This window comes from Erwinia sp. GW821-FHT03D09 (assembly GCF_059420805.1).
Map to the genome: position 1 here is coordinate 57672 of NZ_JBWKUK010000010.1, position 57671 is coordinate 115342.

The following is a 57671-nucleotide window of genomic DNA, read 5'->3' on the forward strand; positions in this document are numbered from 1 at the left end:
TTCCTGCCACCGGGGCGGTCAAGCTTTATTATAGGCTCTGCCAGCCGAAACGCTTGTTTTTACTCCGTAAAAATTACGAGAAGCGCCTATTCCGGTGCGCGATCTGCGCAAACTTCACAGTGGGGATCGCGGGCCACTTTCATCGTACGAAACTGCAGGGTCATGGCATCATACAGCAGCAGCTGGCCGGCAACCGGGCTGCCGTAGTTGGTGAGTGCGCGAATCGCCTCCATCGCCTGTAGGGAACCGATCACCCCGACCAGCGGTGCCATCACGCCCGCCTCCACGCAGCTCAGCGTTGCAGCACCAAACAGCCGGCTGATGCAGCGATAGCACGGCTCGTTATCGCTCCAGCGAAACACGCTGATTTGTCCTTCCATGCGGATCGCCGCGCCGGAAACCAGCGGCGTTTTGCTGTCAAAGCACAGGCGGTTAAGCTGTTCACGCGTGGCCACGTTATCGCAGCAGTCAATCACCAGATGATGATCGGCAATCAGCTGCGCCAGTTCACAGTCGTCAAGCTGGGCATTCACTGTGCTGAAGCGAATCTGCGAGTTGATGGCTTCCAGCCTTGCACGCGCCGATTCGACTTTAGGCATACCCAGCTGCGCTTCACCGTGCAGCACCTGCCGCTGCAGGTTCGACAGTGAAACGCTGTCGAAGTCGAGCAGGGTCAGATGACCGACGCCCGCAGCGGCAAGATACTGGCTGGCGGCACAGCCCAGTCCGCCCAGCCCGACCACCAGCACGCTTGCCGCCTTCAGCTGCTCCTGGCCTTCAAAATCAAAGCCGCGCAGCACAATCTGGCGGTTGTAGCGCAGCATCTCTTCATCGCTGAGTTCGGGATGCATATCAGCCTTCCAGCAGTGCGTTAAACGGTTCAATCTCCACCCACTCTCCGGGCTGTACATTGCCGCGTTCGCGCTCGAGAACGATAAAGCAATTCGCCTGACTCCATGAGCTGAAGACGTGCGAACCCTGATGACCGGTGGATTTCACCTCCAGCTCTCCCTGTGCGTTACGCAACAGGTATCCACGCTGGAAGTCGAGGCGGCCCGGGGATTTTTTGAGGACATCGGCACTGCGCACCCGCTGGCGCGGCGGCAGGGCAGGGCCGCTTTGCCCGGTGAGTTTTGCCAGCAGCGGCTGCACCAGCTGGTAGAACGTCAGCATCGCGGAGACAGGATTGCCCGGCAGGCCACAGAACCAGCTGTTTTGCAGCCGACCAAAGGCAAACGGTTTGCCCGGTTTAATCGCCAGCTTCCAGAAGGTGATTTCGCCCAGCTCTTCCAGCATCTGTTTGGTGTAATCGGCCTCGCCAACGGAGACTCCTCCGCTGCTGATTACCACGTCTGCGCGGGCATTGGCTTCGTTAAAAGCGGCGCGCAGTGCATCGCGATCGTCACGAATAATGCCCAGATCGATAACCTCGCAGCCCAGCTTGTTCAGCATCAGATGCACGGCGAAGCGATTGGTATCGTAAATTTGCCCGGCGTCCAGCGGCTGGCCCGGCGACTGAAGTTCATCACCGGTGGAGAAAATCGCCACGCGCAGCGGGCGCAGTACCTGCACGCTGGCAATCCCCAGTGAGGCCAGCAGCGGCAGCTCGGCGGCACCGAGCCTGATGCCCGGGGTCAGCACTTCGCTTCCCCGGCAGATATCCTCTCCGGCGCGGCGGATGTTTTGCCCCGCGCTGACCCCGGCGGTAATCACCACCGCGTCACCCCGTTGCTCGGTCTGTTCCTGCATCACCACCGCTTCACATCCCGCAGGTATCGGCGCACCGGTCATAATGCGGATGCAGGTACCGGCCGGCCATTCACCGTTGAAAGGCGAGCCGGCAAAGGCTTTCCCGGCGACAGCCAGTGGCACGCCGGATTTAACATCAGCCATGCGGACGGCATAGCCATCCATTGCTGAATTATCAAAAGGGGGAACCGCCATCGGTGAAATTATCGGGGCAGCGCTGATGCGGCCTGCGGCCTGCGGCAGCGGTAAAAGCTCACTTTCATCAATAGGGGTAATGCGGCTCAGCATATTGCTCAGGGCATCGTCGAGGGAGATCAATCCCGATGTAAACGCTTCCATAACTTCTCCTCCGTTCGCGCCGCGGGGCGGGCGAAATGCTTTTGGCAGTATTATGGCGCGATTCGACAGCAGGGTCACGCACGCTGAAAATGCAGGTACGAAAGTAAGAAACGCAGCTAAGTTAGAACCATTGGTTATTATCAGGGTGCAAACTTTCCGCTTTACAACATCAGGGATGCTACCTATAGTCAAAACGGTATTTTTTTCAAAAAATACCAGCTAACCCGGTGTTTTTCATGCTGATTTAACAGACAGGATAAATAATCATGGTCAGAGCGACGATTGCCATCCACGGTGGTGCAGGCACGATAACTCGTACCAGTATGGATGCAAAAGCTGAGCAACGCTATCGTCAGGCGCTGACGCAGATTGTGGCCAGTGCGCAGGCGATCCTGGCCGGCGGTGGCTCTGCACTGGATGCCGTCACCGAAGCGGTCCGTCTGTTGGAAGAGTGCCCGATGTTTAACGCCGGAGTGGGATCGGTATTTACCCATCAGGCCACTCATGAACTTGACGCCTGCGTGATGGATGGTCGGACCCTTGAGGCTGGTGCCGTCGCGGGTGTTTCCCATATTCGCAATCCGGTACTGGCTGCGCGCGCGGTGCTGGAGCACAGCCCCCATGTACTGTTTACCGGCGTCGGTGCTGAATCGTTTGCTGCCGCTCAGGGACTGGAAATGGTTGCCGCTGACTTTTTCTCTACGCCGGGGCGCCGCAAACAGCTTGAACGTGCGCAGAACCAGCAGAAAGTGGTGCTGGATCACGATGGAGCCCGTTCGGGCGAGCCGCTCGACCCCGATCGTAAAATGGGCACTGTCGGTGCCGTCGCACTGGATTCCGCAGGAAATCTTGCGGCCGCCACCTCCACCGGCGGCATGACCAATAAACAGGTTGGCCGGGTGGGTGACTCTCCGCTGCCGGGTGCGGGCTGCTATGCCAGCGATACGGTGGCGGTTTCCTGTACCGGTACCGGCGAAGTTTTTATTCGTACTCTTGCGGCCTATGACGTTGCCGCGCTGATGAACTACGGCGGCCTGTCGCTACAGCAGGCGACCGAACGGGTCATTATGGAAAAAATCCCTCAGCTCGGCGGCAGCGGTGGGCTGATCGCTATCGATCGCCAGGGAAATGTGGTACTGCCGTTTAACAGTGAGGGAATGTATCGCGGTTTCGGCGTGGTCGGCGAAGCGCCGGTGGCGGCTATTTTTCGCGAGGAGTATTGATGAGCGCGCTTCACCAGCATAACGAGCTGGTGCTGACGGTCAGCGACCTCAGCGTCAGTTTTCAGCAGGAAGGTCGGCGCATTCAGGCGGTAAATAATCTCTCGTTAACGGTTCGCGAAGGCGAAACGCTGGCGATTGTCGGCGAATCCGGCTCCGGTAAATCGGTAACCTCACTGGCGCTGATGAGACTGGTAGAGCAGGGCGGCGGCAGTATTGATAGCGGCAGCATTGTTCTGCGCCGCCGCAACCAGCAGCCGGTCGATCTGGCGACGCTCTCCCCCCGGAAACTGCGTGAAATCCGCGGGGCGGATATCGCGATGATATTTCAGGAACCGATGACTTCACTTAACCCGGTGTTTCCGGTCGGGGAGCAAATCGCCGAGTCTATTCGCCTGCATCAGGGTAAAGATCACCAGCAGGCGCTGGTGGAAGCTCAGCGCATGCTGGACCTGGTCCGCATTCCGGAAGCTAAAAATATTATGTCCCGCTATCCGCACCAGCTTTCCGGCGGCATGCGTCAGCGGGTGATGATCGCCATGGCGCTCTCCTGTCGCCCTGCTTTGCTGATTGCGGATGAACCGACCACCGCGCTGGACGTGACCATTCAGGCCCAGATCCTGCAGCTGATCCGCGTACTGCAGAAAGAGATGCAGATGGGGGTGATTTTTATCACGCACGATATGGGCGTGGTGGCGGAAATGGCCGATCGGGTGCAGGTTATGCGTCGCGGCAACGTAGTGGAAACCGGCGAGGTGGAAACGCTGTTCTCCGCACCGAAAGAGCCCTATACCCGTGCGCTGCTGGCGGCGGTGCCAAAACTCGGCGCCATGACCGGCCGACCCTTTCCACAGAAGTTTCCCCTGGTGAGTGAAGAAAATCCCGCGGAGGAACTGCCGCAGGATACCGTGCGCAAAAACGGCCCGCCACTGCTACAGGTTCGCGATCTGGTGACCCGTTTTGATATTCGCAGCGGTATCTTTAACCGCGTCACCCGACGGGTTCATGCGGTGGAAAAAGTCAGCTTCGATCTTCATTACGGCGAAACGCTGGCGCTGGTCGGTGAATCCGGCTGTGGCAAATCCACCACCGGTCGGTCGCTGCTGCGGCTGGTTGAGAGCCAGGGCGGCTCGATTACCTTTGACGGTAAGCGCATCGATTTGCTCAAAGGCAGCGCGCTGTCGCATCTGCGCCGCGATATTCAGTTTATTTTTCAGGACCCCTACGCCTCTCTCGATCCGCGTCTGACGGTGGGCTACTCGATTATGGAGCCGCTGCTGGTCCACGGCCTCGCCCGCAGGCAGGAGGCTGAGCAGCGAGTGGCCAGCCTGCTGGAGCGGGTCGGGATGCTGCCGGAACATGCGCGGCGCTATCCACACGAATTTTCCGGTGGCCAGCGGCAGCGTATCTGCATTGCCCGGGCGCTGGCGCTGAATCCCAAGGTGGTGATTGCCGATGAATCGGTGTCCGCGCTGGACGTGTCGATTCAGGCACAGATTATTAACCTGATGCTTGATCTCCAGCGCGACTACGGCATTGCGTTTCTGTTTATTTCCCATGATATGGCGGTGGTTGAGCGCATCAGCCACCGGGTGGCGGTGATGTATCTGGGGCAGATCGTAGAGATCGGCCCGCGGCAGGCCGTCTTTGAACATCCGCAGCATCCGTATACCCGCAAGCTGATGGCGGCCGTACCGGTCGCACAGCCCGGCCATCACCGCCGCGAGCGAGCGCTGCTTGTTGATGAAATTCCCAGCCCCATCCGTACCCTTGGCGATGAACCGCGGGTGGCCCCGCTGGTTGAGGTCAGTGCCGGACATTATGTTGCCCGACATGCGATTAACCGCGCCTGATTATTTGATCATGAAAATAAGAGACAGGAGATTGAGATGATGGTTCTGAAAACGCGTAAGCTGTTGTTAACCGCCGGGCTGCTGGGCAGTTTTGCCGCGCTGCCCGCCTGGGCGGCGAAAGATGTCACTATTGCCGTAGCTTCTAACTTCACCACCCTCGACCCGTATGATGCAAACGATACGCTGTCGCAGGCGGTGGCGAAATCCTTCTATCAGGGCCTGTTTGGGTTTGATAAGGACATGAAGCTGCAGAACGTGCTGGCCGAGAGCTATCAGGTCAGTCCCGATGGTCTTAACTACACCATCAAGCTGCGCAGCGGCGTGAAGTTCCAGGACGGTACGGAGTTCAACGCGGCGGCGGTGAAGGCCAACCTCGATCGCGCCAGCAATCCTGACAATCACCTCAAGCGCTTTAACCTGTTTAAAGTGGTGTCCGGCACTGAAGTTATCGACCCGACTACGGTGAAGATTACTCTGTCTCAGCCGTTCTCGGCCTTTATCAATACCCTTGCCAGCCCGGTCGCGGCGATGATTTCCCCGGAGGCGCTGAAAAAATACGGCAAGGATATTGGCTTCCACCCGGTGGGAACGGGCCCGTATGAGTTTGTTACCTGGAATCAGACCGATTTCGTTAAGGTGAAGAAGTTTGATGGCTACTGGAAGCCGGGCTATCCGAAGCTGGATTCGATTACCTGGCGTCCGGTTGTCGATAACAACACCCGTTCAGCGATGTTGCGAACCGGTGAGGCGAACTTTGCTTTCCCGATCCCCTTTGAGCAGGCCAAACTGCTGGAAAAAAACAGTAAGCTCGATCTGGTCACCTCGCCGTCGATTATGCAGCGCTACATCAGCCTTAACGTGACCCAGAAGCCGTTTGATAATCCGAAAGTGCGCGAGGCGATTAACTACGCGATTAATCGTGATGCGCTGGTGAAAGTGGCCTTCGCCGGTTATGCCACTCCGGCAACCGGTATCGTTCCGCCGTCCATTCAGTACGCGCAAAGCTACCTGGCGCCGGAGTATAACCCGGCGAAAGCGCGCGAGCTGCTGAAAGAGGCGGGCTATCCTGACGGCTTCAGCACCACGCTGTGGTCCTCCCATAACCACAGCACCGCACAGAAGGTGCTGCAGTTTACCCAGCAGCAGCTGGCGCAGGTGGGCATCAAGGTGCAGCTGACGGCGATGGATGCCGGCCAGCGTGCCGCGCAGGTTGAAGATAAAGGGCAGAAAGAGAGCGGCGTTCGGATGTTTTATACCGGCTGGTCGGCATCGACCGGTGAAGCAAACTGGGCGCTGACACCGCTGTTTGCCACCCAGTCCTGGCCGCCAACCATCTTTAATACCGCGTTCTACAGCAACCCGCAGGTTGATAAAGATCTGACCGATGCGCTGAACACTACCGACAGTGAGAAGAAATCTGCCCTGTATAAAGATGCCCAGGATCGCATCTGGAAAGATCAGCCGTGGGTGCCGCTGGTGGTAGAGAAGCTGGTTTCCGCCAACACCAAAAACCTGACCGGTTTCTACGTGATGCCGGATACCTCGTTCAGCTTCGACGACGCTGACCTGAAGTAACACCCTACAGCAAAAACGCCCCCTGTTAAGGGGGCGTAGGAACATCGATGCTTAACTATTTTATTAAACGCCTGCTGGGCCTGATCCCGACGCTGCTGATTGTGGCGGTGCTGGTGTTTCTGTTTGTTCATCTTTTACCGGGAGACCCGGCGCGATTGATTGCCGGACGCGAAGCGGATGCCGAAGTGGTGGCGATGGTACGCGAACAGCTGGGGCTGGATTTGCCGCTGCCGCAGCAGTTCTGGCGCTATATCATCAATGCGTTGCAGGGCGATTTTGGCCTGTCGATGGTGTCAAAACGCCCGGTTTCAGAAGAGATTGCGCTGCGCTTTATGCCCACCTTCTGGCTGACGCTGAGCAGCATGGCGTGGTCGGTTGTTTTCGGCATGGCGATTGGGATTGTTTCCGCCGTGTGGCGCAACCGCTGGCCGGACCGTCTGGGAATGACGCTGGCGGTATCCGGCATTTCCTTCCCGGCTTTTGCCCTGGGTATCCTGCTGATGCAGGTTTTTTCCGTTGAGCTGGGCTGGTTGCCGACCGTTGGGGCCGACAGCTGGCAGCACTATATTTTACCCTCAATTACTCTTGGCGCCGCCGTGGCGGCAGTAATGGCCCGCTTTACCCGCGCATCGTTTGTTGAAGTGATGCAGGAAGACTATATGCGTACCGCGCGGGCCAAAGGCGTGCGTGAACCAATGGTAGTGGTCAAGCACGGCCTGCGCAATGCGATGATTCCGGTGGTCACCATGATGGGGCTGCAGTTTGGTTTCCTGCTCGGCGGGTCGATCGTGGTGGAAGTGGTGTTCAACTGGCCAGGACTGGGTCGGCTGCTCGTTGATTCCGTTGAGATGCGCGATTACCCGGTGATTCAGGCGGAAGTGCTGCTGTTTTCACTGGAATTTATTCTGATTAATTTGATGGTCGATATGCTTTACGCAGCGATCAATCCGGCAATTCGGTACAAATAAGGATGGTCGATGCTTAACTGGCGACGCAAAGCTGCGCTATCCGCGCTGCCGACAATCAGCCCCGATCGTGTGCGTACCCCGTGGCGTGAGTTCTGGCGACGTTTTCGTCGGCAGCATCTGGCGATGGCGGCGGCCATATTTATCGTGCTGCTGGTGGTAGTGGCTGCGTTTGCCCCCTTGCTGGCACCGTTCGATGCAGAAAATTATTTTGACTACGACCGGCTTAATGAAGGGCCATCAATGCTGCACTGGTTTGGTGTGGACGCGCTGGGCCGCGATATCTTCAGTCGCGTACTGCTCGGTGCGCGTTTGTCGCTGGTCGCCGGGGTCTTTTCGGTGGCGGTGGGGGCCGCTATCGGCACGCTGCTGGGTTTGCTGGCCGGCTATTACGAAGGCTGGTGGGACCGGATTATTATGCGCATCTGCGACGTGCTGTTCGCCTTTCCCGGTATCCTGCTGGCGATAGCGGTGGTGGCGGTACTCGGTAACGGCATGTCCAACGTGATCCTCGCGGTAGCGATTTTCAGCATCCCTGCCTTTGCCCGTCTGGTACGTGGTAATACTCTGGTATTGAAGCACCTGACCTATATTGAATCCGCTCGCAGCATCGGTGCGCCGGACTGGGTGATTATTCTGCGCCATATTCTGCCGGGAACGCTTTCTTCCATCGTTGTGTATTCCACGATGCGTATCGGCACCTCAATTATCTCTGCCGCCAGCCTGTCGTTTCTGGGGCTGGGTGCTCAGCCGCCAACGCCGGAGTGGGGGGCGATGCTCAATGCGGCACAGGCGGATATGGTCATGGCGCCGCACGTGGCGATCTTTCCCAGCCTGGCCATTTTCCTGACGGTGCTGGCCTTCAATCTGCTGGGAGATGGTCTGCGCGATGCGCTGGACCCGAAACTGAAGCACTGACAGCACTTTGAGCGCGCAGCGGCAGCTGCGCGCTTAAACCATCCGGTTGACATTACCCAACGCGCACCGTGCGGTTCACATTATCCAGCGGAACTTCTCCGTGATAACGATGCATTTGAAGTGGTCTGCCGGGCTGGTCATGCTGAGTTTAATGCTGGCGGGCTGTTCCTCTAAAGTGGCTGAGCCGACGCAATTTTCAGGATTTCTATCCGATGACTCGCAGCTAAAGCCGACCAGTTCTCCGAGCGGTCATCAGACTCTGCGCTAGATTTCACCCACTTTTAAGTCAGCGGATTACACAGGCATCTACTCTACGCCGGTGGTTTACTATCCCGCAGCCCGGCCTACGGAACGCATCAGCCAGCAGACGCTCGATCGGGTGCGCGGCTATGTTGATACCCAACAGCTGCAGGCGGCAGCACGGCATAAGCCGCTGGTCAGTAAGCCAGAGCCGGGAACGCTGATTTTGAAAACCGCCATTACCCCAGTGAGTGCTGAAAATCAGGATATGAAGTTCTATGAAGTGGTGCCGGTTGCGGCGGTCGTTGCCAGTACAATGGCAGCTTCCGGCCACCGTACGCAGAACAGCGCGCTGTTCCTCGAGCTGGAGCAGCAGCTGAGGCTGCACCCCATACGACAATTCCACAGCGCTTCCCATGCCTCATTAAGGTTTTGTAAAAAGCCCACCGCTTTAGCCCCGATTCGCTACGGTTATCTGATACATCCCGTTACGGAGAGAAAACAATGTTCAAACCTCTGGCCGCAGTTAGCCTGCTTGCACTGCTGTTCAGCCCGGCGGCGATGGCGGAAAACGTTACGGTTGAAGAGTTGCAGGATGGCCTTAACCATCCCTGGGCACTGGCTTTTTTGCCTGATGATCGGGGGATGTTAATCAGCGAGCGATCCGGCGAGCTCAGGCGCTGGCAGGCGGGCAAAGGGCTTTCTGCGCCGCTTAAAGGTGTACCAGAGGTCTGGACCCGCAGTCAGGGAGGCTTGCTTGACGTGGTACTGGCCCCTGACTTTGCCGAAAGCCGCCGCGTCTGGCTAAGCTATACGCGGGGAGAGCCTGATGGTCGCGGTGGGGCAGCGATCGGCTATGGTCGGCTTAGCGAGGATTATCAGCAGCTCAGCGACTTCCGCGAAGTCATCCGCCAGCAGCCGGGCCTTTCCGGCGGGGCTAATCTGGGTACCCGTATGGCCTTCGACAGCAGTGGCGATCTTTTTATCGCTTTCGGGGATAATTTCCAGGCTGAAAAAGCCCAGGATCTGAATGCGCTACAGGGAAAAATCGTACGGCTGAAGGCGGATGGTTCAATACCGCCGGATAATCCCCTGGTGGGTAAAGCGGGGGCCCGCCCGGAAATCTGGACTTGGGGAATGCGTAACCCGCAGGGGCTGGCATTAAATCCCTGGACCCGGCAGATGTGGGAGAGCGAACACGGTCCGCGCGGCGGTGATGAAGTGAATATTTTACGTAAAGGGGCCAACTACGGCTGGCCGCTGGCGACCTGGGGTATCGATTACAGCGGTGCGAAAGTTCCCGGCTCAAAAGGCGGCGAGGTTGAGGGAACGCTGCAGCCGATCTGGTACTGGAAGGTTTCCCCCGCCATCAGCGGTATGGCGTTTTATAACAGCGCCCGTTTCCCGCAGTGGAAAAACTCGCTGTTTATCGGCGCGCTGAAGGAAAAGAATTTGATCCGTCTGAGCCTGAACGGCGATCGGGTAGTCGATCAGCAGCGCCTGCTTGAGGATCGCGGCGAGCGAATTCGCGATGTCCGCGTGGGGCCGGACGGCTGGCTGTATCTGCTCACCGATGAATCTAACGGCAAGCTGCTGCGGGTGGGGCTGGCTCCCTGAAGTACAGCATCTAGCGTACCCAGTTACACACTTCCCAGCCGCGCTGCTGCGCCAGGGCGAGGAGTGCATCGGCAGGATTCACCACGTGTGGGCGATCGGCATTTTCCAGCATCGGCAGATCGTTTATTGAGTCGCTGTAGGCCCAGGATTTCTCAAACTGACGGGCACTGCTCTGCGACAGCCAGCGATTAACGCACTCCACCTTGCCTTCTTTATAGGTGAGCGGGCCGAAGATTTTGCCGCTGTAGCGGCTGTCGATCACCTCGACGCCGATGGCCAGCGCGCAATCGGCACCCAGGCGTTGCGCAATAGGTGCCACCAGATGCTCGCCGCTGGCGGAAATCACCATCACCGTATCGCCGCGCTGCTGGTGCCAGCGAATACGCTCACGCGCCGCCGGATAAACTCTCGGCATAATGTCACGCTGGATAAATCGACGTATCCAGCCGCTAACCGTCGAGGTTGCCAGGCCCGTAAGCGGTGCAAGCGTGGTATCCATATATTCTTCCATTGAAAGGGTACCCTGATAGTACCGATCCATCAGCGCCTGCTCCTGCTGCAGGATCGCGGAAGGGGCGAAGCCCTGGGAAACCAGCCAGTGTAGCCATAATCCTGTGCTGTCTTCACAAATAATGGTTTCGTCCAGGTCAAACAGTGCGAGATCCATGGTCACTACTCCTCAGCAGACTGAATCCAGAGTAGCGAATTATTGTGACAGGCTTAACTGTTTAACCATAATTCAGAATTAGTCCTGGTGTAAACGTGTCGGGGTTGGCGATTATTTCCCCATCATGACAGGCAAGGTCAAGATTTATCTAATAAACTCTAAGAAACTTTACGGTTCGAAGGTTCTTTTAAGTGATGTAACGTCTTAGTGTAGGGGGTTAGGTGCCCGATTGCGCTTCGATTACACGTCTTTCAAATGGATATCTGGTCACGCCATGAAGAAAAAACTCCTTTCTGCCAGCGTTATTACGCTGGTCACTGCCACAACGGTGTTATTCACACTGCCAGCTGCCTACGCTGAACAGGCTCCCGCAGCGCCTCAGATCGATGCCAAAGCGTGGATACTGATGGATTACAACAGCGGTAAAGTGTTGACAGAATACAACGCGGACGATCGCCTCGATCCGGCCAGCCTGACCAAAATGATGGCCAGCTATGTAATTGGTCAGGCGCTGAAATCCGGCAAGATTAACAAAGATGATATGGTCACCGTGGGTAAGGATGCCTGGGCGACCGGCAACCCAGTACTGCAGGGTTCATCGCTGATGTTCCTGAAACCGGGTGATCGCATCCCGGTTTCAGAGCTGAACAAGGGCATTATCATTCAGTCCGGCAATGACGCCAGTATCGCCCTGGCGGACTATGTTGCGGGCAGTCAGGATTCTTTCGTTAGCCTGATGAACAACTACGTGAAGGCGCTGGGTTTACAGAATACCCATTTTAAGACCGTCCACGGGCTGGATTCTGACGGGCAGTACAGCACCGCTCGCGATATGGCGCTGATTGGCCAGGCGCTAATCCGCGATGTACCCGATGAGTACGCGATACACAAAGAGAAAGAGTTTACTTTCAATAAAATCCGCCAGTACAACCGTAACCGCCTGCTGTGGAGCACCAATTTACAGGTGGATGGTATCAAGACCGGCCATACTTCCGGCGCGGGAAATAACCTGGTGGCGTCGGCGGTTGACGGCGATCAGCGGCTGATTTCCGTGGTGCTGGGGACGGCAACCGATGCGATTCGTATGCGGGAAAGTGAGAAGCTGCTGACTTGGGGTTTCCGCTTTTATGAAACGGTGACTCCGATTAAGGCCGGTAAACCATTTACCACGCAGCGCGTCTGGTACGGCGAGCGCAGCGAGGTCAATCTTGGCGTTGCTGAGGATGCGGCGATAACCGTGCCGAAGGGGCAGATGAAGAATCTGAAAGCCAGCTTTACGCTGACTCAGCCGCCGCTCACTGCGCCGCTGGCAAAAAACCAGGTGGTTGGCACCATTGATTTCCAGCTGGATGGCAAATCCATCGATCAGCGCCCGCTGGTGGTATTGGATGAAGTAAAAGAGGCAGGATTCTTTGGTCGTATCTGGGACTTTATCGTGATGAAAATCACCGGGCTATTCAGCTAACGCTAATTGTTTATTGCTTGTACTCAGGAAGCAGGGGCGGACCGGCCGGTCCGCCCGCTGAGAAAAATCAGATTAAATCGTAAACCACGGCGGAAATCGCCACCAGCCCTACCAGCACCACAAACACGTTGCTCAGCTTGCCGCTGTACTTGCGCATCGCCGGAACTTTGTTAATGGCGTACATCGGCATCAGGAACAGCAGCACGGCGATAATCGGGCCGCCCAGGCTTTCGATCAGACCGAGGATGCTCGGGTTCAGTGTGGCAACAATCCAGGTCGTGACCAGCATAAACAGCGCGGTAAAGCGGTTCAGTTTATTTTCGGCAATGGTTTTACCGCGGCTGCGCAGCATCTTATTAACCGCACCGTTGAAGCCTTCACGGGCGCCAAGATAGTGGCCGAGGAAAGACTTGGTGATCGCCACGATGGCAATCATCGGGGCCAGCCACGCCATCAGCGGGGTGCTGAAGTGGTTCGCCAGATAGGACAGAATGGAGATGTTCTGCGCCTTGGCTTCCGCCAGATTTTCCGGTGACAGACTCAGCACGCAGCTGAACACAAAGAACATCACCGTAATCACCATCATAATGTGGCTGCGGGCCAGAATGCGTGAGCATTTATTCTCGGCCATGTCTCCGTATTCACCGCGCTTGGCGACGGCAAAGGCAGAAATAATCGGCGAGTGGTTGAAGGAGAAGACCATCACCGGGATCGCCAGCCACAGCGTCATCATCAGACCGCTGCCGCTACCGCTCAGGCTGACGTTGTCGAAAATTGAGCTGTTCCAGTGTGGGATCAGATACAGCGCCAGCGCCATCAGCACCAGAACAAACGGATAAACCAGCATACTCATGGTTCTGACGATAATGTCTTTACCAAAACGCACGATGGTCATCAGACCGACGATCAGGATCAGCGACAGCAGTGCACGCGGCGGTGCCTGCATTTGCAGCTGGTGGGTCATGAAGCTTTCAACGGTATTGGTAATCGCTACGCTGTAAACCAGCAGGATAGGATAGATGGCGAAGAAATAGAGCAGAGTGATCAGCTTACCGGCACCTACACCGAAATGCTCTTCCACGACTTCGGTAATATCACCATCCGGTTTGCTTCCGGAGAGCACGAAGCGACACAGTCCGCGGTGGGCAAAGTACGTCATTGGAAAGGCCAGCAGCGCCATAATAATCAGTGGGATCAGCCCACCAATACCGGCGTTAATCGGCAGGAACAGCACGCCTGCACCAATGGCCGTACCGTACAGTCCCAGCATCCACATAGTGTCGGTTTTACGCCACGTACTGGCATCCTGAGGGGCTACGGGATTGAGCACCGCTGTTTGGGATGAGTCCATCACTTTCTCCAGTGTTTAAAAACAATTAATTAAATCGCTTAACATCCGCACAGCAGTTTTTAATTACCGATAACGGATTTAATTAATCACTCTGATTTTTATGGCGCACACTCTACCATCAGAAAAAATAGATGAAAGCACTGGATGATCTATTACCGGTGATCGTAGTCACAATTCCATTACCTTTTTTGGTGTGAACATCTGTTGATAGTGGTTTTGTAGGGGTTATCTACCAGGTAACTGCTTTATTAATAGGTGTTTAAACTGAATTTAAGGTTTTTTAAATGGTTAAATAGTAGTCTTGTTGGCTGTTTTTTGTTAGCGGTTGATTTTATATTTCATTAAAAACAATGAGTTATTTTAAATTTATGGATTGGAGTGTTGTTGGTTTAATCAACTGCGCAACGGCAGTGAGCAGGCAGCATTTAATTCGGGTTTATTGCGCAATAAGAAAAGCGGAAGGGGGAAGTGTTTTAGCCTGGCGTTGCGGGCCGGAGGATTCCGGCCCAATAAATAATTAGTGGCACACCCAGCCTTTGCTGATTGGAAAAGCAAATACCGTTCGATAAAGAGCAGAGAGCAGTGGTAACAAGCGGCTACCGAACATCAGCCAGAAAAGTTGTGCAAACAGGCATGACAACACACCGACCAGCAGTCCGCCCAGCATATCCATCGGCCAGTGCACGCCAAGATAGATGCGTGACCAGGCGATGGCGGCGCCGGTAGCCAGCAGCACGGCGCCTGACCAGATGCGATGCCAGGCAATAAACGCCAGCGCAAAGGTAAAGATCACTGTACCGTGGTCGCTGGGATAGGAATCATCAGGGGCGTGAGCAAGGTACTGGTGGCCAAGTCCGATTGCGAAGGGGCGAGGATGCGGAAAAAGATGACCGAGGCACCAGGATATCGCCAGCGCATAGAGTAGCGCCACGATGGTTTTCACCACCAGCACGCGCTGCGAGGTCAGCTGGCTGTGCGGCCCCCACAGCCACAGCACGACGATCATCAGCGGGACAATGGCAATCACGTCACGGGCGATGAACGTTGCCAGTGCGATCACCCATCCCGGCGAGTCGCCGTTGGCGTTAATCCAGAGAAACAGCGAGCGGTTAATCTCTTCCATCATTGTATTTATTTCCTCTTCATTTTAAGCAGATGCGTTACGCATCCGAAAATTACACACTGCGTCAGCCATACCCACCATGCGGCCCAGAGGTTGTGGGACATGAAGTGTGCGCCACGCATAATCTGACCAAAGCCCATAACCGTCCCCAGCGTCAGCGCCGCCCACCAGCAGCACCAGGCGAGGCGCGGGCGACAGGGCCAGAACAGGAAAAACAGCGCCATCGCACTGAATCCGCTGGAGGCATGCCCCCCCGGGAAGCAGCGCCCCGGTCCGCTATTTTCGGGAATAGCACCAAATAGCGGATAAGAGACGGCATGGCCACCAAACTGCACCAGGTCCCACGGACAGGAGTGCGCGCTGCTGCTTTTCAGCACGCCAACCACCAGCGGTCCGATACCCATCAGCAGTGCCACCAGTACCCATCGCCACTGGCGGCGTACGATCCCGGCAATCAGCAGCAGTACACCGCCGCCGATGACCAGGTCTTTTAACAGGCGGTGGTTAATCACATCCAGCCAGACGTTATCTTTCCATGGAAACCGCTGAGTCAACGGGTCGTACCACATCTGGCTAATGGCCATGTCCCAGCTTTCACTGCGCGACAGCCAAATCAGAAACATCGCGCTGAGCAGTAATAGCACGGATTGCTTAAAATAAAAGTCAGCCGGAAGAGGGTAAAGGGCTTCACTCCTAATTCCGCGCTTCGTTTCGGGTTTGTTGAGAATTGATGACATTTCTAAGACGCTTTGGCGATAAGTACAGGAAGTCTACGATGCCTGAAAGCGCTTAAGGCAACATTAAGAGCGGAAGGAAAGGGTGTTGCGGAAGTCACGGAGCAGAAAAGAAAAAAACCCGCTAAACATAACGTTTAACGGGCTCCTCAATTTGGGGATTTCAAAGAAAAGCAGTGGCATTAATTCAGACTGCACCCCGCCATAAAAGTTCTCTGAAGTCCCTAAATATTTTTTAGTCAGCCGAAAATTGGCCAGATTACCACGATCAGCGTACCGGCGAGCGTAAGCAAAACGTTAGCAATCGCATAAGTTCCTGCATAACCCAGTGCCGGGATGTTGCTGCGCGCCGTGTCGCTGATAATTTCCATCGCCGGAGCGCAGGTCCGTGCGCCCATAATGGCACCAAACAGCAGGGCGCGGTTCATCTTCAGCACCAGCGCACCAAACAGGAAGCAGATCACCACCGGCAGCAGGCTGACAATCAGTCCGGCGGCCAGCATCAGCAGACCGGTTTCACCCAGCCCCTGATTAATGCCGCTGCCCGCGCTCAGCCCGACGCCGGCCATAAACACCATCAGGCCAAACTCTTTCACCATCGTCAGTGCGCCCTGCGGGATATAACCAAAGGTTGGATGATTAGCGCGCAGGAAGCCGAGCATAATCCCGGCGAACAGCAGCCCGGCAGCGTTACCAATGCCAAAGTTGAAACTGCTGAACTGGAAGTTAATCATGCCGATCATCAGTCCGATGATAAAGAAGGAGCAGAAGGCCAGCAGGTCGGTCACCTGGCTATGAATCGAAATAAAGCCGATACGGTCAGCAATGGACTTCACGCGTTTTGCTTCACCGCTGATGTGCAGCACGTCACCTTTATTCAGGATGATACTGTCGTCGATCGGCATTTCAATCTGACTGCGAATAACCCGGTTCAGGAAGCAGCCGTGATCGGTCAGCTTGAGCTGGCTGAGGCGCTTGTTGACCGCATTGTTATTTTTCACCACGATTTCTTCATTAACGATGCGCATGTCCAGCAGATCGCGGTCGAACACCTCTTTTCCGTTGCGGAAGCTGGGGTCGAGGCGCGAATGGGCATCCGGGTAGCCCACCAGTGAAATCTCGTCGCCGGGCTGGAGTACTGCATCGCCGTCGGGATTTGCCAGAATGCCGTTGCGGCGAATACGTTCGATATAACAACCGGTTTGGCGATAAATGCCCAGCTCGCGCAGATTTTTGCCATCACTCCATGCCACCAACTCGGGGCCAACGCGATAGGCGCGGATCACCGGAAGATAGACTTTCCGCTTGCTGTCCGGATCGAGGCCGCGTTCACGGGCAATTTGCTGTGCGCTGGTCGGCAAATCCTGGTGCTGAAGTTTAGGAAGATAGCGGGCGGCGACAATCAGACTGACAAGGCCAATCAGATAGGTCAGAGCATAGCCCAGGCTAAGATGATCCTGCGCCTGACTAAGGCTGCCACTTTCGGTCATCATTTGCCGCAGCGTATCTCCGGCACCCACCAGCACTGGCGTCGAGGTCATCGACCCCGCCAGCATCCCGGCAGTCAGACCGATATCCCAGCCGAAAAGTTTGCCCAGTCCTAATGCGAGGATCATTGCGCTGGCGACCATCACGATAGCCAGCATCAGATAGTTTTTTCCATCCCGGAAAAATATAGAAAAAAAGTTCGGGCCGGCTTCAACACCGACGCAAAAAATAAATAACATAAAGCCAAGATTCAGGGCTTCGGTATTAATTGAAAAATGCTGTTGGCCGAGCAGCAAAGAAACCACTAAAACGCCAATGGAATTACCTAGTTGTACAGAACCCAGCCGTAATTTCCCTAAACACAGGCCCAATGATAAAACAACAAACAATAACAGTATGTAATTTCTACTTAACAAGTCTGCGACGTTTATATTCACGGTTTAACTTCTTGTTTACCATTAACCTATTGATGAAAGGGCATTTATACGCTAGATTTTATCCGCCAGGCTCCGTTGCAGTTCAGTTACAGCATGACAGCATTGGGCTAATTTTTAGCAATGATCTTTACGGATAAATCGACGGCTATTTTAATCGTTATACTGCCTTACAGCCAGCATCCGCCTGGTTTATTTTTAGCAATATCAAGATAATTAAATTTATTGTTGTATAACAATCACACGCTTATTCTTTTTTGAATTGATGTTGGGTTAAAAATAACCTGGAGAAGATTCTGATGTGGGTTAAAGCCTTCAGTTGGTCTGGTGTTATTGCCTGTAGCTCTCTTTATGGGTTGCTCTTTCTTGCCGTGCGTTATCTGATCGCTATCGGTGGTGCTAACCACGTCCAGTTCGGCCTGCTGCTGTTTATGATACCCGGTGCGCTGGCGGCGTTGATGTCGAAAGAGGCGCCGTTTACCGTTTTACTGCTGGCGGTGCTGTTGGCGTCACCACCCTGCCTGGCGTTAATGCAGCTAAGCACGTTCCATAGCGTGGGACTGGGTCAGGAGATCGCGATTATCATCAGCGCAGTTTTCTGGTGTGGCTCAGGGGCATTGGCGATGATGCTTTGCCGTACGCTGGTGGAGATTCATCAGCGGCAGAGCAGGGGGTAAGGGAAACTCACCGGAATCTAAAACATCAGGGGGACGCGGTATCGCCTCCCCCTGAGGGACAAAGCCATTAAGACTGGAACAGGCCCAGGTTGGCTTTAGCGTAGGCTTCAAAATCAGTGCAGCCGCCGATGTGGGTCTGATCGAGGAAGATCTGCGGCACGGTTTCAACAGGTTTACCCACTGTCTTCTCCAGATCTGCTTTGGTGATCCCTTCCGCGTGAATGTCTACATAGCGGAAGTTAAAGTCATCACGCTCTTCAGTCAGTTTCTCAGCCAGTTCTTTAGCACGCACGCAGTAAGGGCAGCCCGGGCGTCCGAAAATCACAGCAAACATAGATGTCTCCTCAAGGATTGGATTCTTTTATGTGACTTAAGTCACAACTTATTGCTCAATGCCGCCTATGATGCCCGCAACCCCTGTTGAATGAAAGAAGGATTTACCTGTTGGTATGATTCGTACAGGCTATATCCCTTGCGTTTTTCCGCTCTTTTAGGGCAGAGTGTGGCGGCGCGAGTCCGGGCCTTTTGGGTTGATTAACAGAGCGTAAGGAGAGTCAAAATGCGTGCTTTTACTCAGTTACCCCGACCGGTTCTTATTCTCGAAGCCCTGGGGGGAATCGTGTTGCTTATTGCCCTGCTTACGCTGCATGAAGTGCTTCCTTTACCTTCGCCTTTCACTGGCAAACTGGCCGTAACCGTAATGATTTTCGCCGGAATTGTCCTGATGCTGCCCGCCGCCATCGTTATGATGTGGCGCACCGCTAAAGCTATGGCCCCGGACTTATTTAACACGCGCCGTTCGCATACCAAGAAAGAAGGAGATTCTCATGACGCCGACCATTGATTTGCTCTGCGCCCATCGTTCCATTCGTGCCTTTACCGAGCGCAAGATAACCGAGCAGCAGCGCGCTGCCATTCTTGCTGCTGCGCAGTCGGCTTCCAGTTCCAGTTTTTTACAGTGCACTTCAATAGTTCGTATCAGCGATCCCACACTGCGTGAGGTGCTGGTAACCCTCAGCGGCGGGCAAAAATATGTTGCCCAGGCCGCTGAGTTTTGGGTGTTTTGCGCCGATTTTAATCGCCTGCAGCAGATTTGTCCGGATGCGCAGCTGGGGCTGGCAGAGCAGCTGCTGCTGGGCTGTGTTGATACCGCGCTGATGGCGCAGAACGCAATGACCGCTGCGGAATCGCTGGGTTTCGGCGGCGTGTTTATCGGCGGTATTCGCAATAATATCGCCGAGGTAACGCAACAGCTTAAGCTGCCTGAATATGTACTGCCGCTGTTTGGGCTGTGCCTGGGGGAACCGGCACAGGACCCGCTCTTCAAGCCGCGCATGCCTGCAACAATGCTGGTGCATGAAAACCAGTATCGGGCGCTGGAGCCGGCCGAGCTGGAAAAGTATGACCGCCAGCTGGAAAGTTACTACCTGAGCCGCGACAGCAATCGCCGGATTGAAAGCTGGAGCGACCATATTCGTAAAACGCTGGTGAAAGAAAGCCGACCGTTTATTCTTGATTATCTGCACCAGCAGGGCTGGGCTACGCGCTGATCTTCCCGCTTTCGGAGGTAACTGTTGAAAATTGCCGTGCTTTCCCGCGATGGTTCGCTTTATTCCTGTAAGCGTCTGGTTGAGGCTGCGCGCGCGCGTGGCCACAGTGTGGAGGTCATCGATCCGCTTTCCTGCTATATGAATATCAACCCTGGTTCCTCGGCGATTCATTATCGCGGCCGCCAGCTGGAACATTTTGATGCGGTAATTCCACGTATTGGTCCTTCTACCACTTTCTATGGTACGGCAGTGCTGCGCCAGTTTGAGATGTGCGGGAGCTATCCTCTTAATGAGTCGCTGGCGATTGCGCGCGCGCGTGACAAACTGCGTTCGCTACAGCTGCTGGCCCGCGCCGGGATCGCCATGCCGATTACTGGCTTTGCACACTCGCCTGACGATACCAGCGATCTGATTAAGATGGTCGGCGGTGCCCCGCTGGTGGTCAAGCTGCTGGAAGGAACCCAGGGGATTGGCGTGGTGCTGGCGGAAACACGGCAGGCGGCGGAAAGCGTGATTGACGCCTTTCGCGGGCTGAATGCGCACATTCTGGTGCAGGAATTTATTAAAGAGGCGCAGGGACGAGATATTCGCTGCCTGGTGATTGGTGGCGAAGTTGTTGCCGCCATTGAACGGGTGGCGAAAGAGGGGGAGTTCCGATCCAATCTGCATCGCGGCGGCAGCGCCCGACGTGTGGTGATTGACGATCGCGAGCGGGAAATTGCGGTCCGGGCGGCCGCAACGCTCGGTCTGGATGTCGCCGGGGTTGATATTCTCCGCGCTGAACGCGGCCCGCTGGTCATGGAGGTCAACGCTTCACCCGGGCTGGAAGGCATTGAAAAAACGACTGGTCTCAATATTGCTGCGATGATGATCGGCTGGATCGAAGAACAGGCTCGTCCAGGTTTCTGCCTCAAAACCGGTGGCTAATGTCTTAATTTCTGTCGTAAACGTAGTTTTTATTAACGATTTTCCGTAAGCTAGTGCGCAATTTTATGGCGGCAAGAGATAAAGTATATGGATTCACTCATCGTCCCGGATCTCGACGTATTACGGCGTTGGCTGGATCAGCAAAGCATCACCTGGTTTGAGTGCGATTCCTGCCAGGCCCTTCATCTGCCGCATATGCAGAATTTTGACGGTGTGTTTGATGCCAAACTGGATCTGGTTGATAACGTGATCCTGTTTTCGGCGCTGGCCGAAGTGAAGCCCACAGCACTGATTCCGCTGGTTGGCGATTTGTCGCAGATCAACGCCAGTTCACTGACCGTGAAGACATTTCTCGATATTCAGGATGATAACCTGCCGAAACTGATTGTCTGCCAGTCGCTCAGCGTGAGTGCCGGTGTGACTTACGCACAGTTCGTTCACTTTATGAAACAGAGTGAAGAGCAGATTTCGATGATCGTGATGGAAGCGTTTGCCAATCATCTACTGATGATCGGTGAAGATGAAGAGCGGGCACCGGTGATTACCGGGTACTCTATGCTGCACTGATTTTATTATTTCCTTCCCTGGGCAGTAGAGCATACTGCCCGGCAGCCTACATCCCGATTTCCGACTTTTCAGCATTCTGCTTAATTATCTGCTCAAGCTGTGTTTATCCCGCCTCATATCGTACGAACGCTACCACTTTTTATTCTGCATTTTGCCCTTAATTGCCAGATATCTATCGCTGTTTATGCCGCGAATGGCATATCACGTAGAGGAAACATGCATAGAAAATCGATAAAAGGCGTTTTTTACGCTAAGGTCTGGTCTGGACCAGTGAGTGGGGCTATTCTTGCGTTGCCGTATTAACGCGTGCAACGTCGCTACAAATATAGGTTTTTTCTATTAACGGCGCAGTGAATAATGATTCATTGTGGACCTGTATTTTGCGGCAAGTGCTCACCGGTTCGCTTGCTGAGAAATGTACCTCTGGGTACTGCTGTGATTATCCCTGTTCAGGAGAATGGAAGATGTTCAACCAACGCAAAAAATGGTTGTCAGGTGTGGTTGCGGGTGCGCTGATGGCGATCTCCGCTGGCTCTCTGGCGGAAGATAAAACGCTGCACGTTTATAACTGGTCTGATTATATTGCGCCGAATACCGTGGCCGATTTTGAAAAGCAAACCGGCATCAAAGTCGTTTATGACGTGTTTGACTCTAACGAAGTGCTGGAAGGCAAACTGATGGCGGGCAGTACGGGCTATGACGTGGTGGTGCCATCTTCCAGCTTCCTGGCGCGTCAGCTGCAGTCCGGTGTGTTTCAGCCGCTGGATCGCAGCAAGCTGCCAAACTATAAAAACCTCGATCCGGAGCTGATGAAAAAGCTGGAACAGCACGATCCGGGTAACAAATACGCTATTCCTTACCTGTGGGCTACCACCGGTATCGGTTATAACGTGGATAAGGTCAAGGCCGCGCTGGGTAAAGATGCCCCAGTTGACAGCTGGGATCTGGTGCTGAAGCCGGAAAACCTTGAGAAATTGAAAAGCTGTGGCGTGTCATTCCTTGATGCCCCGGAAGAGATCTTTGCTACCGTGCTGAACTACCTCGGTAAAGATCCGAATAGCAGCGATGCAAAAGACTACTCGGGTGCGGCGACCGATCTGCTGTTGAAACTGCGTCCAGGCATTCGTTACTTCCACTCATCTCAGTACATTAACGATTTGGCTAATGGTAATACCTGTGTCGCTATCGGCTGGGCCGGTGACGTTCTGCAGGCGAAGAAACGTGCAGAAGATGCGAAAAACGGCGTGAACATTGCCTACAGCATTCCTAAAGAGGGTGCGCTGGCGTTCTTCGATATGCTGGCGATTCCGAAAGACGCAAAAAATACCGATGCGGCCTATCAGTTCATTAATTATCTGATGGAGCCGAAAGTGATGGCGCAGATCTCTAACACCATCTTCTATGCCAGCGGCGTGAAAGCATCGATTCCGTTTGTTGATGAAGCTATCCGTAACAACCCGGGTATCTACCCAACCCCAGAAACCATGGCGAAGTTGTTTACCCTCAAGTTGCAGGACCCGAAACTTGATCGTGTGCGCACCCGTTCATGGACTAAAGTTAAAAGTGGTAAATAACTGAGTAGTGAGTCTGACTCACTCTTGCTAAGCAGCAGAGGCCCGGTTATCGGCCTCTGTTTGTTATTTTTGGGCCTGTCCCACCGCGGGAAGGTTCTTTAGCGCCGGAGAGTAATGGTAGTGAACGACGCGATCCCCCGTCCTCAAAGCAAGGCTGGCAGGGCGTTAACGCCGCTGCTGGAAATCCGTAATCTGACGAAATCGTTTGATGGTCAGCACGCGGTAGATGATGTCAACCTGACCATCTACAAAGGCGAAATCTTCGCTCTGCTGGGTGCTTCTGGCTGCGGTAAGTCTACGCTGCTGCGTATGCTGGCCGGGTTTGAAAGCCCGACTCATGGGCAAATCCTGCTGGATGGCCAGGATCTCTCCCACGTGCCGCCCTATCAGCGCCCAATTAACATGATGTTTCAGTCCTATGCGCTGTTCCCCCATATGACAGTGGAGCAGAATATCGCTTTTGGTCTGAAGCAGGACCGCCTGCCTAAAGCTGAAATTGCCAGCCGCGTCGCCGAAATGCTGACCCTGGTGCACATGCAGGAATATGCTAAACGTAAACCGCACCAGCTTTCCGGCGGTCAGCGTCAGCGCGTGGCGCTGGCACGTAGTCTGGCGAAGCGGCCTAAACTGCTGCTGTTGGACGAACCGATGGGTGCGCTGGATAAAAAACTGCGTGACCGCATGCAGCTGGAAGTGGTTGATATTCTGGAGCGCGTGGGCGCCACCTGCGTGATGGTGACGCACGATCAGGAAGAAGCGATGACCATGGCGGGCCGTATTGCCATTATGAACCGCGGCAAGTTTGTGCAGATCGGCGAGCCGGAGGAGATTTACGAGCATCCCACCACCCGCTTCAGCGCTGAGTTTATCGGTTCAGTTAACGTCTTCGAAGGACTGCTGCGTGAGCGCCAGGAAGACGGGTTGATTATTGACAGTCCAGGACTGGTGCATCCGCTGAAAGTGGCGAGCGATGTGTCGGTGCTGGACGGCGTTCCTGTGTATGTGGCGCTGCGCCCTGAAAAAGTGCTGCTGTGCGACGATGTTCCGGCCGACGGCTTCAATTTTGCCGTGGGTGAGGTGGTGCATATTGCCTATCTGGGCGACCTGTCTATCTATCATGTGCGCCTGCGCAGTGGCCAGATGATCAGCGCTCAGCTGCAAAACGGCCATCGTTTCCGCAACGGTACGCCGACATGGGGCGATGAAGTTCGCCTGTGTTGGGATGTCGATAGCTGTGTGGTTCTGACGGTATAAGCAGGGGGGGATGATGAGCCAATTTTCTGAACGTACTACCAAACCACCGAGCGTGAGGCGCATCGGCGTTTCGCTGCTGACCCGGCTGCAGATGGCCCATGGCCGCAAGCTGGTGATAGCACTGCCCTATATCTGGCTGTCGCTGCTGTTTTTACTGCCGTTCCTTATCGTACTAAAAATCAGTTTTGCTGACATTGCGCGTGCCATTCCACCGTACACTGAGCTGCTGACCTGGGCCGACGGCCAGCTGAGCATGGTATTGAATCTCGGCAACTATTTCACGCTGACCGACGATCCGCTTTATATCGATGCCTATCTTCATTCATTACAGGTTGCGGCAATCTCAACGGGCATCTGCCTGCTGATTGGTTATCCGCTGGCCTGGGCGGTGGCGCATGCCTCACCCTCAACGCGCAATATCCTGCTGCTGCTGGTGATCCTGCCATCCTGGACCTCTTTCCTGGTCAGGGTGTACGCGTGGATGGGTATCCTCAACAATAACGGTATTTTAAACCGCTTCCTGATGTGGACCGGCGTGATCGATCACCCGATCGCCATTCTGTACACCAACATGGCGGTGTATATCGGTATTGTTTACTGCTATCTGCCGTTTATGGTGCTGCCAATCTATACCGCGCTGACCCGAATCGATTATTCGCTGGTGGAAGCGTCGCTCGATCTTGGCGCGCGCCCGCTGAAGACCTTCTTCAGCGTGATTGTGCCGCTGACGAAAGGCGGCATTATTGCCGGTTCAATGCTGGTATTCATTCCGGCGGTGGGCGAGTACGTGATCCCGGAACTGCTGGGCGGCCCGGACAGTATTATGATTGGCCGCGTGCTGTGGCAGGAGTTCTTCAATAACCGCGACTGGCCGGTAGCCTCTGCGCTGGCGGTGATAATTCTGCTGATCCTGATCATGCCGATCGTCTGGTTCCACAAGCATCAGAACAAAGAAATGGGGGATAAGGCATGAACAGTTTGCCGACCATTCGCTCGAAGTGGCGTACGGCGATCCTCGCTGTTTGTTTCTTCTTCCTCTATGCGCCGATGCTGTTGCTGGTCATTTATTCGTTTAACTCGTCGCAGCTGGCCGCGTGGGAAAGCTTCTCGTTCCACTGGTATAACGTGCTGTTCCACGATGATGCGATGATTAGCGCCGTCACGCTCAGTCTGTCGCTTGCTGCACTGTCGGCAACGGCGGCGGTGATCCTCGGCACGATTGCCGCCGTGATTATCGTTCGCTTTGGTCGCTTCAAAGGATCGACCGGTTTTGCCTTTATGCTGACGGCACCGCTGGTTATGCCCGACGTGATTACCGGCCTTTCGCTGCTGCTGCTGTTTGTGGCGATGGCGAATGCCTTTGGCTGGCCTGCCGATCGTGGGATGTTGACCATCTGGCTGGCACACGTGACCTTCTGTACCGCGTATGTCGCGGTGGTGGTCAACTCGCGTCTGCGGGAGCTGGACCGGTCAATCGAGGAGGCGGCAATGGATCTGGGTGCGACGCCGCTGAAAGTGTTCTTTGTGATCACCGTTCCAATGATCGCCCCGGCCATCGTCACCGGCTGGCTGCTGGCCTTTACGCTGTCGCTGGATGATCTGGTCATTTCCAGCTTCGTTACCGGTCCGGGAGCCACGACGCTGCCGATGCAGATCTTTGCCACCGTTCGACGCGGCGTGAATCCGGAAATTAACGCGCTGGCTTCACTCATTCTGTTTGTGGTTGGGCTGGTGGGCTTTATCGCCTGGCGTCTGATGGCACACGAAGAGAAGCAGCGGATTAAGGATATTCAGAAGGCGCGTTCCGGGCATTGAGTTGTCAGGCGGGTGCGTTCGTCTACAGCAGCGGATAGACGGACCACCCGGGCGCGGTCAGGAAGCCCGCGCCCGGCCTGATGGCAGCATCCCTGCGGTCCTCTCCTGGCCCATGACTTTCGCTTCAGCGCTGCGGAGCCCGGCACCTCTCGCAAAGGCCTGGCAGCAGTTACCCCAGAACCCTTCGAACGCAGGCTTTAAAAATTTTTACTCCGACCGGTAGCGAAGTCAGATCGAAATGCATATCGGGATGATGCAGCCCCGGCAGCAGACCCGTGCCCAGCCCCCAGAAACCTGCCTTCACTTCCGGGCGCTGTACCGGATACTGGAAGAAATCTTCACTGCCTGGCGTGGAGCGCACCGGTATCAATGCACTTTCACCCTGCACGTCAACAATCGCCTGCGCTATCAGTGCGGTCATCTCGTCATCAATCACTGCCGCAGGCATGCTCTTCATCACTGTAACATTGGCTTTGGCACCGTAGGCCGCCACGCTGTGCTCAACGGCCCGCTGAACGCGTGCCTGCAGCTCAACCATATCTTCATTTTTGGCAGCACGCAGATCGAACACCACCCGGGCTTCATCCGGGATGGAGTTGGTGACGCCGGCATCGCAGATAAAGCGAGTGGCTTTTACACTCCACCCGCTGTTCGGAGCCAGATGTACCGCATTCACCGCCTGCACCGCGCTGACGGCGGCATCCAGCGCGTTGACACCCAGATGCGGTCGCGCGCCGTGAGCCGCATGCCCATAAATAATGGCTTCCAGCGTGACGCATGCCGAATAGTGTACCGCCGGAATGGCTGTACCTACGGCGCATTCCTGGGCCGGGCGCACATGGAAGCCTAAAATCATATCCACGTCGTCAATCGCGCCTCCGGCGATCATCGCCAGCGCGCCGGCCCCTAGCTCCTCCGCCGGTTGGAAAATCAACTTCAGCCGACCGCGTTTTACTTCATGCCCGGCAATCAGCTCCTCGGCGGCGCTCAGCACCACGGAAGAGTGGGCATCGTGACCGCAGGTGTGCCGCGCGCAGTGTATACCGTCGATAATGTGTCCCAGCGCATCCATATCCGCCCGCAGTGCCAGAGTCGGGCCTGGAATACCACTGTCAAGAATCGCCACAATACCGGTTGTACCATTAAAATTATCCTGTACGACAAAGCCCGCATTTTTTAACTGCTGGCTGATATAGGCCGACGTTTTAAATTCCTGGAAACCCAGCTCCGGGATTTCATGCAGGTAGTTATAGTGCTCCAGAACCCTTGACACGTTTTCTACTCCATTCAGAAATAATTAAAGTAACACGCCGACCTGCGGGCGGTTACCGTACGGTAATCATACATCTGACCATCCTCAGCCAACCGGGATGCTGTTTTCCTGAGAGATTAAAATATATTCAGATGTAGAAATATACGTTTTGTCTGGTTTTATTTTGGGATAATTAATGACCGAAAATAATTTTATTTCGTGGAGTGGAATTATTGGCGCGTATAGGCTAAAAATAGTTGAATTAATCTGCCTGAATGCGTGTTGCAGATTGATAACCAGACAGTAGCAGTGTGGGTTGACGATATTTAGCACAGGGCAGGAGAGGGATATGTCAGAGGTGTTCAGAGGTGGTGGTGCATTGTCCGGCGACCGGATTGCTATCCCTGTACCGGTGCTGATTGCTGGAAGCGCGATTATTGCCACCCGGCTGCTCAGCGTGCTACTGCGGGCCAATGAACTGGGTTATGAAGAAGTGATGAACTTCATCCACCGCAGTGCCCAGTCCTGGGATTCCACTTTAATTTTTATTGCCAGCCAGCTGATCTTCTTCCTTGAGCTGCGCTGTGCAATTGCCTTGATGCGTGGACGTAACTGGGGGCGCTGGACGTTCCTTACTACTCAGGTGGCCGTGCTGCTGTATATGATGATCGCAACGCTGACCGGGATCTACCCGGAGATTTTCAGCATGAGCGGCGAAGATAACGTCCGTATTATCAGCTCGCTTATCGCGCAAAAACTCCCGGATATGCTGGTGTTGCTGTTAGTGTTTGTTCCGTTTAGCAGCCGAAACTATTATCGCTGAGCCGCGTTTCGTCTGAGACTGCACCCGGCGTTGATTTGGGTATATACTGTTAACCTGCATTTCGCATTCCCAATCAACAGGCTTTAACATGCATTGCGCGCTCTACGACGCCGGTCGTTGCCGATCCTGCCAGTGGCTGGAAACGCCGTACACCCAGCAACTTTCGCAAAAACAGGCTCATTTGCAGCAGTTGATGGCTTCGCTGCCGGTGGCAAACTGGCTGGCGCCGGTGATTTCTCCGCCGGAAAAATTCCGTAACAAGGCGAAAATGGTGGTCAGCGGCAGCGTTGAGCGCCCGCTGCTCGGTATGCTGCATCGCGACGGTACGCCGGTCGATCTCTGTGACTGCCCGCTTTATCCCGACAGTTTTACCGATGTGTTTGCTGCACTGCGCCCGTTTATTGCCCGCGCCGGGCTGACGCCCTATAACGTTGCGCGCCGCCGCGGCGAGCTGAAGTTTATTTTGCTGACGGAAAGCCGTTACAGCGGTGAATTGATGCTGCGCTTTGTGCTGCGCTCCACCACCAAGCTGGCGCAGCTTAAGGACGCATTGCCGGAGCTGCAGCGCACGTTACCGCAGCTGGCGGCGATTTCCGCCAATATTCAGCCGGTGCCGATGGCGATTCTGGAAGGGAATGAAGAGATCCCGCTGACCGAAAATCAGGCGCTGGCGGAGCAGCTTAATGACGTCCCGCTGTGGATTCGGCCGCAGAGTTTTTTCCAGACCAACCCGGAAGTGGCGGCATCGCTGTATGCCACCGCGCGCCGCTGGGTGGGCGATCTGGGCGTTAACAGCATGTGGGATCTGTTCTGCGGCGTTGGGGGATTTGGCCTGCACTGCGCCACGCCGGATATGCAGCTGACCGGCATTGAGATCAGTAAAGAAGCAATTGCCTGCGCGAAGCGGTCGGCTGAACTGATGGGATTAACGCGGGTGAATTTCGCTGCGCTGGACTCGACGGCGTTTGCCACCGGAGAAGGCAGCGTACCGGAACTGGTGCTGGTGAATCCGCCGCGACGCGGTATTGGTGCTGAACTGTGCGACTATCTCACCCGAATGGCACCGCCGTGGATACTCTACTCCAGCTGCAATGCGGTGACGATGGCGACGGATCTTGCGCGGCTAAGTGACTATCGTATTGTGCAGGTGCAGCTGTTTGATATGTTCCCGCATACGGCGCACTACGAAGTGCTGACGCTGTTGCAGCGGAAAGCATAAAGCGAGCAGGCGAGAAATTCGCCTGCCGTTTGTGCATTACTCCGGGAACCAGCGCTGATTAATTTTCTCAATCGTGCCGTTTGCGCGCAGCGTATCCAGCGCGGTATTCAGTTTTGCCAGCAGTTCCGCGTTATCTTTACGCACGGCAATCCCTAAGCCGGTGCCAAAATAGCTGCTGTCGGTAACGTGCTTACCCACGGTGCCAAGATTCGGACTGCTTTTCAGCCACTGATTTACCACTGCGCTGTCGCCGAAAATACCGTCCAGGCGATTATTTTTCAGGTCCAGAATAGCATTCTGATAGCTGTCATAGGCCACGGCGGTAATTTCAGAATGCTGCTCCTGTAAATACTTCTGATGCGTGGTGCCGTTTTCCATACCGACGCGTTTACCTTTCAGCTGTGAAAGATCGGTAAATTTACCCTTTGGCGCAATCAAAATCGCGGAGTTGGCGTAGTAAGGCTTGGTGAAGCTGACCTGCTGGCTGCGCTCCGGGGTGATATCCATCCCGGAAATCACGGCATCGTAACGGCGGAACTTCAGGGCCGGAACCAGGCTGTCAAACGGGTTATTGGTGAAGGTGCATTCTGCTTTCATCTCTTCACACAGCGCTTTGGCCAGATCGATATCAAATCCAACAATCTGATTCTCACTGTCCAGCGATTCAAACGGTGGATAGGTCGCAGAGGAAGCAAAACGAATTTTATCTGTGGCTACTGCCCCAAAGGTCATGCTGGCCAGAACCGTGGCCAGAATAATTTTTTTCATATTTATTAGTTCCTTTTTTAGAAATCGTTCGCTCAGCTGCGCTGCTCGAAGGCTAATGCCCGGCGCTCGATCAACCGCATCAGCAGAGTCAGTAAACCGTTGACGATAAGATAAATTATCCCGGCAGCGGCAAACACCGTTACGTCATAGGTTCGGCCATACAGCAGCTGTCCGTGGCCCATCACTTCCATCAGCGTGATGGTGTAAGCCAGCGAGGTACTTTTAAACACCAGCACTACCTCGTTCGAATAAGAGGAGAGGGCGCGCTTAAAAGCATACGGCAGTAAAATGCGCAGCGTGTCCTTGCGGTTCATGCCTAATGCCGCACAGGATTGCCACTGCCCGGCAGGGATTGCCCGCACGGCACCGTGGAACAGCAGCGTGGTATAGGCGGCACTGTTTAACGACAGCGCCAGCAGGGCACACAGCCACGGCTGTGACAGTAAATGCCAGAGCCAGGAAATGTTTTGTATGGAAGGAAACTGGCCTGGGCCGTAGTAAATCAGGAAGATCTGCACCAGCAGCGGCGTACCGGTAAACAGCGTGATATAGCCACGGGTAATCAGGCTGAGAACCGGCACCTTCAACGCCAGAATCACCGTGAAGATCAGCGCCAGCAGTAGTGCCAGCAGCAGCGATGCCACGGTCAGCGTCAGGCTGGTTTGCAGCCCTTTAAGCAGTTCGGGGAAGTAACTCAGCATCAGGAACCTCCGCGCTCAAAGCGCGTCGTGCGCAGCTCAATACGCTTCAGCACCTGCTGGCTGAACAGGGTGATCAGCAGATAAATCGCCGCCGCAATAACGTACCAGGTAAACGGCTCCTGGGTACGGGTTGCGATGCTTTTGGTCTGCAGCATAATATCGTTCACGCTAATCAGTGAAACCAGTGCGGTATCCTTGAGCAGCACCAGCCACTGATTGCCTAAGCCGGGCAGGGCGTGTCGCCACATCTGTGGCATGATCAACCGGAAGAATATCGCCGATTTTTTCATTCCCAGCGCCTGGCCTGATTCCCACTGGCCAGCAGGAACCGCCTTTAGCGCACCACGCAGGGTTTGTGAAGCATACGCAGAATAAAGGATCGCCAGCGCAATCACGCCGCACAGGAACGGGCTGACGTCAAAGTTTTCAATGGCGACCTGAATCGGGATCTGCACCACGCCGAGATTCAGAGTGAATCCATCGGAGAGCGTCAGCAGCAGCTGCGAGGCGCCAAAGTAGATAAACAGCACCACAAGAATTTCCGGCAGCCCGCGAAACAGGGTAACCAGCAGCGTACCCAGCCACGCCAGCGGCCGCCAGCGAGCGGATTCCCACACGGCAAAGACCATCGCGAGAGCCAGTCCGAGCACTAAAGCACAAACGGCAAGGCCGACGGTCATCCCGGCGGCGCTGGCAAGAGAATAAAATTCGCTCATTAATTACTGCTGAAACCACTTGCTGTAGATAGTTTTATAGGTGCCGTCGGCTTTCACCTTATCCAGCGCCGCATTGAATTTACCCTGCAGATCGGTGTTACCCTGGCGAACGGCAATACCCAGGCCGGTACCGAAGTAAGATTTATCGGTCACTTTCTCACCCAGCGCGGTCAGGTTCGTGTTCTGTTTTAACCACTCGTTGACCACCGCAGTGTCACCGAATACCGCGTCGATGCGGCCATTTTTCAGATCAAGGATGGCGTTTTGATAGCTGTCGTAAGGGACCAGTTGAATATCAGCCTGTTTTTCGCTGAGGTATTTCTGGTGGGTGGTGCCGTTCTGCACACCAACGCGTTTGCCTTTCAGGGCATCAATACTGGCGACTTTGCCTTTCTGCACCACGAACAGCGCGGAGTTGTCGTAGTAGGCATTCGTGAACAGAACCTGCTTTTCGCGTTCTGGCGTGATGTCCATACCGGCCATCACCGCATCAAAGCGACGGAATTTCAGGCTGGGGATCAGGCTGTCGAAGGCCTGGTTGCTGAAGGTGCATTCCGCGCCAATTTCGCGACACAGTGCGTTAGCCAGATCGACATCAAATCCCTGGATCTTATTGTCAGCGTCAACAAACTCAAACGGAGGGTAGGACGCTTCTGTCGCAAAACGAATGGTCTGGGCAGCGCTGGCTCCCAGGCTGATGCTGGCTAAAAGTGCGGCAAGTACAACTTTTTTCATCATTATGTCCTGCGTTTAGTGCGAAAGATAATGTGCAAACGCATCGGTTTGCGGCTGTGTAAAGCGGCTGGCATCGCCTTGTTCAACGATGTACCCATTTTCCATGTACACCACGCGGCTGGCGGTTTTACGCGCCACTTCCACTTCGTGGGTGACGATAACCTGAGTGATGTTGGTTTCCGCAAGTTCGCGAATAATGCTGACGATCTGCGCGGTAATTTCCGGGTCCAGTGCCGCGGTCGGTTCATCGAACAGCAATACCGCAGGTTCCATCATCAACGCGCGAGCAATGGCCACGCGCTGTTGCTGACCACCGGAAAGATGCAGTGGAAAACGATCGGCAAAGGGCGTCAGGCGCAGACGATCGAGCAGTTTATTGGCACGTTCATGGGCCTGCTCTTTACTCAGACCCAGTACGCGGCAAGGCGCTTCAATCAGATTCTGCGTGACGGTTAGATGTGGCCAAAGATTATACTGTTGGAAAACCATACCGACGTTCTGCCGTAGTTCACGAACGGCACTTTCGGTTGGCGGCTTGCTGAAATCGAAGTGATTGCCGGCGATATCAAGCGTTCCGGAACGCGGCATCTCGAGCAGATTCAGCACGCGCAGAAGTGAGCTTTTCCCGGCACCGCTTGGCCCCAGCAGAACCAACGTTTCGCCCTGAGGGCACGCCAGCTGTATGTCAAATAGCGCCTGGTGGGCACCGTAATAGCAGTTAATACCGTTTAGTTGAATACTCATGCGCAAAAAATGAATAGCAATTGATGCCACAAATCTTAACGTCCACAGAATAGTTATGCAATCATCGTGCGTTAAAATTTATAATTGTTGGCGAGGTGATTAAAGCGTAGCACAAGATAGGGCAATGTTGCCGTTTAACATGAAAAGCTTTGCTGTTGTTATGCAAATGTGTGAGTGAGATCGTGCCGCCGGGTCTGGCGGCACGGAAGGATTGGTCACTCTTCGAACTGCTGGCGCAGCGAACCGCCGGTAATATGGGGAACGGGGCCGAGATAGCGTATGTCGTCCACGGTCCAGCAGGTGCCTTCCCGTGCCATCAGGATTTCATCCTGCCATAGAACTTCCGGCTGTCCGGTATGGCTGAGATTCACTCGCAGGGCAATATTACGCGCATCGGTATTAGGGATAGTGGATGAGTCGCTCACGCTGGCGCTGGTAGCACTCGCAGAGCGGCTACTGAACAGGTCGCCCCGCAGCCGGGATTTGGGCGATCGCTCTTGGCTGGCTTTGATTAAATCCTGATATAGCGGCCCGCTAAGCCAGGGACGGTAATTTGCCAGCTGTTGATTATCCGGGACGCCGAGGAAAGGATGCTGTAAGCGCATATCGTAGAACTGTTGAGCCACCTGGTCCGGCCCACCGCTAATGCAGGGCGCTTCTCGTGAACCGATATCCTTATAAGCGGGTTCGACAGTGGTACAGGCGCTGAGTAGTATAGTCAGTGGAATAACAGCAGCAAAGACTTGGTATTTCATCTTGATTTCCTTATTGTTCTGCTTGAATGCTTTTACCACTGACAGCATGTGTTCTTCTTCACAGTAAGAGCGCTGTAATTTTACAAGGAGAGAGGCATGAAATTTTCCACTACCCCAACGCTGGAAGGGAGTCCGATCGCTGCCTATTGTGGTGTCGTTACCTCAGAGGTGATCCTGGGCGTGAATATTTTCCGTGATTTCTTTGCAGGCATACGCGATATCGTGGGTGGCCGGGTTGGCTCTTACGAGAAAGAGCTGGCTAAAGGGCGTAAAATTGCCTTTGAAGACCTGGAGAAACAGGCGGAAGCAATCGGAGCTGATGCCGTGGTTGGCATCCAAATTGGTTATGAGAGCGTCGGTAAGGACAATATGCTGATGATAGTGATTAGCGGCACCGCGGTGAAACTGAGCCGCCCATGACCCCGCTGTCTTTTATTCGCCCGTTGCTGGTGCTTTTGGCGATCTATTTGCTGACCTCAATCACGCCGCAGGGGCTGCATGAACAGAAGGGCTATACGGTGGATACGCGCCAGGAAGCCTGGGGCGCGCGTCCGCGTATTAAAGTGCTGGTTATCCACTATACGGCGGGTGATTTTTCCCCTTCGCTAAATACGCTGACCAACCACTCAGTGAGTGCGCATTATTTGTTGCCAGCATCACCGCCAAAGTACGATGGCCAACCTCTGGTCTGGCGTCTGGTGCCGGAATCAATGCTGGCGTGGCATGCGGGAATCAGCTACTGGCAGGGTGCAACGCGGCTTAACGATACTTCAATTGGTATTGAGCTGGAAAACCCCGGCTGGCGGCGGGTGGGTAAAGAGATAGTTTTCGCTCCGTTTCCCCCTTCGCAAATGGCTGCACTGCTGCCGCTGGCTCGCGATATCGTGAAGCGATACGGTATTCGTCCGCAGGATGTGGTGGCGCACAGCGATATTGCGCCGATGCGTAAACAGGACCCTGGCCCGATGTTTCCCTGGCAGTGGCTGGCGGAGCAGGGTGTTGGCGCCTGGCCCGATGCGGATCGGGTCGCGTTTTATCTCGGCAACCGCTCACCCGTACAGCGGGTTGATAAAAGTAAGCTGCTTGGTCTGCTGGCAAGTTACGGTTATGAGGTCACGCCGCAAATGACACCGTACCAGCAGCAGGTGCTGATAGCGGCGTTCCAGATGCACTTTCGACAGAGCGACTATCGCGGCTTTGCCGATGCGGAAACGGAAGCTATTGCTTCGGCGCTGATTGAAAAGTACGGGACGGGTTCGGGTTAATACCTCTGGATACTGAACGGGTTTGTACGGGCCCGCTCAGCGTCCCTCAGGCTGGCATCAATATCGCCCGATCGGGGTCAATCAATGCTGTGCTAAAAATGCCTGCCACTCATTAACGAGGGTTTGCAGTGCATCGCGATCGACGTCCAGATGGGTCACCAGCCGTGTTACCGCGCCCGGGCTGAGCAGGATGCCGCGCTCGCGCATCCATGGCCCCAGGGCGGCCATCTGATCTTCCGGCAGGCGCAGGAACAGCATATTGGTGTCGTGACGGGTGACGTCTACACCGATTTCTCGTAGTGCGCCAGCCAGCCAGGCGGCGTTATCATGATCTTCCCGCAGGCGTTCAACGTTGTTTTGCAGTGCATAGCGCCCTGCTGCTGCGAGGATACCCGCCTGGCGCAGGCCACCGCCGGTCATTTTCCGCCAGCGGCGTGCACGCTGAATAAATTCCGTACTGCCGCACAGCAGGGAACCGACCGGCGCACCCAGCCCTTTCGACAGGCAGATGGTTAAGGTGTCGCAGTAGCGGCTGATTTCCTCCATCGGCACGTTCAGCGCCACCGCCGCGTTGAAGATGCGTGCACCGTCAATATGCAGCGCCAGACTACGCTGGCGGGTGAATTCCCACGCCTGTTGCAGATAGCTCAGCGGCAGTACTTTGCCGTTATGGGTATTCTCCAGGCTGAGAAGGCGGGTGATGGCGAAATGCAGGTCGTCAGGTTTGATAAACTGTGCAACCACATCCAGCGGCAGCGTGCCGTCACCAGCGGCTAAAATCGGCTGTGGCTGGATGCTGCCAAGCACTGCAGCTCCGCCCGCTTCATATTTGTAGTTATGGGCCAACTGGCCGACGATATACTCTTCGCCGCGCTGGCAGTGGCAGAGCAGCGCCACCAGGTTTGCCTGAGTGCCGGTCGGCAGAAACAGCGCTGCTTCTTTGCCGCTCAGCGCTGCGGCTTCCGCCTCCAGTAGATTCACCGTCGGGTCATCACCATACACATCATCGCCGGTTTCAGCGGTCATCATCGCCTTGAGCATTGCCTGGCTTGGGCGTGTTACGGTATCACTACGCAGATCGATCACACCTGTTCTCCTTACACATGAAAACGGGCGCTGCAGCGCCCGAAATTAACGGCAGTTCTTTCTTTACCTTAGCCAGTTAGTTTTTGCCAGTTCGACGACTTCATCGCCACGGCCATTGATAATGGCCCGCAGCATGTACAGGCTGAAGCCTTTGGCCTGTTCCATCTTAATCTCCGGCGGCATAGCCAGTTCTTCTTTTGCGGTCACCACATCCACCAGTGCCGGACCATCGTGTGCAAATGCCTGCTGCAGTGCATCATTAAGGTCGGAGGCCCGTTCCACGCGGATTCCTTTAACGCCACACGCCTCGGCGATCGCCGCAAAGTTAGGATTATGCAGCTCGGTGCCGTCGGTCATATAGCCTCCGGCTTTCATCTCCATCGCCACAAAGCCCAACACGCTGTTATTAAACACCACGATTTTCACCGGTAGTTTAAGCTGGGCCAGCGAAAGAAAATCGCCCATCAGCATACTGAAGCCGCCATCGCCGCACAGGGCGATAACCTGCCGATGCGGATCGATGGCCTGTGCACCCAGCGCCTGCGGCATTGCATTAGCCATCGAGCCGTGGCTGAACGATCCCAGCAGGCGGCGCTTACCGTTCATTTTCAGATAGCGGGCTGCCCATACGGTTGGCGTGCCAACGTCGCAGCTGAATATGGCATCTTCAGTGGCAAACTGACTAACCTGTTGCGCAAGATACTGCGGGTGGATCGCCTGTTTGTCGTTGGCGGTGGCCAGATCGTCGAGATCTTTACGGGTTTTGGCATAGTGTTCCAGGGCTTTATCCAGGAAACGTCGCTCGCTTTTTACGCTGAGTTGCGGCAGAAGCGCGCTCAGCGTGGCTTTGATATCGCCCACCAATGCCATATTCACATGGCTGTGGCTGCCAAGGCTGCCGGGGTTGATATCAATCTGAATAATCTGCGCTTCAGGTGGATAAAACGCGCGATAGGGGAACTGGCTGCCGAGCACCACCAGCGTATCGGCGTTCATCATCGCATGATATCCTGATGAAAAACCGATCAGCCCTGTCATACCGACATCATACGGATTGTCATACTCAATGTGTTCTTTGCCGCGCAGGGCATGAACAATCGGCGCTTTCAGGGTTTCGGCCAGTTTCACCACTTCAGCATGGGCTCCGGCACAGCCGCTGCCGCATAGCAGGGTAATATTGCTGGCGGCGTTGAGTTTTTCAGCCAGCGCGGAGAGCTGCCCGGCAGCTGGGCGCACCAGCGGCTGTTGTGGAGGATACCAGGCATCGCTGGCGCCTTCCGGGGCAGGCTGAAGGGCGACGTCACCCGGCAGAACCACCACTGAAACGCCCCGGTTAAGAATGGCTTTACGCATCGCGATGCCGAGCACCTGCGGCAGCTGCTCGGGATTTGAAACCAGCTCGCAGTAGTGGCTGCATTCACGAAACAGCTCCTGTGGATGGGTTTCCTGAAAATAGTTGCTGCCAATCTCGCTGGAGGGGATATGTGCGGCAATCGCCAGCACCGGAACGTGATTGCGATGACAGTCAAACAGGCCATTGATCAGATGCAGATTTCCCGGGCCGCATGAACCGGCGCAGACCGCCAGTTCGCCGGTAAGATGCGCCTCTGCCCCGGCAGCAAAAGCCGCCACCTCTTCATGTCGAGTGGGCATCCAGCGAATGGTCCCCATCTTGTTAAGGCTGTCACTCAGTCCATTAAGCGAGTCCCCGGTCACGCCCCAGATGCGCTTTACTCCTGCACTTTCAAGGGTTTTTGCGACCAGTGCCGCAACAGTTTGCTTCATGCTTTCCTCCTCGTTCAGCGCGATCGAATTAAAATACTGTGATTAATTCCTGGCAAAAGCATAGTTGAAGGCGGACAGGATCGGGAAAGCGTATGCAACAAGCTATTTCACACGCGGTGATTTAGCCGATAACAATATCGCTTTGTGGCTGGCAACTACACGCCAGCACGTAACCCTGCGCGATCTCTGTCTCACTCAGTGTTAGCGTGCTGCCGGTGGTGTAGTCACCGCTGGCAATGCGTGTTTTACAACAGCCGCAAACGCCCGCGCGACATACGGCAGTGACCGGCAGGTGATGAGCCTCCATGGCGGCCAGCAGTGACCAGCCTGCGGGGAACGGTGCCGCGGCAGAGAGCGGCGGGCCGCTGATGGTCAGGGTAGCGCCTGCTTCGGAGGCGGGTTCAACATGCGCAGTAGCGGTTACGGGCGTAAATCGTTCTGTCAGTATTTGCCTGGCACTCAGCGCGGCGGCATCGCTCTCCATCAGATCCATATAAGGTTGAGGTCCGCAGATCATGACCGTTGCGTCAGCAATATCCGGCGCGAGCGCGGCAAGGCGTTCGCGATCCAAGCGACCAGCCAGCATTCCCGCAGCGGGTTGATTTTCCGCTACCACGGTCAGCTTCAGCCAGGGCTGCATTGCGGCCAGTTCACTGGCAAAGATCACATCACTGGCGGAGCGCGCACTGTAAATCAATCGTACGCTGCATTCCGGCCGATGCTGCCGCAGCCAGCGGCACATTGACATAACCGGCGTGATGCCGCAGCCCGCGGCCAGAAACAGATAGTTTGCGGCCGGATGCTTTTCACAGCTGAAGTCACCCTGCGGATCGGACAGCCAGAGGTGATCGCCAGGTTTCAGCTGCTGCGTCAGCCAGCCGGAGCCTTTACCCTCGATAATATGGCGTACGGTCAGCGTAATCAGCGCGCTTTGTCCGGGCGTGGAGGAGAGCGTGTAGGCGCGCAGATCGTCGCTGCCTGCGATGCTGACCAGCGCATACTGCCCTGCCTGCCAGCGATAAAAATCGTGGTTAATCAGCGCGATGGTCCAGACATCCGACGTTTCCTGGTGCAGGTGATGAACCTGCATCCGCCACTGACACAGGGGATGCATGTCCATGATTTATACCTCTTCACCCAGCGCGATGGCCATATCCTGCTCGGCACTGTTGACCGGCATCAGGCCAAACTGTTCGTTGAGAATGGTCAACAGGTTTTCTGTCAGGAATGCCGGAACGGTTGGGCCGGTACGCACATTCTTAACCCCAAGCGCCAGCAGCGTCAGCAGCACGACTATGGCCTTTTGTTCAAACCAGGAGAGCATCAGCGACAGCGGCAGGTCGTTAACGCCGCAGTTAAGTTTTTCGGCCAGCTTCACCGCCAGCATAATTGCCGAGTAGCTGTCATTGCACTGGCCGACGTCCAGCAGGCGGGGTAGCCCTTCAATGGTGCCGAAGTCGAGTTTGTTAAAGCGATACTTGCCGCAGCCGAGCGTCATGATCAGCGCGTCTTTCGGGGCCGCCAGCGCCAGTTCGGTGTAATAGCTGCGCTGGTCGCGGCTGCCGTCACAGCCGCCAATGACAAACACGTGGCGCAGTTTTTTACGGCTGACCAGGTCAATCACGCTGTCGCACGCATCCTGTAACACTTTTCGGCCAAATCCGACGGTGATCTCATGCGGGATTTCACTGTACGGGAATCCCGGCATCGCCAGCGCCTGGTTGATAACTGACGTAAAATCTTCGTCTTCGATATGGTTCACACCCGGCCAGCCAACGATGCTGCGGGTCCAGATGCGCTGCTGATAGTCGCCGACGGTGGGATCGATAATGCAGTTGGAGGTCATGATGACCGGACCGGGGAAACGGGCAAACTCGGTCTGTTGGTTTTGCCAGCCGCTGCCGTAGTTGCCGACCAGATGTGAATGCTTTTTCAGTTCCGGGTAGCCGTGAGCGGGCAACATCTCGCCGTGGGTATAAACATTAATACCTTTGCCAGCGGTCTGTTCCAGCAGCAGCTGGAGGTCTTTCAGATCGTGGCCGGAAATCAGAATCGCTTTACCGGCAACCGGACGCACATTCACCGTCGTTGGCTGCGGATCGCCGTAGACGCTGGTCTGCGCCTCATCCAGCATGCCCATAATGGTGAAGTTCATCTTGCCGATTTGCATCGCGCAGTCTACCAGCTTCGCACTGTCGTTCGGCTGGGTGCCGAGCCAGGCCATGATCTGGTGATATTGGGCGTAGACGTCATTGTCGAAACGACCGTGTACGTGAGCATGCTCCATATAGGCCGCCGCTCCTTTCAGACCGTACAGGTTCAGCAGGCGTAAACCGAGGATATCGGGGTGAGTGTTCGCATCCCGTAGCGCAAACTGCGCCGCCTGCTGTTGCAGAACGCTGACGTCGTGGCTTTCCAGCCGCAGATTTGCCAGCGGATGATGCGGTGCCGCACTTCCGGCCACCTGTTCGCAGCGCAGGCGCAAATCCTCACGCAGGCGAATCGCTTCAAAGGCGTAATCGATAATTCGATGGGAGTCAAAGTTGACGTTGGTCAGCGTGGAGAAGAAAGCGCGGGGTGAAAAGCTGTCAACCTGATGATCGGTGATCCCCAGACTACGGGCTTCCAGCGCCCACGCCGACAGGCCCTGCAGTACGGCGACCAGCAGATCCTGCAGATCGGACGTTTCAGCTGTTTTACCACACATGCCCTGTGCATAGGCACAACCGTCACCGGCTGGCGTACGCATTGTTTGTTCACATTGAATACAAAACATGATCTCATCCTTATAAGATGTATTTTAAATACACTTTATAAAAGATCGTGCAGCCGATGATTGCAAGCGTCGTGCCTGTGAATCAGGTATCGGTTTGATCTGGCTCAAATTCGTGCGCAAATAGAAATAATAGTAATCTGCATTACGTCTCTTGACCTGGCGCTGTGCGCCGACCATTCTCATTAAAACGGACGAGTTGGGGCAGATATGATTCTGGAACAAATTGATGTCATGGGCTTTCGCGGCCTGAGTCGCCTGGTGCTACCGTTGGAACAGCACAATGTACTGATCGGCGAAAATGCCTGGGGCAAGTCCAGCCTGCTGGACGTGCTGTCGCTGTTGTTAGCGCCACAGCAGGAACTGTATCAGTTTACCCCGCATGATTTCTATTTTCCGCCGGGTGAGCAACAAAGCCGTGAGCAACGTCTGTGTGCAATTTTTACCTGGCGTGAGGAGCAGGGCGATGTGCTGTCCGATCGCTATCAGCGTTTTTCATCTTTGTGGCGTAAAGGAGATGATCGTCTTCAGCGGATCAGATTACGCTTTGAAGGACGTTTACAGGCCGACGCTCGTGTGACGACTCGCCGTCAGTTTACCGACAGCGAAGGGCTGCCGCTGCTGGAAGGCAGTGCCTGCAATGAGCGGGTGAAATTGCTGATACAGCTGCATCCGGTGCTGCGGTTGCGGGATGCGCGTTTTAGCCGACGTCTGCCGCGTGAAGCGATTGCCGAGGCAGGAGAGCGGCAGTTTGGTGAGCTGGTCAGCCAGATAAGCGATCTGACGCGCGACGTGGTTTCCCGACCGCAAAATCTTACTGACAGCGCGCTACAGCAGGGGCTGGGCACGCTGCAACAGCTGCTGGAGCACTATTTCTCCTGGCAGCAGTCCGTGGATGATGTTCCGCAAAAGCGGGCGCCTCATCATCATCGTGCTTCCCGACTTGGCTGGCGGCATCTGGCCGAAATCAATCAGCTGATTGTGGCCGCCGACAGCCGCAGCCGGCGGCTGATCCTGCTACAGATGTTTGCACAGCTGGTGCAGGTTCGCGGTGTTCAGCAGCTTGCACCGCAGGCACGACCGCTGCTGCTGCTGGAAGATCCCGAAACGCGGCTGCATCCAATTATGCTGGCGGTGGCGCAGGAGCTGCTGGCGGTGCTGCCGCTACAGCAGATTGCCACTACCAACTCCGGTGAGCTGCTGGCGCAGGTGTCGGTTGAACATATCTGCCGCCTGGTGCGCGACAGCGGACGGGTTGCCGCCTGGCGGCTGGGTGAGAGTGGGCTGAGCAGTGAAGACGCGCGGCGTATCGCTTTTCATATCCGTCTTAACCGCCCCTCAGCGCTGTTTGCCCGCTGCTGGCTGCTGGTGGAGGGGGAAACGGAAGTCTGGGTAATGAATGAGCTGGCGCGTCAGTGCCATTATCATTTTGCCGCAGAAGGAATCAAGGTGATCGAGTTCGCGCAGTCGGGGCTGAAGCCGCTGCTAAAGTTTGCTCGCCGCATGGGCATTGAGTGGCATGTGTTGACCGATGGCGATGAGGCCGGAAAAAAATATGCCGCCACGGCGCGCAGTCAGATCCCTCCAGGAGAACTTGAAGAGAACTATCTGACACAATTACCCGCACTGGATATGGAGCATTTCCTGTACAGGCAGGGATTCTCGGCGGTATATCATCGTGTAGCGCGTTTGCCTGAGGGCGTGCCGATGAACCTGCGACGGGTGATCGCTAAAGCCATTTCCCACTCGTCAAAACCTGACCTGGCGATTGCGGTGGCGGAAGAGGCTGCTGTTCGCGGCACGGAGGCGATTCCATCATTGTTGCGTAAAATGTTTGCCCGCGTGCAGTGGCTGGCAAGAGGGAAGGCGGACTGAAGGAAAACGGACGCAGTGGCGGGTTGAAAAACGGCGACTCAACCCAATATAGATAGCGTTGTGCAGTTATTGCATAAAAATGCCAGCATCGCTGGCTGGCATTTTGTCGCAGGGTTGTACAGAATGAGTCAGAAAGGTCAGGCGCTTACCGCGATTGCCGTTTCTACAGGGACGATCAGGCTGGCATGATTGCCTTTTGGCCCCTGATGCACATCAAACTGGACTTGTTGCCCGGCTTTCAGCGTTCTGTATCCATCCATCTGAATCGTGGAGTAGTGCGCGAAGATATCGTCGCCACCCCCTACCGGGCAGATGAAACCGAATCCTTTGGCATTATTAAACCATTTAACAGTACCCGTCTCCATGCTTCTACATCCCTCGCAAGACATTCAAAATTGGTGGGGAAACATCCGGCAATTCGCCCGATGGCTGTTTAAAACACATTCAGCCTGTTTGAGTACTGTAGAGAATTAGCAGGGCCGGTCAAGCAAACGAGCGGTGCACTCAGGGACAAAATCATCAAAATTTGAGGTAGTTAACGCTATTGCAAATTTTGTGATGAAGGTCGCGAATGTTACCTTTTATTCACAATATCAACGATGTTGCACAACATTTTGGTCATGTAAAACATAACCTGAATGATGTTAATCTGGCAGAAGTAAGTAATGTTGATCACACTGGATATGTATGGGAAAGACTAACGACTGGCTTAATTTTGAACAGCTTGCGGATGACAAAGTTCGCGAGGAGCTTAAGCCACCCTCCATGTATAAGGTCATTCTGCACAATGATGACTATACGCCTATGGAATTTGTTATTGACGTGCTGCAAAAGTTCTTTTCTTATGATGTTGAACGTGCAACGCAACTGATGCTTACGGTGCATTACCATGGGAAGGCGATCTGCGGCGTATTTACCGCCGAAGTTGCAGAAACCAAAGTGGCACACGTGAACAAGTATGCCAGGGAAAACGAGCATCCGTTGCTATGTACGCTGGAAAAAGCCTGAATAAGGCGATCTATTGTGGGAGGTGCCTATGCTCAATCAAGAACTGGAACTCAGTTTAAACATGGCTTTCGCCAGAGCGCGCGAGCACCGACATGAGTTTATGACCGTCGAGCATTTGTTACTGGCATTGCTCAGTAACCCGTCGGCCAGAGAGGCACTGGAAGCCTGCAGTGTCGATATCTTGGCGCTCCGTCAGGAGCTTGAGGCGTTTATCGAACAAACCACCCCGGTTCTGCCGGTCAGCGAAGAAGAGCGTGATACACAACCTACGCTCAGCTTCCAGCGCGTACTGCAGCGCGCAGTATTTCATGTCCAGTCATCAGGCCGTAGCGAAGTGGCTGGCGCAAACGTATTGGTCGCTATTTTTAGCGAGCAGGAGTCGCAGGCAGCTTATCTGCTGCGCAAACATGAAGTCAGCCGCCTTGATGTGGTGAACTTTATTTCTCACGGCACGCGTAAAGATGAGCCAGGTCCGTCATCAAGCGCAGAAAATCCGGTTAACGAAGAGCAAGCAGGCGGGGAGGAACGTATGGAAAACTTCACCACCAACCTTAACCAGCTTGCCCGTGTCGGGGGTATCGATCCCCTGATCGGCCGCGATAAAGAGCTGGAGCGTGCCATCCAGGTACTGTGCCGTCGCCGGAAAAATAACCCGCTGCTGGTGGGTGAGTCCGGCGTAGGTAAAACCGCGATTGCCGAAGGTCTGGCATGGCGTATCGTGCAGGGTGATGTGCCGGAAGTAATGAAAGAGTGCACCATCTATTCGCTGGATATCGGTTCGCTGCTGGCGGGTACCAAATACCGTGGCGACTTCGAGAAACGTTTTAAAGCCTTGCTGAAGCAGCTTGAGCAGGACACCAGCAGCATTCTGTTTATCGATGAGATCCACACCATCATCGGTGCAGGTGCGGCCTCCGGTGGCCAGGTTGATGCGGCTAATCTGATCAAACCGCTGCTTTCCAGCGGCAAGATCCGGGTGATGGGCTCAACCACCTATCAGGAATTCAGCAATATCTTTGAGAAGGATCGTGCGCTGGCGCGTCGCTTCCAGAAAATTGATATCACTGAACCGACGGTTGAAGAGACGGTGCAGATCCTGAACGGGCTGAAGCCGAAGTATGAAGCGCACCACGATGTTCGCTATACGGCGAAAGCCGTGCGTGCAGCTGTGGAGCTGGCGGTGAAATACATCAACGATCGTCATCTGCCTGATAAGGCGATAGACGTCATTGATGAAGCCGGTGCACGTGCACGTCTGATGCCGGTAAGCAAACGTAAGAAAACCGTTAACGTGGCGGATATCGAAAGCGTTGTGGCGCGCATTGCGCGCATTCCTGAAAAAAGCGTTTCTGCCAGCGATCGCGATACGTTGAAAACGCTCGGCGATCGCCTGAAGATGCTGGTGTTTGGTCAGGATAACGCTATTGAAGCGCTGACCGAGGCAATCAAGATGAGCCGCGCTGGTCTGGGCCAGGATCGCAAACCGGTGGGTTCATTCCTGTTTGCCGGACCGACAGGGGTTGGTAAGACTGAAGTCACGGTACAGTTGGCGCGTGCGCTGGGTATCGAACTGTTGCGCTTTGATATGTCCGAGTATATGGAACGTCATACCGTCAGCCGCCTGATTGGCGCGCCTCCGGGCTATGTTGGTTTCGATCAGGGCGGTCTGCTGACGGATGCGGTGATTAAGCATCCGCACGCTGTAGTGCTGCTGGATGAAATTGAGAAGGCCCACCCGGACGTCTTTAACCTGCTGCTGCAGGTGATGGATAACGGTATGCTGACCGATAACAACGGCCGTAAGGCGGACTTCCGTAATGTCGTACTGGTAATGACTACCAACGCCGGTGTGCGGGAAACCGAACGTAAATCGATCGGCCTGATCCAGCAGGATAACAGCACCGATGCGATGGAAGAGATCAAAAAGATCTTTACGCCGGAGTTCCGTAACCGTCTCGATAACATTATCTGGTTCAAACACCTGGATCGCGTGGTGATCCATCAGGTTGTCGATAAGTTTATCGTTGAGCTGCAGGCCCAGCTGGACCCGAAAGGCGTATCGCTGGAAGTCAGTGATGATGCAAGGGAATGGCTGGCGGATAAAGGCTATGACAAAGCGATGGGTGCCCGTCCGATGGCCCGTGCCGTTCAGGAGAACCTGAAAAAACCGCTGGCGAATGAATTGCTGTTCGGCTCGCTGGTTGATGGCGGTTCGGTATCCGTTGGGCTGGACAAAGAGAAGAATCAGCTGACCTATCACTTCCTCAGCGCTGAGAAGCGTAAAGCGGAAGGGACCGTACACTAAGGGTTCAGCAGATAAAATAAAGGCCGGATAATTATCCGGCCTTTTTAATGGTTACTGCCAGGCAGAATTCTGCGGGCAGAAACGGAATGGGGCTAATCAGCGACTACGGAAGACAATGCGGCCTTTGCTCAGGTCGTACGGGGTCAGCTCTACAGTGACTTTGTCACCCGTCAGGATGCGGATATAGTTTTTGCGCATTTTACCGGAGATATGAGCGGTAACCACGTGACCGTTTTCCAATTCAACGCGGAACATGGTGTTAGGTAACGTATCAAGTACGGTACCCTGCATTTCAATATTGTCTTCTTTGGCCATCGAATCCTCTAGGTGGACTACCTTAGTTTTGAACCGGCAAGATAATGCCGAATTTCACGTATTAAGTAAAGAATTGCAGATGATTTCATCACCCACATCAACTCCTCTCATGCCATTTAAGCACAGAAAAGTTACGAATAAGTCGTATTGAATAGCGTCTGCGTGGGGGAACAGTGGGCTAAGAATCTGTTTAAATCTGCTTTATCGCACGATGAGAAACAGTTCTGACAGGTGCGTTGAGATTCCCAGCCTGGGATTCCACATCACCATCTTGTACCGGTGAAAAGCGGACGATATACTAAACGCCGGGGATTATATCACTTTTATTCGTCGGGTGCTGGAAAACATCAGCGTTAGCCTCTAAAAAAGGCGTTTTGGTCGCCAGCAGTCGGGTAAAAGTACCTGCCTGGCGTAATTTTCCACGTGTTGCAAATAGCTGGCGCGGGATATTTCCCTGGCACCCAGCGAGGCGGTATGAGGATTAAGTATCTGGCAGTCAATTAATTGCCCACCCTGTTGCTGAAACCAGTGGCTGAATACCAGCAGAGCAGTTTTAGACGCGTTCTCGCTGCGGCTGAACATCGATTCACCACAAAAAATCTGCCCCAGCGCCAGACCGTACATACCACCGACCAGCACCTCTCCGCACCAGACTTCAATCGAGTGTGCATAGCCCTGCGAATATAATAATTGCCAGGCCTGCCTGACCTCCGGGGTAATCCAGGTGCCTTCATCACGATCGGTTGCGCAACCTGCTACAACGTCGGAAAAACGCTGATTTAGCGTCACGGAGTAGGGGGATTTTTGATGAAAACGCTTCATGCTGCGGCTGAGGTGAAATTCCTCTGGCGGCAGTACAGCGCGGGGATCGGGTGACCACCAAAGAATCGGATCGCCCGGGGAAAACCAGGGGAAAATACCGTGATGGTAGGCATTTAGCAGGCGGGCAGAGCTGAGATCGCCCCCCATTGCTAACAGTCCGTTAGGTTCCCGCAGCGCCATTTCTGGCGGCGGGAAGTTTAACGAATCGCGTGATAGCTGGATCAAACGCATCGGGGGTGTCCGCAGGTTTCCTGAGCTAAAGACTATAGCGCAAAGCGTTGTAAAAATGTCCAGTAGCGGCCACGATCCGCCACTAATTTCTGATGATCGCCCTGTTCGATGATCCTGCCGTTATCCATCACGCAGATCCGATCAAAGTTTGCCAGGCCACGCAGGCGATGCGTTACCATGATCATGGTTTTACCCTTCGACACTTTACGTAGCAGTGACAGTATTTGCTGCTCGGTTTCGGCATCCAGTCCCTCAGTCGGTTCATCCAGCAGCAGCAGGTCACCGTTGTGCAGCAGCGCCCGGGCAAGACCAAGACGCCGCAGTTCACCGCCCGACAGCTGGCGACCGCCTTCACCCAGCCATGCATTCAGCCCCTGTTCATTATCCAGTAGTTTATCCAGCCCGACCTGATGCAGAGCGGTGCAGAGTTCTTCATCGGCGGCACCCGGTGCAGCTAGCAGCAGGTTATCGCGCAGCGTGCTGGTAAACAGGTGAACGCGCTGAGTCACCACGCTGGTGCGGCTCCGCAAGTCGGCTTCACTCCAGCTATTGAGTGGAGTACCATTCAGCACAATCTCACCCTGTTGCGGGTCCCATGCGCGGGTTAACAGCTGCAGCAGCGTGGATTTGCCACAGCCTGTTCGGCCCAGCAGCGCGATGTGCTCACCGGATGCAATATCCAGAGAAACGCTGTTCAGCGCCAGCGGATCGCTGCTGGCATAGCGGAAACTGACATCACGTAGCGTGAGCGCTGCGCCGCCAGCGTTCTGCGGTGAAGTTGTCGTAAAGGTCACCGCCGGTTTTTGCTCGATGATTTGCGTTACCCGCTGCGCTGAGGCGATAACATGTCCCAGATGCTGGAAGGCAGTACCCACCGGACCCAGTGCCTCAAAAGCGGCCAGTGCGCAGAATACAAACAGTGCAATATAGGCGCCGGGATGAAGATCGCCACCAATGCCTGCGGCACTCAGCCAGAGCATCAGAGTGACGGCGATGCCTCCCATCAGCATCACCAGCGCCTGAGACAGTCCGGTCAGGCTGGCCTGGCGAAGTTGCACATTCAGCCACTGCTGTTCCGTATCGTCCAGCGCGTTGCGGAACTGAGCGGCAGCACCGTACAGTCTCAGCTCGGCCTGCCCCTGTAACCATCGTGTGAGGCCGCTGCGATATTGCCCGCGTAAACGGGTGAGATCTTGCCCAACCGGCAATCCGGCACGATAAAATACCGGAGGAAGCAGCAAAAGGGTTAACAGCATCAGCGCAGCGAGTGTCAGCGCCAGGCCGACGTCCAGCCAGCTCAGACCAACCGTCACTACGGCAATCACCACCAGCGCACCCACCAGCGGAGAGATCACCCGCAGATAAAGATGGTCCAGGGTATCGACATCGGCAACCAGGCGGTTGAGCAACTCACCCTGACGGAAGCGGGCAATACCGGCAGGAGAGAGCGGCAGCAGCTTGCTGAAGGTAAACACCCGTAAATGTTGCAGAACGCGGAAGGTGCCATCGTGGCTGACCAGGCGTTCGACGTAGCGAGCAACGGTACGGCTGATGGCGGCACCCCGCACGCCTGCCGCCGGCAGCATGTAGTTAAAGCTGTAGATACCCGCCACGCCTGCCAGCGAGGTTGCCGCAAGGAACCAGCCCGACAGCGTCAGTAAGCCGATACTGGCTAACAGCGTGACTGCAGCCAGCAGCATGCCAAACAACAGCCGCCAGATGTGGCGACGATAAAGTTTCAGAAAGGGCAGCAGAGTTTTCATTCCAACGATCCTCCTCGCTGTGCCAGTAGTTCAGCAAACGGTCCCTGGGTACCTGCCAGCGTTGCCCAGTCTCCCTGTTGCACAATAGTACCGTTGCGCATCAGCCAGATTTCGTCCCACTGCGCCAGGCGGTCCAGCTGGTGGGTGATCAGCAGGGTGCTCTGGTCATGAGAAGCTTGCAACAGCGCATGATTCACATGCTGCTCGCTTTGCGCATCCAGGCTGGCATCGGGTTCATCCAGCAGCATAAGGCGGCAGGGTTTCATCAGCGCACGTGCAACGGCAACGCGCTGCGCCTGTCCTACGGAGAGGCGTGCGGCCTGATCGCCCGCCTCACTGTCCAGACCCGCAGGCAGCCGAGGGAGAAATTCATTAACACCGGCCAGTTCAATAACCTGCTGCAGGCGCGTTTCGTCCTGACTGCCGTTGAGCTGAATATTTTCGCGCAATGTATTCGCCGGAAGATGCGGGTTTTGGCCAACCCAGGCCAGCTGCGCCTGCCAGTGGTCCTGATCGATATCGCGCAGCTCCGTATCGTTCACCAACAGCGAACCCGTATACGGCAGATAACCGAGCAGGGCATTCATCAGCGAGGTTTTACCCGCTCCGCTTTGCCCCACAACCGCGATTCGCTGCCCCGGCTGCATTTCAAAGCTTAACGGGCCCGCCAGTACCGTACCATCGGTCGTGGTTATGGTCATATCGCGCGCAACCAGGCTGAAGCCGGCGCTGAGGTCTGGTTTCAGTTCCCCACGCTTAATGGCGGCATCCTCACTCTCTTCCAGGAAGGTTTGCAGGGCGTCAGCGCCTCCCACAGCCTGCGCTTTGGCATGATAGAAAGCGCCCAGATCGCGCAGCGGTTGGTAAAATTCCGGGGCCAGAATCAGCACCAGGAAACCTGCAAACAGCGTCACGGGACCGCTGTAGTGGCCGAAATCGAACACGCCGAGGTAGGAGAAACCGAAATAGACGGCGATCAGCGCGATAGAAATGGAAGCAAAGAATTCCAGCACTGCCGAGGAAAGAAAGGCCATGCGCAGGACTTCCATGGTGCGCTGGCGGAATTGCTCGGAGGCATCGCTGATCGTTTCGGTTTCGGCTGCGGCGCGATTAAACAAGCGCAGCGTTTCCAGACCGCGCAGGCGATCGAGGAACTGACCGCTAAGGCGGCCCAGTGCGAGGAAATTACGACGGTTCGCATCCGCCGCGCCCATCCCGACCATCGCCATAAACAACGGAATGAGCGGAGCTGTCGCCAGCAGAATTAGCGACGCTGCCCAGTTCACCGGAAACAGCAGGATTAGCACCATGCAGGGGATCACGCCGGCCAGCATCATCTGTGGCAGATAGCGCGCGTAGTAATCCTGCATCTCTTCAATCTGTTCCAGCATCAGAGTGGCCCAGCTTCCGGCAGGTTTACCCTGAATCCACGCCGGACCCAGCTCGGTTAATCGGTCCAGTACACGCTTGCGCAGTGCCAGACGGATCGCCTGTCCGGCTTTAAAACCCGCCTTTTCCCGCAGCCATGTCAACAGTGCGCGTGCGGCGAAACAGGCCAGTAACAGGATAAATTCAACTCGCTGCGTATCGCGAGGGAGGTGATCGATAATCAGCGCCTGCAGCAGCGAGGCGAGGAACCACGCCTGAGCCAGTATAAGCAGCGCGCTCAGCGTACCGAGCAGGGATGAGAGCCGCAGCCAGCGATGGCCGTGAACGCTCTGACTTTTCAGCCAGCGGGTGAGTTGTTGTTGTCGTGTTTTATTCATGTTTTGCCGAGTTGCCCTGACGTAAACAGTAGTGAGGCGGAAGCCCCCAGGAAGATTGTTGTCAAGCGCGGCAATGTTACAATGCGGAGGGTAAAAAGGCGACAATTGCTCGTCGCCTTAAGCAAGATAAGCTCAGAGTTTTAACAACTTACTGATTATTTTTAACCAAACCGTCCAGGTAACGCTCTGCATCAAGCGCAGCCATACAGCCGGTGCCCGCAGAAGTAATCGCCTGACGATAAATATGGTCCATCACATCACCCGCAGCGAATACGCCGGGAATGCTGGTTTGCGTGGCGTTACCGTGGATACCGGACTGTACTTTGATATAGCCGTTTTCCAGCTCCAACTGACCGTTGAAAATACCGGTATTCGGGCTGTGGCCGATAGCCACAAACAGGCCAGCCACTTCCAGTGTTTCGGTCCGGGTCTCGTCATGCGTTGAACGCAGGCGCAGAGAGCTGACACCCATTTGATCGCCGAGCACTTCATCCAGCGTGCGGTCGGTGTGCAGCACGATGTTGCCGTTCTTCACTTTTTCCATCAGCCGGTCAATCAGGATCTTCTCTGCGCGGAAGCTGTCACGGCGGTGGATCAGATGCACCTCAGCGGCGATGTTTGCCAGGTAAAGCGCTTCTTCAACGGCAGTATTACCGCCACCGATAACGGCGACTTTCTGATTACGATAGAAAAAGCCGTCGCAGGTTGCACAGGCAGAAACGCCACGGCCCTTAAACTCATCTTCAGAAGGCAGGCCCAGATAACGCGCGGAGGCACCGGTAGCGATAATCAGCGCATCAGCGGTGTATTCGCCTTCATCACCGGTAAGACGGAACGGGCGATTTTGCAGATCTACGCTGTGGATATGGTCAAAAATAATCTCGGTGTTAAATTTTACCGCATGTTCATGCATGCGTTCCATCAGCAGCGGGCCGGTCAGCTCGTTAGCATCTCCCGGCCAGTTTTCAACATCGGTCGTGGTAGTGAGCTGACCGCCTTTTTCCAGACCGGTAATCAGCACCGGATTCAGGTTGGCCCTGGCCGCATAAACGGCGGCAGTGTAGCCAGCCGGACCCGAACCAAGAATCAGTAACTTACTGTGTTTAGCCGTACCCATGAGATCCTCATTAATTAACTGACGAGCATGATTGCGGATTGTAGGGAATTTAGCGGGGCAAAAAAAGCATTCTGCGATTTTGTTAACGATTAATGAAAAAGGCTAAACCAATCAGCGCCATTTGAAGAATGGAATCTGGGTGAACATTCATCAGTTGTTATCTTGTCATGGCACAAAGGGAAAAAATTGTCATTGAAAAACAGAGAGCCAGCCTCTTATTTGGAATGTTGTACTGATTTTGATTGTTTTACTTTGACAATAGGCTGCTGTTTTGCGAAAACATTATTGGAAGCGGAGAATATTTAAGAGAGCGCAGCGGCGTTTTTGTCTGTTTTGCGTTCATCGTCAAATAAACTCAGTCTGTCATTTGGAATGACGCATGGTGTGGACAGACAACATGCGTCATGCAGATGAGGCGTGCAATATCGCAGCAGGCTCTATGTCTCCACTTAGAACGACTCTGTAAACGACTCAGCGTGCAGGGTAGGCAGGTAAAGGGAAGGATTTAAGAGAGACAATAATAATGGTAGACAATAAAAAACGACCGGGTAAAGACCTTGACAGAATCGACCGCAACATCCTGAATGAATTACAGAAGGATGGGCGTATTTCTAACGTTGAACTATCCAAACGCGTGGGGCTTTCCCCGACGCCATGTCTGGAGCGTGTCCGTCGCCTGGAACGCCAGGGCTTCATTCTTGGCTATACTGCGCAGCTGAATCCACACTATCTCGACGCTTCACTGCTGGTTTTCGTTGAGATTACTCTGAATCGTGGTGCGCCAGACGTGTTTGAACAATTTAACGCCGCCGTGCAAAAACTTGAGGAAACTCAAGAGTGTCACCTCGTTTCCGGTGATTTCGACTATCTGTTGAAAACGCGCGTACCGGACATGTCCGCCTACCGTAAATTACTCGGCGAAACGCTGCTGCGCCTGCCGGGAGTGAATGATACGCGTACCTATGTGGTCATGGAAGAAGTGAAACAAAGTAACCGCTTAGTGATTAAGACCCGGTAACACAGGACAGGTGCAAAACCTGGTATGTTTCGATACACTCCTGTGAATTCATACAGGTTCAGCGTCGGGTTAACCCCGACGCTGTTGCCTTCATAGTTTACAGGCACCTGGAGAGTACTCTTGAGCCAGGAATATACAGAAGATAAAGAAGTTTCGTTACAACCGCTAAGCAGTGGACGTCGTCTGCTGGAAGCGTTACTGATTATTGTTGCTCTTTTCGCCATCTATCTAATGGTTGCACTCTTGAGCTTCAATGCCTCCGATCCGAGCTGGTCGCAAACTGCCTGGCACGAGCCTATCCACAACCTCGGTGGGGGAGTCGGTGCGTGGCTTGCCGATACGCTGTTTTTCATCTTTGGCGTGATGGCGTATGCAATTCCTCCCGTTATTTTAGGCCTGTGTTGGATCACCTTCCGTCAGCGTAGTTCTCAGGAATACATTGACTATTTTGCCGTTGCTTTACGGCTGATTGGCGTACTTGCGCTGGTGGTGACCTCCTGTGGCCTGGCTGCGCTGAATGCAGATGATATGGGTTACTTCGCCTCCGGCGGTGTGATTGGCAGTCTGTTAAGCAATGCCATGGCTCCGTGGGTGAACGGCCCGGCAGGGACGTTGATCCTGCTGTGCGTCTGGGCGGCCGGTCTGACGCTGTATACCGGCTGGTCCTGGCTGACCATCGCTGAGAAAATTGGCGCGGTGGTGATGGGCGTGCTGACGTTTGCCAGCAATCGCTCTCGTGCGGATGAAAAGTGGCAGGAAGACGATGATTACGAGGAAGAGGATGCGCCGATTATCTCTTCCCGTGCGACGCGTAAAGACGAGGGTGACGACGTTCTGCTGGCAAAACACGCTTTGCCGGATGTTGCCGACGATGAACACGATCCGCTGTTGGCTAAGCCACAGAAGCCAGCGTCAGGCGAATCTGCAACAACTGCGGATTCTGTTGCGGGTGCTGCTTCCGCAGGTCAGGCTGCTGCGGCCAGCGCTATGGCAGCTTCTAACCCCTTCACTGCAGAAGCGACAAATACTCTCGCTACACCGAGCAACGACGCTTTGCAGCCAGCCGCTTCTGCGCACCAGCAACCTGTTGACGCACAGCCGCAGGTAGCAGCTCTGTCGCAGCCAATTACTCCGTCAGTGCAGCCCGTAACACAGCCGGCTGCCACGCCACCGCTTTACCGCTTTGAAGTCCCTCAGGAAGTGCAAACTCCGGCACCGGTTTCGCCATCCTATCAGGATGAAGATGATGGCCCGCAGATGGGGAACTGGCGTGAAGCCTCTTCGTCACTGTTTGAGTTCTCACCGCAGTCTACATCGCATGCCGCGACGGCGATAGCAGCAGCCGGTACCCCCGCCGTTGCTGCGCAGGTATCCGAGAACGCAATGCCATTTATGCCGGGCTTCAGCGCAACCAGCGATGATGACGATAATCCTCAGGTGAAGCAGGGAATTGGTCCTGAGCTGCCGCGGCCGAAGCCGGTTAAGCTTCCGACACGTCGTGAACTGGCTTCCTATGGCATTAAACTGCCGTCGCAGCGTATGGCGGAAGAAAAGGCCAGAGAAGAAGAACTGCGTCAGCAGCAGCAGGCTGCAAGCCGTTATGCTGCGCCAGATCTCGGTGATGAACAGGATAATGAAGCCGAGGAGGCAAGCCTGCGCGCAGCGTTCCTGGCTCAGCAGCAGCAGCGCTATGGTGAAGCTCTTTCCTCCGAGGAAGAGGACCTGGTGCAGCAGGCCGCGCTGGCCAGCCAGTTTGCGGCGCAGCAACAGCAGCGTTACGCAGCTGAGAGTGCACCGACTGCGCCAGCTGTGACGCCTGCACTGTCTGCATCAGTACCTGCAGCTCCAACGTTCACTCTGGATACCTCTTCCGCATTCGACTTCTCACCAATGGATGATCTGGTGGATGACGGTCCTGCCGAGCCTCTGTTTATGCCATCGGTAGTCGCTGAGCCAGAAGCCGTTGCGCCTCAGTGGCAACAGCCGCCGGGAAGCACATACCAACAACCGCATCCGTCAGTCAGCGCGCCACAGCCTCAGGCTTTAGTTAGTGCACCACAGCAACAGTGGCGTGAAGAGTCTGCATCCCAGTGGCAGAAAGCGGAAGCTGAATCACAGCGGCAGCCGGAGCCAGAAAGCTGGCAGCCACCGTGGGAGCCAGCGGCCGATCCCGCACCCGCTTCAGCCTGGCGACCGGTACCCGCCGCTCAGGCCGTGCAGCCGCCGGTTAGCGCTGAGCCGGTCGCTTCCGAACCGGATATGGACAGCCTGATCCATCCATTCCTGGTGCGTCACGAGCAGCCGACGTATAAACCGACGACGCCATTGCCAAGCCTCGATCTGTTGACGTCTCCGCCAACGGAAACCGAGCCGGTCGATCACTTTGCGCTTGAGCAGACCTCCCGTCTGATTGAGGCTCGGCTGGCCGATTATCGCGTTAAAGCCGAAGTGGTGGGTAATTCGCCAGGACCGGTAATCACGCGCTTTGAGCTGGATCTGGCTCCTGGCGTGAAAGCGGCGCGAATTTCTAACCTTTCTCGCGATCTGGCACGTTCCCTTTCTGCCGTCGCCGTGCGCGTGGTGGAAGTGATCCCGGGGCGGCCTTACGTTGGCCTGGAGTTGCCCAACCAGAAACGCCAGACGGTTTATCTGCGAGAAGTGCTGAATTGCCCGGCCTTCCTGGATAATCCGTCACCGCTGTCTATTGTGCTCGGTAAGGATATTTCCGGTGAGCCGGTGGTGGCCGATCTGGGTAAAATGCCTCACCTGCTGGTTGCCGGTACAACCGGTTCCGGTAAATCGGTGGGTGTTAACGCGATGATCCTCAGCATTTTGTATAAAGCGACGCCGAAAGAAGTGCGCTTTATCATGATCGACCCGAAAATGCTCGAACTGTCGGTATACGAGGGGATCCCGCATCTGTTAACCGATGTTGTTACGGATATGAAAGATGCGGCAAATGCCCTGCGCTGGTGTGTGGTTGAGATGGAACGTCGTTACAAGCTGATGTCGGCGCTGGGCGTGCGTAATATTGCTGGCTACAACGAAAAAGTCGATTTGGCAGAAGAGATGGGGCGCCCGATTCCCGATCCGTTCTGGAAGCCAACCGACAGTATGGATATGACGCCACCGGTGCTGGAGAAAGAGCCTTATATCGTGGTGATGGTCGATGAATTTGCCGACCTGATTATGACCGTAGGTAAAAAGGTGGAGGAGTTGATCGCTCGCCTGGCGCAGAAAGCCCGTGCCGCTGGTATTCACCTGGTGCTGGCGACTCAGCGTCCTTCGGTAGATGTGATCACCGGCCTTATCAAAGCGAATATTCCAACCCGTATCGCCTTTACCGTCTCAAGTAAAATTGACTCACGCACGATCCTCGATCAGGGCGGGGCGGAGTCGCTGCTGGGCATGGGTGATATGCTGTATCTGGCTCCGAACTCATCGATTCCTGTCCGCGTTCACGGTGCCTTTGTTCGCGATCAGGAAGTCCACGCGGTGGTGAAAGACTGGAAAGCGCGCGAGCGGCCAAAATACAAAGAGGGTATTCTCAGCGGTGGCGATGAGGGTGAATCCGCAGGTGGCGGCATGGAAGGGGATGAAGAACTCGACCAGCTGTTTGACCAGGCTGTTGCCTTCGTGGTGGATAAACGCCGTGCTTCCATTTCCGGGGTGCAGCGTCAGTTCCGTATCGGCTACAACCGCGCCGCGCGTATCATCGAACAGATGGAAGCACAGGGCATCGTGTCATCGCCAGGTCACAACGGGAACCGTGAAGTACTGGCACCGCCACCGCATGAAATGTGATGGCTGTTTAATTAATCAATGCTTTATTTTAAGCGTGATATCAAAGCGTTATTAAGGATGCCGTAATGAAAAAATTTGTAACCTCATGCTGTCTGCTGGCGGCCTTTACTTCGGCCAGCGTGTTGGCAGATGCCTCCAGTGAGCTGAAGCAGCGCCTGGATAAGGTGAAAAGCTTCCATGCCACGTTCAGTCAGAAAGTGACTGACGGCAGCGGCGCATCCGTTCAGGACGGCGAAGGGGAAATGTGGGTGCAGCGGCCAAATCTGTTTAACTGGCATATGACGGCCCCCGATGAGAGCACCCTGATTTCCGATGGTAAAACGCTGTGGTTCTACAATCCTTTTGTTGAACAGGTTAGCGCCAGCTGGCTGAAAGACGCTACCGGCAACACGCCGTTTATGCTGATTGCCCGCAATCAGGCCAGCGACTGGAAGCAGTATAATATCGCGCAGAAAGGAGATAACTTCTCACTGACGCCGAAATCGATCGACGGCAATCTGAAGCAGTTTGATATCAACGTATCAACTAACGGTACGATCAACCAGTTCAGTGCAGTAGAACAGGACGGTCAGCGCAGCAGCTATGCGCTGAAAAGTCAGCAGAACGGGGCTATCTCTGCCGATAAGTTCACGTTTACGCCGCCAAAAGGCGTAACCCTGGACGATCAGCGTCAGTGAGGTTCGCGTGAGTAACCTGTCCCTCGACTTTTCCCGTAACGAATTTCAGCCTCTGGCCGCGCGCATGCGGCCACGCAATCTCAATGAATATATTGGTCAGCAGCATCTGCTGGCGGCGGGTAAACCGTTGCCGCGGGCGATTGAGGCAGGTCACCTTCATTCGATGATTTTATGGGGGCCTCCGGGGACGGGGAAAACAACGCTGGCTGAGATTATCGGCCACTACGGCCAGGCGGACGTTGAACG

At 55.0% G+C, this 57671-nt stretch carries 52 protein-coding genes and 1 pseudogene (1 of these 53 only partly in view); 28 read left to right on the forward strand and 25 right to left on the reverse strand.

Going from position 1 to position 57671, the window contains the following annotated elements; translation table 11 throughout:
* Positions 1-86: 86 nt before the first annotated feature.
* Together moeB and moeA are read right to left on the reverse strand one after the other, a co-directional pair.
* Positions 87-851 (reverse strand): molybdopterin-synthase adenylyltransferase MoeB, encoded by a 765-nt coding sequence (gene moeB, locus AC07U6_RS11700; protein ID WP_494762123.1) that lies wholly within the window; start codon positions 849-851, stop codon positions 87-89.
* Position 852: 1 nt separating this feature from the next.
* Positions 853-2088, reverse strand: a complete 1236-nt coding sequence (gene moeA, locus AC07U6_RS11705) for a molybdopterin molybdotransferase MoeA (protein ID WP_494762124.1) — start codon at positions 2086-2088, stop codon at positions 853-855.
* Between the two features lie 266 nt (positions 2089-2354).
* Between moeA and AC07U6_RS11710 the strand changes: the two genes are divergently transcribed.
* From AC07U6_RS11710 to AC07U6_RS11740, 7 genes and pseudogenes are all read left to right on the forward strand, one after another.
* A complete protein-coding gene (locus tag AC07U6_RS11710; protein WP_494762125.1) occupies positions 2355-3311 on the forward strand; it encodes an isoaspartyl peptidase/L-asparaginase in 957 nt (318 codons plus the stop codon).
* Entirely contained in the window at positions 3311-5161 is a 1851-nt protein-coding gene (gene gsiA, locus AC07U6_RS11715) for a glutathione ABC transporter ATP-binding protein GsiA (protein ID WP_494762126.1), read from the forward strand. Before AC07U6_RS11710 ends, gsiA begins: the two co-directional genes overlap by 1 nt.
* Before the next feature lie 36 nt (positions 5162-5197).
* Complete coding sequence (gene gsiB / locus AC07U6_RS11720; RefSeq protein WP_494762127.1) at positions 5198-6736, forward strand: glutathione ABC transporter substrate-binding protein GsiB; 1539 nt, start codon at positions 5198-5200, stop codon at positions 6734-6736.
* 47 nt (positions 6737-6783) lie between these two features.
* Positions 6784-7704 carry a glutathione ABC transporter permease GsiC gene (gene gsiC / locus AC07U6_RS11725; protein WP_494762128.1) on the forward strand — a complete coding sequence of 307 codons (921 nt, stop codon included), beginning with the start codon at positions 6784-6786 and terminating at the stop codon, positions 7702-7704.
* 9 nt (positions 7705-7713) lie between these two features.
* The gene (gsiD, locus tag AC07U6_RS11730; protein ID WP_494762129.1) at positions 7714-8619 is read left to right on the forward strand and encodes a glutathione ABC transporter permease GsiD; all 906 of its coding nucleotides are present in this window, start codon (positions 7714-7716) and stop codon (positions 8617-8619) included.
* Positions 8620-8728: 109 nt separating this feature from the next.
* Positions 8729-9229 (forward strand): annotated as a pseudogene (locus AC07U6_RS11735) (DUF3313 domain-containing protein); the annotation flags it as partial.
* Between the two features lie 134 nt (positions 9230-9363).
* Entirely contained in the window at positions 9364-10476 is a 1113-nt protein-coding gene (locus AC07U6_RS11740) for a PQQ-dependent sugar dehydrogenase (protein ID WP_494762130.1), read from the forward strand.
* A 10-nt stretch (positions 10477-10486) separates the two neighbouring features.
* Here AC07U6_RS11740 and AC07U6_RS11745 read toward each other — a convergent pair whose 3' ends face one another.
* On the reverse strand, positions 10487-11143 hold the full coding sequence (locus tag AC07U6_RS11745; RefSeq protein WP_494762131.1) for an HAD family hydrolase: 657 nt from the start codon (positions 11141-11143) through the stop codon (positions 10487-10489).
* Positions 11144-11417: 274 nt separating this feature from the next.
* Here AC07U6_RS11745 and AC07U6_RS11750 point away from each other — a divergent pair, with 274 nt between their 5' ends.
* Positions 11418-12608: a serine hydrolase gene (locus AC07U6_RS11750; protein ID WP_494762132.1), complete on the forward strand. Its 1191-nt coding sequence runs from the start codon at positions 11418-11420 to the stop codon at positions 12606-12608.
* 67 nt (positions 12609-12675) lie between these two features.
* Here AC07U6_RS11750 and AC07U6_RS11755 read toward each other — a convergent pair whose 3' ends face one another.
* The 4 genes from AC07U6_RS11755 to AC07U6_RS11770 all read right to left on the reverse strand — a co-directional run bounded on the left by AC07U6_RS11755 (position 12676) and on the right by AC07U6_RS11770 (position 17741).
* Positions 12676-13959: an HAAAP family serine/threonine permease gene (locus AC07U6_RS11755; RefSeq protein WP_494762133.1), complete on the reverse strand. Its 1284-nt coding sequence runs from the start codon at positions 13957-13959 to the stop codon at positions 12676-12678.
* Positions 13960-14476: 517 nt separating this feature from the next.
* The gene (gene ybjG / locus AC07U6_RS11760; RefSeq protein WP_494764458.1) at positions 14477-15082 is read right to left on the reverse strand and encodes an undecaprenyl-diphosphate phosphatase; all 606 of its coding nucleotides are present in this window, start codon (positions 15080-15082) and stop codon (positions 14477-14479) included.
* A gap of 8 nt (positions 15083-15090) precedes the next feature.
* Positions 15091-15819, reverse strand: coding sequence for a phosphatase PAP2 family protein (locus tag AC07U6_RS11765; RefSeq protein ID WP_494762134.1), 729 nt, complete (start codon positions 15817-15819; stop codon positions 15091-15093).
* 236 nt (positions 15820-16055) lie between these two features.
* Positions 16056-17741: an aspartate:alanine antiporter gene (locus AC07U6_RS11770; protein WP_494762135.1), complete on the reverse strand. Its 1686-nt coding sequence runs from the start codon at positions 17739-17741 to the stop codon at positions 16056-16058.
* A gap of 296 nt (positions 17742-18037) precedes the next feature.
* Here AC07U6_RS11770 and ybjM point away from each other — a divergent pair, with 296 nt between their 5' ends.
* The gene (gene ybjM, locus AC07U6_RS11775) at positions 18038-18415 is read left to right on the forward strand and encodes an inner membrane protein YbjM (protein ID WP_494762136.1); all 378 of its coding nucleotides are present in this window, start codon (positions 18038-18040) and stop codon (positions 18413-18415) included.
* 67 nt (positions 18416-18482) lie between these two features.
* Here the strand turns inward: ybjM and AC07U6_RS11780 are convergent, their stop codons facing one another.
* Positions 18483-18749, reverse strand: a complete 267-nt coding sequence (locus AC07U6_RS11780) for a GrxA family glutaredoxin (RefSeq protein ID WP_105593486.1) — start codon at positions 18747-18749, stop codon at positions 18483-18485.
* 225 nt (positions 18750-18974) lie between these two features.
* Between AC07U6_RS11780 and AC07U6_RS11785 the strand changes: the two genes are divergently transcribed.
* The 8 genes from AC07U6_RS11785 to potI all read left to right on the forward strand — a co-directional run bounded on the left by AC07U6_RS11785 (position 18975) and on the right by potI (position 26102).
* Positions 18975-19259, forward strand: coding sequence for a YbjC family protein (locus AC07U6_RS11785; RefSeq protein ID WP_205065267.1), 285 nt, complete (start codon positions 18975-18977; stop codon positions 19257-19259).
* On the forward strand, positions 19243-19965 hold the full coding sequence (gene nfsA, locus AC07U6_RS11790) for an oxygen-insensitive NADPH nitroreductase (protein ID WP_494762137.1): 723 nt from the start codon (positions 19243-19245) through the stop codon (positions 19963-19965). The genes AC07U6_RS11785 and nfsA overlap by 17 nt, the downstream gene beginning before the upstream one ends.
* 24 nt (positions 19966-19989) lie before the next feature.
* Positions 19990-20892: a 30S ribosomal protein S6--L-glutamate ligase gene (gene rimK / locus AC07U6_RS11795; RefSeq protein ID WP_200545748.1), complete on the forward strand. Its 903-nt coding sequence runs from the start codon at positions 19990-19992 to the stop codon at positions 20890-20892.
* Positions 20893-20979: 87 nt separating this feature from the next.
* The gene (locus tag AC07U6_RS11800) at positions 20980-21459 is read left to right on the forward strand and encodes a YbjN domain-containing protein (protein ID WP_494762138.1); all 480 of its coding nucleotides are present in this window, start codon (positions 20980-20982) and stop codon (positions 21457-21459) included.
* Positions 21460-21923: 464 nt separating this feature from the next.
* Positions 21924-23033 (forward strand): spermidine/putrescine ABC transporter substrate-binding protein PotF, encoded by a 1110-nt coding sequence (gene potF / locus AC07U6_RS11805; protein WP_494762139.1) that lies wholly within the window; start codon positions 21924-21926, stop codon positions 23031-23033.
* A gap of 120 nt (positions 23034-23153) precedes the next feature.
* Positions 23154-24287 carry a putrescine ABC transporter ATP-binding subunit PotG gene (potG, locus tag AC07U6_RS11810; RefSeq protein WP_494764459.1) on the forward strand — a complete coding sequence of 378 codons (1134 nt, stop codon included), beginning with the start codon at positions 23154-23156 and terminating at the stop codon, positions 24285-24287.
* Between the two features lie 13 nt (positions 24288-24300).
* Positions 24301-25260, forward strand: a complete 960-nt coding sequence (gene potH / locus AC07U6_RS11815) for a putrescine ABC transporter permease PotH (RefSeq protein WP_494762140.1) — start codon at positions 24301-24303, stop codon at positions 25258-25260.
* On the forward strand, positions 25257-26102 hold the full coding sequence (potI, locus tag AC07U6_RS11820; protein WP_494762141.1) for a putrescine ABC transporter permease PotI: 846 nt from the start codon (positions 25257-25259) through the stop codon (positions 26100-26102). The genes potH and potI overlap by 4 nt, the downstream gene beginning before the upstream one ends.
* 169 nt (positions 26103-26271) lie before the next feature.
* On the opposite strand, the gene AC07U6_RS11825 is transcribed toward potI, so the two are convergent.
* Entirely contained in the window at positions 26272-27375 is a 1104-nt protein-coding gene (locus AC07U6_RS11825) for an amidohydrolase (protein WP_494762142.1), read from the reverse strand.
* A 328-nt stretch (positions 27376-27703) separates the two neighbouring features.
* On the opposite strand from AC07U6_RS11825, the gene AC07U6_RS11830 reads away from it, so the two are divergent.
* Entirely contained in the window at positions 27704-28177 is a 474-nt protein-coding gene (locus AC07U6_RS11830; RefSeq protein WP_494762143.1) for a YbjO family protein, read from the forward strand.
* A gap of 88 nt (positions 28178-28265) precedes the next feature.
* Complete coding sequence (rlmC, locus tag AC07U6_RS11835) at positions 28266-29396, forward strand: 23S rRNA (uracil(747)-C(5))-methyltransferase RlmC (protein WP_494762144.1); 1131 nt, start codon at positions 28266-28268, stop codon at positions 29394-29396.
* A gap of 36 nt (positions 29397-29432) precedes the next feature.
* On the opposite strand, the gene AC07U6_RS11840 is transcribed toward rlmC, so the two are convergent.
* The 6 genes from AC07U6_RS11840 to AC07U6_RS11865 all read right to left on the reverse strand — a co-directional run bounded on the left by AC07U6_RS11840 (position 29433) and on the right by AC07U6_RS11865 (position 33815).
* Positions 29433-30164 carry an arginine ABC transporter substrate-binding protein gene (locus AC07U6_RS11840; protein ID WP_494762145.1) on the reverse strand — a complete coding sequence of 244 codons (732 nt, stop codon included), beginning with the start codon at positions 30162-30164 and terminating at the stop codon, positions 29433-29435.
* A 32-nt stretch (positions 30165-30196) separates the two neighbouring features.
* Positions 30197-30865: an arginine ABC transporter permease ArtM gene (gene artM / locus AC07U6_RS11845; protein ID WP_494762146.1), complete on the reverse strand. Its 669-nt coding sequence runs from the start codon at positions 30863-30865 to the stop codon at positions 30197-30199.
* The gene (artQ, locus tag AC07U6_RS11850; RefSeq protein WP_494762147.1) at positions 30865-31581 is read right to left on the reverse strand and encodes an arginine ABC transporter permease ArtQ; all 717 of its coding nucleotides are present in this window, start codon (positions 31579-31581) and stop codon (positions 30865-30867) included. Before artQ ends, artM begins: the two co-directional genes overlap by 1 nt.
* Before the next feature lie 3 nt (positions 31582-31584).
* A complete protein-coding gene (gene artJ, locus AC07U6_RS11855) occupies positions 31585-32316 on the reverse strand; it encodes an arginine ABC transporter substrate-binding protein (protein ID WP_494764460.1) in 732 nt (243 codons plus the stop codon).
* Positions 32317-32331: 15 nt separating this feature from the next.
* Positions 32332-33060, reverse strand: coding sequence for an arginine ABC transporter ATP-binding protein ArtP (gene artP / locus AC07U6_RS11860; protein ID WP_494762148.1), 729 nt, complete (start codon positions 33058-33060; stop codon positions 32332-32334).
* A 215-nt stretch (positions 33061-33275) separates the two neighbouring features.
* The gene (locus tag AC07U6_RS11865) at positions 33276-33815 is read right to left on the reverse strand and encodes a lipoprotein (protein WP_494762149.1); all 540 of its coding nucleotides are present in this window, start codon (positions 33813-33815) and stop codon (positions 33276-33278) included.
* Positions 33816-33911: 96 nt separating this feature from the next.
* Between AC07U6_RS11865 and AC07U6_RS11870 the strand changes: the two genes are divergently transcribed.
* Positions 33912-34235 (forward strand): heavy metal-binding domain-containing protein, encoded by a 324-nt coding sequence (locus AC07U6_RS11870; RefSeq protein WP_494762150.1) that lies wholly within the window; start codon positions 33912-33914, stop codon positions 34233-34235.
* Entirely contained in the window at positions 34232-35080 is an 849-nt protein-coding gene (locus AC07U6_RS11875; RefSeq protein ID WP_494762151.1) for an N-acetylmuramoyl-L-alanine amidase, read from the forward strand. Before AC07U6_RS11870 ends, AC07U6_RS11875 begins: the two co-directional genes overlap by 4 nt.
* 81 nt (positions 35081-35161) lie before the next feature.
* Here the strand turns inward: AC07U6_RS11875 and ltaE are convergent, their stop codons facing one another.
* The 4 genes from ltaE to hcp form a co-directional block, all read right to left on the reverse strand.
* Positions 35162-36166, reverse strand: coding sequence for a low-specificity L-threonine aldolase (gene ltaE, locus AC07U6_RS11880; protein ID WP_494762152.1), 1005 nt, complete (start codon positions 36164-36166; stop codon positions 35162-35164).
* A 63-nt stretch (positions 36167-36229) separates the two neighbouring features.
* Positions 36230-37951, reverse strand: a complete 1722-nt coding sequence (poxB, locus tag AC07U6_RS11885; protein WP_494762153.1) for a ubiquinone-dependent pyruvate dehydrogenase — start codon at positions 37949-37951, stop codon at positions 36230-36232.
* A 121-nt stretch (positions 37952-38072) separates the two neighbouring features.
* A complete protein-coding gene (gene hcr / locus AC07U6_RS11890) occupies positions 38073-39071 on the reverse strand; it encodes an NADH oxidoreductase (RefSeq protein ID WP_494762154.1) in 999 nt (332 codons plus the stop codon).
* Positions 39072-39074: 3 nt separating this feature from the next.
* Positions 39075-40727, reverse strand: a complete 1653-nt coding sequence (gene hcp, locus AC07U6_RS11895; RefSeq protein WP_494762155.1) for a hydroxylamine reductase — start codon at positions 40725-40727, stop codon at positions 39075-39077.
* A gap of 207 nt (positions 40728-40934) precedes the next feature.
* On the opposite strand from hcp, the gene AC07U6_RS11900 reads away from it, so the two are divergent.
* Positions 40935-42599 carry a DUF2813 domain-containing protein gene (locus AC07U6_RS11900; RefSeq protein WP_494762156.1) on the forward strand — a complete coding sequence of 555 codons (1665 nt, stop codon included), beginning with the start codon at positions 40935-40937 and terminating at the stop codon, positions 42597-42599.
* 137 nt (positions 42600-42736) lie between these two features.
* Here the strand turns inward: AC07U6_RS11900 and cspD are convergent, their stop codons facing one another.
* Positions 42737-42964 (reverse strand): cold shock-like protein CspD, encoded by a 228-nt coding sequence (cspD, locus tag AC07U6_RS11905; RefSeq protein ID WP_494762157.1) that lies wholly within the window; start codon positions 42962-42964, stop codon positions 42737-42739.
* Positions 42965-43286: 322 nt separating this feature from the next.
* Here cspD and clpS point away from each other — a divergent pair, with 322 nt between their 5' ends.
* Together clpS and clpA are read left to right on the forward strand one after the other, a co-directional pair.
* Complete coding sequence (gene clpS / locus AC07U6_RS11910; protein ID WP_494762158.1) at positions 43287-43607, forward strand: ATP-dependent Clp protease adapter ClpS; 321 nt, start codon at positions 43287-43289, stop codon at positions 43605-43607.
* Positions 43608-43635: 28 nt separating this feature from the next.
* Positions 43636-45912, forward strand: a complete 2277-nt coding sequence (gene clpA, locus AC07U6_RS11915) for an ATP-dependent Clp protease ATP-binding subunit ClpA (protein ID WP_494762159.1) — start codon at positions 43636-43638, stop codon at positions 45910-45912.
* Between the two features lie 96 nt (positions 45913-46008).
* Here clpA and infA read toward each other — a convergent pair whose 3' ends face one another.
* From infA to trxB, 5 genes are all read right to left on the reverse strand, one after another.
* On the reverse strand, positions 46009-46227 hold the full coding sequence (infA, locus tag AC07U6_RS11920) for a translation initiation factor IF-1 (RefSeq protein WP_002211347.1): 219 nt from the start codon (positions 46225-46227) through the stop codon (positions 46009-46011).
* 360 nt (positions 46228-46587) lie between these two features.
* On the reverse strand, positions 46588-47280 hold the full coding sequence (gene aat, locus AC07U6_RS11925; protein WP_494762160.1) for a leucyl/phenylalanyl-tRNA--protein transferase: 693 nt from the start codon (positions 47278-47280) through the stop codon (positions 46588-46590).
* Positions 47281-47312: 32 nt separating this feature from the next.
* Positions 47313-49043: a heme ABC transporter ATP-binding protein/permease CydC gene (gene cydC / locus AC07U6_RS11930; RefSeq protein ID WP_494762161.1), complete on the reverse strand. Its 1731-nt coding sequence runs from the start codon at positions 49041-49043 to the stop codon at positions 47313-47315.
* Complete coding sequence (gene cydD / locus AC07U6_RS11935; protein WP_494762162.1) at positions 49040-50809, reverse strand: heme ABC transporter permease/ATP-binding protein CydD; 1770 nt, start codon at positions 50807-50809, stop codon at positions 49040-49042. Before cydD ends, cydC begins: the two co-directional genes overlap by 4 nt.
* Before the next feature lie 148 nt (positions 50810-50957).
* Positions 50958-51926 carry a thioredoxin-disulfide reductase gene (trxB, locus tag AC07U6_RS11940; RefSeq protein ID WP_494762163.1) on the reverse strand — a complete coding sequence of 323 codons (969 nt, stop codon included), beginning with the start codon at positions 51924-51926 and terminating at the stop codon, positions 50958-50960.
* 523 nt (positions 51927-52449) lie between these two features.
* Between trxB and lrp the strand changes: the two genes are divergently transcribed.
* From lrp to AC07U6_RS11960, 4 genes are all read left to right on the forward strand, one after another.
* Complete coding sequence (gene lrp, locus AC07U6_RS11945) at positions 52450-52944, forward strand: leucine-responsive transcriptional regulator Lrp (protein WP_006118610.1); 495 nt, start codon at positions 52450-52452, stop codon at positions 52942-52944.
* 120 nt (positions 52945-53064) lie between these two features.
* Positions 53065-56748 carry a DNA translocase FtsK 4TM domain-containing protein gene (locus tag AC07U6_RS11950; protein WP_494762164.1) on the forward strand — a complete coding sequence of 1228 codons (3684 nt, stop codon included), beginning with the start codon at positions 53065-53067 and terminating at the stop codon, positions 56746-56748.
* A 65-nt stretch (positions 56749-56813) separates the two neighbouring features.
* On the forward strand, positions 56814-57425 hold the full coding sequence (gene lolA / locus AC07U6_RS11955) for an outer membrane lipoprotein periplasmic chaperone LolA (RefSeq protein ID WP_494762165.1): 612 nt from the start codon (positions 56814-56816) through the stop codon (positions 57423-57425).
* Positions 57426-57432: 7 nt separating this feature from the next.
* Positions 57433-57671: the beginning of a replication-associated recombination protein A gene (locus AC07U6_RS11960; RefSeq protein WP_494762166.1), read on the forward strand. It continues 1105 nt past the right edge of the window; only the first 239 of its 1344 coding nucleotides appear in the window; the start codon lies at positions 57433-57435; its stop codon lies off the right edge, out of view.

What these genes read in the sequence shown, in the direction of transcription:
- moeB (WP_494762123.1), bottom strand. Translation starts at nt 851, where the DNA reads ATGCATCCCGAACTCAGCGATGAAGAGATGCTGCGCTACAACCGCCAG.
- moeA (WP_494762124.1), bottom strand. Translation starts at nt 2,088, where the DNA reads ATGGAAGCGTTTACATCGGGATTGATCTCCCTCGACGATGCCCTGAGC.
- AC07U6_RS11710 (WP_494762125.1), top strand. Translation starts at nt 2,355, where the DNA reads ATGGTCAGAGCGACGATTGCCATCCACGGTGGTGCAGGCACGATAACT.
- gsiA (WP_494762126.1), top strand. Translation starts at nt 3,311, where the DNA reads ATGAGCGCGCTTCACCAGCATAACGAGCTGGTGCTGACGGTCAGCGAC.
- gsiB (WP_494762127.1), top strand. Translation starts at nt 5,198, where the DNA reads ATGATGGTTCTGAAAACGCGTAAGCTGTTGTTAACCGCCGGGCTGCTG.
- gsiC (WP_494762128.1), top strand. Translation starts at nt 6,784, where the DNA reads ATGCTTAACTATTTTATTAAACGCCTGCTGGGCCTGATCCCGACGCTG.
- gsiD (WP_494762129.1), top strand. Translation starts at nt 7,714, where the DNA reads ATGCTTAACTGGCGACGCAAAGCTGCGCTATCCGCGCTGCCGACAATC.
- AC07U6_RS11740 (WP_494762130.1), top strand. Translation starts at nt 9,364, where the DNA reads ATGTTCAAACCTCTGGCCGCAGTTAGCCTGCTTGCACTGCTGTTCAGC.
- AC07U6_RS11745 (WP_494762131.1), bottom strand. Translation starts at nt 11,143, where the DNA reads ATGGATCTCGCACTGTTTGACCTGGACGAAACCATTATTTGTGAAGAC.
- AC07U6_RS11750 (WP_494762132.1), top strand. Translation starts at nt 11,418, where the DNA reads ATGAAGAAAAAACTCCTTTCTGCCAGCGTTATTACGCTGGTCACTGCC.
- AC07U6_RS11755 (WP_494762133.1), bottom strand. Translation starts at nt 13,959, where the DNA reads ATGGACTCATCCCAAACAGCGGTGCTCAATCCCGTAGCCCCTCAGGAT.
- ybjG (WP_494764458.1), bottom strand. Translation starts at nt 15,082, where the DNA reads ATGGAAGAGATTAACCGCTCGCTGTTTCTCTGGATTAACGCCAACGGC.
- AC07U6_RS11765 (WP_494762134.1), bottom strand. Translation starts at nt 15,819, where the DNA reads ATGTCATCAATTCTCAACAAACCCGAAACGAAGCGCGGAATTAGGAGT.
- ybjM (WP_494762136.1), top strand. Translation starts at nt 18,038, where the DNA reads ATGTGGGTTAAAGCCTTCAGTTGGTCTGGTGTTATTGCCTGTAGCTCT.
- AC07U6_RS11780 (WP_105593486.1), bottom strand. Translation starts at nt 18,749, where the DNA reads ATGTTTGCTGTGATTTTCGGACGCCCGGGCTGCCCTTACTGCGTGCGT.
- AC07U6_RS11785 (WP_205065267.1), top strand. Translation starts at nt 18,975, where the DNA reads ATGCGTGCTTTTACTCAGTTACCCCGACCGGTTCTTATTCTCGAAGCC.
- nfsA (WP_494762137.1), top strand. Translation starts at nt 19,243, where the DNA reads ATGACGCCGACCATTGATTTGCTCTGCGCCCATCGTTCCATTCGTGCC.
- AC07U6_RS11800 (WP_494762138.1), top strand. Translation starts at nt 20,980, where the DNA reads ATGGATTCACTCATCGTCCCGGATCTCGACGTATTACGGCGTTGGCTG.
- potF (WP_494762139.1), top strand. Translation starts at nt 21,924, where the DNA reads ATGTTCAACCAACGCAAAAAATGGTTGTCAGGTGTGGTTGCGGGTGCG.
- potH (WP_494762140.1), top strand. Translation starts at nt 24,301, where the DNA reads ATGAGCCAATTTTCTGAACGTACTACCAAACCACCGAGCGTGAGGCGC.
- potI (WP_494762141.1), top strand. Translation starts at nt 25,257, where the DNA reads ATGAACAGTTTGCCGACCATTCGCTCGAAGTGGCGTACGGCGATCCTC.
- AC07U6_RS11830 (WP_494762143.1), top strand. Translation starts at nt 27,704, where the DNA reads ATGTCAGAGGTGTTCAGAGGTGGTGGTGCATTGTCCGGCGACCGGATT.
- rlmC (WP_494762144.1), top strand. Translation starts at nt 28,266, where the DNA reads ATGCATTGCGCGCTCTACGACGCCGGTCGTTGCCGATCCTGCCAGTGG.
- AC07U6_RS11840 (WP_494762145.1), bottom strand. Translation starts at nt 30,164, where the DNA reads ATGAAAAAAATTATTCTGGCCACGGTTCTGGCCAGCATGACCTTTGGG.
- artM (WP_494762146.1), bottom strand. Translation starts at nt 30,865, where the DNA reads ATGCTGAGTTACTTCCCCGAACTGCTTAAAGGGCTGCAAACCAGCCTG.
- artQ (WP_494762147.1), bottom strand. Translation starts at nt 31,581, where the DNA reads ATGAGCGAATTTTATTCTCTTGCCAGCGCCGCCGGGATGACCGTCGGC.
- artJ (WP_494764460.1), bottom strand. Translation starts at nt 32,316, where the DNA reads ATGAAAAAAGTTGTACTTGCCGCACTTTTAGCCAGCATCAGCCTGGGA.
- artP (WP_494762148.1), bottom strand. Translation starts at nt 33,060, where the DNA reads ATGAGTATTCAACTAAACGGTATTAACTGCTATTACGGTGCCCACCAG.
- AC07U6_RS11865 (WP_494762149.1), bottom strand. Translation starts at nt 33,815, where the DNA reads ATGAAATACCAAGTCTTTGCTGCTGTTATTCCACTGACTATACTACTC.
- AC07U6_RS11870 (WP_494762150.1), top strand. Translation starts at nt 33,912, where the DNA reads ATGAAATTTTCCACTACCCCAACGCTGGAAGGGAGTCCGATCGCTGCC.
- AC07U6_RS11875 (WP_494762151.1), top strand. Translation starts at nt 34,232, where the DNA reads ATGACCCCGCTGTCTTTTATTCGCCCGTTGCTGGTGCTTTTGGCGATC.
- poxB (WP_494762153.1), bottom strand. Translation starts at nt 37,951, where the DNA reads ATGAAGCAAACTGTTGCGGCACTGGTCGCAAAAACCCTTGAAAGTGCA.
- hcr (WP_494762154.1), bottom strand. Translation starts at nt 39,071, where the DNA reads ATGGACATGCATCCCCTGTGTCAGTGGCGGATGCAGGTTCATCACCTG.
- hcp (WP_494762155.1), bottom strand. Translation starts at nt 40,727, where the DNA reads ATGTTTTGTATTCAATGTGAACAAACAATGCGTACGCCAGCCGGTGAC.
- AC07U6_RS11900 (WP_494762156.1), top strand. Translation starts at nt 40,935, where the DNA reads ATGATTCTGGAACAAATTGATGTCATGGGCTTTCGCGGCCTGAGTCGC.
- cspD (WP_494762157.1), bottom strand. Translation starts at nt 42,964, where the DNA reads ATGGAGACGGGTACTGTTAAATGGTTTAATAATGCCAAAGGATTCGGT.
- clpS (WP_494762158.1), top strand. Translation starts at nt 43,287, where the DNA reads ATGGGAAAGACTAACGACTGGCTTAATTTTGAACAGCTTGCGGATGAC.
- clpA (WP_494762159.1), top strand. Translation starts at nt 43,636, where the DNA reads ATGCTCAATCAAGAACTGGAACTCAGTTTAAACATGGCTTTCGCCAGA.
- infA (WP_002211347.1), bottom strand. Translation starts at nt 46,227, where the DNA reads ATGGCCAAAGAAGACAATATTGAAATGCAGGGTACCGTACTTGATACG.
- aat (WP_494762160.1), bottom strand. Translation starts at nt 47,280, where the DNA reads ATGCGTTTGATCCAGCTATCACGCGATTCGTTAAACTTCCCGCCGCCA.
- cydC (WP_494762161.1), bottom strand. Translation starts at nt 49,043, where the DNA reads ATGAAAACTCTGCTGCCCTTTCTGAAACTTTATCGTCGCCACATCTGG.
- cydD (WP_494762162.1), bottom strand. Translation starts at nt 50,809, where the DNA reads ATGAATAAAACACGACAACAACAACTCACCCGCTGGCTGAAAAGTCAG.
- trxB (WP_494762163.1), bottom strand. Translation starts at nt 51,926, where the DNA reads ATGGGTACGGCTAAACACAGTAAGTTACTGATTCTTGGTTCGGGTCCG.
- lrp (WP_006118610.1), top strand. Translation starts at nt 52,450, where the DNA reads ATGGTAGACAATAAAAAACGACCGGGTAAAGACCTTGACAGAATCGAC.
- lolA (WP_494762165.1), top strand. Translation starts at nt 56,814, where the DNA reads ATGAAAAAATTTGTAACCTCATGCTGTCTGCTGGCGGCCTTTACTTCG.